Raw genomic sequence first — 55,000 nt, 5'->3', positions numbered from 1 at the left:
ATGATTTGTACGTACCGCCATCGCTCCCGCCCTTGCTGCTACAAAAGCTGCTGTGGGATGAGGAGTCGTCACTATAATTTCTTTCGATGTTGGGAGCATTGTATGCACATCTAACGCTACATCGCCTGTACCTGGAGGCAAATCTAATAATAAATAATCCAACTCTCCCCATTCCACTTCATCAAAAAAGTTTTTTAACATCTTCCCAAGCATCGGGCCGCGCCAAATGACCGGGGAATTATCTTCTACAAAAAAGCCCATAGAAATAACTTTTACTCCGAGCCGTTCAACCGGGATGATTTTTTCCCCACGAACAATAGGGCGCTCAGTGATGCCCATCATGTCTGGTACGCTAAACCCATAAATGTCAGCGTCAATTAAACCGACTTTTTTACCAAGCCTTGCAAGCGAAACAGCTAAGTTAACGGAAACAGTCGACTTTCCTACTCCACCTTTTCCACTTGCGATCGCCAAATAAATCGGCTCATTTACCATTCGCTCTTCTTCTAACGGCAATTGAGCAAAGCGAAGTCCAACAGAAGACGCCCCTGCATCTTTTAAACGTTGCACAACGGTTTGTTGTACTTGAAGTTGTTGAACCGTTTCCATTTTAGCTAAAGCAATTTTCACACTCACTAGCCCTTTTTCTTCATTTATCTTGACTTCTTGAATGGCTCCTGTTTCTTTAAACGTTTTTTTCAAAAAAGGGTCATAAATTGTTTCGAGCAGTTCCACAACTTGTTTTTCTGTCAACATCGCGCCTCACCAATCCTTATGTATTCGGTTTCACACTTTCAATATAACATAATTTTCTGGATAAAAAAATGAATCCTTCTCACTCAGAAGGATCACGTTCATTTGATACGTAACGTAAAATGCCTTTGTAAATCGAAGCCGCTAACTTTTCCTGATACGATGAAGACACTAGTAGTTTTCGTTCTTCCTCGTTTGATAAAAAACCAATTTCAACTAAAGCCCCTGGCTTTTTAGCCATTTTTAATAAATATACCGTTTGAATGGGCTTCGCCAATCGATGTGTATTTTCCAAATTGACACGTAGCTCTTGTTGAATAAACTTAGCTAATCTCGCATTTTCCTCTAATGAAGGATAGTAAAAAACTTGTGCGCCTCTCCACTTCGGCGAAGGGATGGCATTTAAGTGAATACTAATGAAAAAATCTGCCTCTGACTCATTAACAAACTGCACTCGCCGTTGTAAGTCCTCTATTTTTCTTCGGCTATATCCTCTTGTCTGTTCGCTAGCTAAATCATGATCTCCTTCTCTTGTCATTTGAACAAGCGCACCTTGTTGTTGCAAATAATCGCGTAATTTCAACGCCACATGTAGCGCGATTTCTTTCTCCAAAACGTCTCCTTCAACCGCTCCCCCATCAGGACCCCCGTGCCCTGGGTCAAGAATGATTACCTTCCCTGATAACGGTAAGCTCCATGCTTTCCACGAGCGATCGCTTAACACGTAAAACTGTAACAAAAGGACAAAAACAATGAAAAAAATAATAATACGTATTTTCATCCCTTCTCCTCCCCACTATTTATGTTATATGGGACAAGAGAAGAAATTAGAACGGTTATTTTAAACGAAGCTTTTGACGACGCAATCCTTTTTCCATTCCCTCTTCCCACCATACGTCGATATAGCGAGCACATACATCGTATATTCCATCTCTCCACTGTTTCATGTACTCATGTAGCTCATGAATGAGCTGCTCATACTCATCTATACAACGACTTTTTACCGTTTCGATTTTCTCGCCGTAATATGCAAATCGACTATAATGCGCCCCGAGTAAGTACGCTTCAACCGCAGCGTCAATACAAATGTTTTCAATGACATGAGAAATAATCATATATCGTTGCCAATATGTATGTACACGTCTACACAATTCACGATAAGAAAGATCCCGCAATACGTTTCGTTCATAAGTAAGCTGTTTTTCTAATTTCTTCGCTGTAAATGATGTAAGCATTCCCATTTTGCTGTCCCTCCTTATGTATATTGTTTGCATGTGACAAAGGAACATACAAAAAAAATCTCGGCAAAATAATTGCCGAGATTTTTTGAAATTAACGTTTTGAGAATTGTGGTGCACGACGAGCGCCTTTGAGACCGTATTTTTTACGCTCTTTCACACGAGAATCGCGCGTTAACAAGCCTGCACGTTTTAATGTTTGACGGTATTCAGGGTCAACTTGCAACAACGCACGAGCAATGCCATGACGGATTGCGCCTGCCTGACCTGTGAATCCACCGCCGCTTACGTTTACTAGTACATCGTAGCTACCGAACGTTTCTGTTAAAACAAGTGGTTGTTTTACAACTTCAACTAATGACTCGTATGGAACGTAATCACGAATGTCACGACCATTTACGATAATGCGTCCTTCACCTGGAACGAGACGCACGCGCGCAACTGAGCTTTTGCGACGACCTGTGCCGTAGTATTGTACCTGTGCCAAAATAATGCCCTCCTTTAATCAATTATCCACGAAGTTCGTAAACTTCTGGTTTTTGTGCTTGATGCGGATGTTCACTTCCGCGATAAACGTGCAATTTTTTGAACATTTGACGACCAAGGCTACCTTTTGGAAGCATGCCACGAATTGCTCTTTCAAGCATTTGCTCTGGATAATTTGTGCGCATTTCAAGCGCTGTTCTTACTTTTAATCCACCTGGATGTAAGCTGTGACGGTAGTATAATTTGTTTGTTAATTTTTTACCTGTTAACTCAACTTTCTCTGCGTTGATGATGATCACATGATCACCAGTATCAACGTGCGGTGTGTAAGTTGGTTTATGTTTACCGCGCAAAATTGCAGCAACTTCACTAGCAAGACGTCCTAACGTTTTGCCTTCTGCATCAACAACGTACCATTTACGTTCTACTTCATTTGGCTTCGCCATATACGTACGCATTTGTTTTCCCTCCTAAAATAAAAAATGAACAAGCGATATTTATTTCAACACGATTAATTTCCGGGGCTAATCGTGGGTTTAAAATACATACCATATGATATAATATCTCTTTCAACACCCAATGTCAAGAAAATGTTACACCTGGATTAGTTGTCATACGAAACGTGCCATAAATAAAGACCGTGACCCGGTGCGGTCTTTCCGGCAGCACTTCGATTTTTTTGTTCCAAAATTGTTTTCATCTCTTCAGCACGCCGTTCCCCGCGTCCGACTTCTAGCACCGTCCCAACGATAATGCGAACCATATTGTATAAAAAGCCATTGCCAACGAGACGGAAGATCAATTCGTCTCCTTGTGGAATGACTTCCGCCTCGTAAATCGTACGCACTTTATCCTCTATTTCCGTTTTTGCTGAACAAAAACTCGTGAAATCATGCGTGCCAATCAGATCATGAAGCGCTTCGTTCATCGCTGCTACATTAAGCGGATACGGATAATGATACACGTAATGGCGCAAAAACACGTTTTTCTCCCCCGTCCATACGCGGTAACGATATTCTTTCTTTTTCACGCTAAACCGTGCATGAAAGGAAGGGGATACTTCACTTGCTTCTTTGACAGTGACATCATCAGGGAGAAGCGCATTTAACGCTCTCGGCCATTTCTCATCTGGAATGGACAGCGGTGTGTCAAAATGAATCACCTGTCCGTGTGCATGAACGGTTGCATCCGTCCGTCCTGACGCATATACGCGAACAAATTGCCCCTTATGAATGATCGAAAGCGCACGCTCAAGCTCTCCTTGTACCGTTCGCTTTTGTTGTTGAATTTGGTACCCCGCAAAATGCGTACCATCGTACGCAATAATACATTTTATTCTTCTCGTCATCTGAACTTAGCCCCTTTTACGAACGAAGTAACCATAACGCAATGGCCAATAAGGTAAGCAAAAGCATAAAAACCGTATCTGCACGCTTCCACGTCAACTCGCGCCATTTTGTTCGATCTTTCCCTCCGCGGTATCCGCGCACTTCCATTGCAACGGCTAACTCTTCTGCACGTTTAAATGCGCTAATAAATAGTGGAACGAGCAACGCCGTCATCGCTCTCATTCGTTCCGATAATGGGCCGCCTGAAAAATCAACGCCACGAGCCGCTTGAGCTTTCATAATCTTCTCGGTTTCTTCCATCAATGTTGGAATAAAACGAAGAGAAATCGACATCATTAACGCTAGCTCATGAACAGGTATATTCCATTTTTTTAATGGCGAAAGCAATGATTCCATCCCATCGGTCACTTCGATTGGCGTTGTTGTTAACGTCAATAATGTTGTCACAACAATAAGGAGCAAAAAGCGTAAAGAAATAAATGCCCCTTGTTGAATACCTTGATCATACACTTCCATTCCAAACCATTGAAAAACAACATGTCCTTCTTTTGTTAACAACACGTGAAGAAGAAATGTAAATACAATCACCCATAAAATAGGCTTCAGCCCTTTAACAAAAAACGAAAGGCGAATGCGCGATAAAAACAACAAGATGCACGTAAAAAAAGTTAATAGCCCGTATGTCCATCCGTTATTAGCAAGAAAAACGATGAACACATAAATAAACATAGTAATAAGTTTTGTACGTGGATCGAGACGGTGAATGAAAGAGTCCCCAGGAACATATTTTCCAATAATCATACTGTTCATCATATACCCTTCACCTTATTAAATAACGTTTGTAAGTTTTTAATGACATCTTCTATCGTCAAACATGGGGTGTGAAACTGCACGCCAAATTTTTGTTCGATGGCTCGCTGAAACAATATCGTTTCAGGTACATCTAATCCGAGATGTAGTAAATCATCGACGTGACGGAAAATTTGCTCCGGCGTCCCTCTTCGCACAATCGTCCCTTGATGCATGATGATAATCTCATCGGCATAACGTGCTGCTTCTTCCATACTATGTGTGACGAGCACAATCGTCATCCGTTTTTGTTGTTGAAGGCTAGCGAACATCTCCATCATTTCTTTTCGACCACGAGGATCTAACCCTGCAGTCGGTTCATCTAACACAAGCACTTCTGGCTCCATCGCCAAAACGCCTGCGATGGCGACACGACGCATTTGTCCCCCACTTAAAGCAAATGGTGATTTATGCCGCACGTCTTCTGGCAATCCGACAAGTGTTAACCATTCACGCACACGAGCTTTTGCATCTTCTTCTTTCATACCGAAATTCATCGGACCGAAGCAAATATCTTTTTCTACTGTTTCTTCAAATAGTTGATGTTCAGGAAATTGAAACACGATTCCTACTTTTTTTCGCAAAGGCTTTAACTGTTTTTCTTTCTTTCCTGCTGTTATTGTATAATCCCCAAGATGAACAGTCCCTTTTGTCGGCTGGAGTAAGCCATTTAAATGTTGTAAAAAGGTGGATTTTCCTGATCCGGTATGACCGATCACCGCAACATACGACCCACTCCGAATATCAACATGAATATCGTACAACGCCCGTTTCTCAAAAGGGGTATTTACTTGGTAACGGTGTTCGACATCGCGGAATACAATGTCCATAATTCACTCACCAACCCCTCTATTGTCAAATGATCGGTTGTAATCGGAATACGATTGTCTTTCAACCGTTGACTTAGTTGCAGCGAAAACGGTAAGTCTAACCCCATTTCTTCTAACTTCATCCCATGCGCAAAAATATGTTTAGGTGTTCCCTCTAGTGCGATCCTTCCTTTATTCATGACAATCACACGGTCGGCTTTTGCCACTTCATTTAAATCATGAGTAATTGAAATAACCGTCATATCGTGTTCACGACGAAGTGATTGGATCACTTGAAGAACTTCTTTTTTTCCACTTGGATCAAGCATCGATGTTGCCTCATCTAAAATAATGATATTTGGTTGAAGAGCAATGGCGCTTGCGATGGCGACACGTTGTTTTTGTCCACCTGATAGACGATGTGGTTCGTCATTCATGAAATTTTCCATACCTACTTTTTGTAACGCTTCTTTTATGCGCTTTTCCATCTCATGTTTTGGTACACCACGATTTTCAAGACCGAAGGCAACGTCATCTTGGACAGTCGTTCCAACAAATTGGTTATCTGGGTTTTGGAAAACAATCCCTAGTCGTTTTCGAACGTCCCATACTGTTTCTTCATTTAACGGAATACCGCATACGTGAATCGTTCCACTCGTAGCTGGCAATAGGCCAATCAACAATTTAGCAAGCGTCGATTTTCCCGATCCGTTATGTCCAACAATTGTTACCCATTCGCCTTCATACACTTGGAATGAAATGTTTTGTAACGCGTATATGTTTTCATTTGCATACTGAAAACTTATGTCTTCTACACGTACTACAACTTCCACGTCTCTCTCCTCATCTCTTCTGAATTTTCTTACTCTCTACTCTACTACAAAAAAGAAAACAAAAAAAGGGCATAGATCCAGTTCAAAAACTGTCTCGCCCTTGTAAAAACATATTAAACTAGTTCAATAATCACCATTGGCGCACCGTCACCGCGACGTGGTCCAAGTTTCATAATGCGTGTATAACCACCTTGACGGTCTTGGTAACGAGGTGCGATGTCGCTAAACAATTTTTGAATCGCATCTTGACCTGTTTCTGTGTTTGCGACTTCTTTGCGTACGAATGCAGCCGCTTGACGACGTGCATGCAAATCGCCGCGCTTTCCTAATGTAATCATTTTTTCTACAACAGAACGCAACTCTTTTGCACGAGCTTCTGTTGTTTCAATTCGCTCATTAATGATTAAGTCTGTCACTAAATCACGAAGCAATGCTTTACGTTGAGAGCTTGTGCGTCCTAATTTTCTGTAAGACATGTGATGTCCCTCCTTTATTTCACTTTTAACATGAAAATGCCTAGTTAACCAAACGCTTAACTAGTCATCTTTACGTAAGCTTAATCCTAGCTCTTCTAACTTCGCTTTTACTTCCTCAAGCGACTTGCGGCCTAAGTTGCGCACTTTCATCATATCTTCTTCCGTTTTTTGAGCAAGCTCTTGCACTGTGTTGATGCCAGCACGTTTTAAGCAGTTGTATGAACGAACAGAAAGATCAAGCTCTTCAATTGTCATTTCGAGCACTTTTTCTTTTTGGTCTTCTTCTTTTTCGATCATGATTTCAGCATGTTGTGCTTCGTCTGTTAAGTTCACAAAAATGTTCAAGTGCTCTGTTAAAATTTTTGCCCCTAGTGAGATTGCTTCTTTCGGGCCGATGCTACCATCTGTCCACACGTCGATCGTTAACTTGTCGTAGTTTGTCATTTGACCGACGCGCGTATTTTCGACTTGGTACGATACGCGCGATACCGGCGTATAAATGGAATCGATCGGGATAACACCTATCGGTTGATCCTCGCGCTTATTAGCATCAGCTGGTGTATACCCACGCCCGCGTTTCGCTGTCATTCTCATGCGCAAACGACCGTCTTTTGCCAAAGTAGCAATATGAAGGTCTGGATTGAGAATTTCTACATCGCTATCGTGAGTAATGTCGGCAGCTGTAACGACTCCTTCACCCTGTACATCAATCTCAAGCGTCTTTTCTTCGTCCGAGTAAATTTTTAGCGCTAGCTTTTTAACATTTAAAATGATCGTTGTTACATCTTCCACGACGCCATCAATTGTTGAAAATTCGTGCAATACACCATCTATTTGAACAGATGTTACAGCGGCACCAGGGAGTGAGGATAACAGGATACGACGTAAGGAGTTACCCAAAGTTGTACCATATCCACGCTCAAGTGGTTCAACGACGAATTTGCCATATTTGGCATCCTCGCTGATTTCAACCGTTTCGATTTTCGGCTTTTCAATTTCCAGCATTCCTTTAACCCTCCTTCAAAACGTCGAAACCCCGATTAAACCGATGACAGCTCAATCGAAATTCCCCCATGAATAAGTTCCCGAATGTGCACAACAACTGTTTTTCATTTCCCTGTAAGAATGACTATATCCCATTATTGACACATGCGCAAATTCTATACAGAGAAATTAAACACGACGACGTTTTGGCGGACGGCATCCGTTATGTGGAACCGGTGTAACATCTTTAATTGCTGTAATTTCTAATCCAGCCGCTTGAAGTGCACGAATTGCTGCTTCACGACCAGCACCTGGACCTTTTACGTTTACTTCAACAGTTTTCATGCCATGCTCCATTGATGCTTTTGCAGCAGCTTCTGCAGCCATTTGTGCAGCGAACGGAGTAGACTTGCGAGAACCTTTGAAGCCTAACGCACCCGCACTTGACCAAGAAATTGCATTTCCATGAACGTCTGTAATTGTGACGATTGTGTTGTTAAAAGTCGAACGGATATGAGCGATACCAGATTCAATATTCTTTTTTACACGACGTTTACGCGTATTCGTTTTACGTGCCATTCGTTCATGAACCTCCTTTACTTAATTATTTTTTCTTATTCGCTACTGTACGACGTGGACCTTTACGTGTACGAGCATTGTTTTTCGTATTTTGGCCACGAACTGGCAATCCGCGACGATGACGAAGACCACGGTAGCAACCGATCTCCATTAAACGCTTAATGTTTAAAGATACTTCACGACGAAGATCTCCTTCTACTTTTAAGCGATCTACGATTTCGCGAATTTTTCCTAATTCTTCTTCTGTTAAATCGCGAACACGAGTGTCTTCAGATACACCAGCTTCTGCTAAGATTTTTTGTGCAGTTGCTTTACCGATTCCGTAAATGTATGTTAATGAAATGACTACACGTTTGTCACGAGGAATATCTACACCTGCAATACGTGCCATAATTTGTACACCTCCTCAAGTTTTATCCTTGTTTTTGCTTATGCTTTGGATTTTCACAAATCACCATAACTTTTCCGCGTCTGCGAATGACTTTGCATTTTTCGCAAATCGGTTTTACAGATGGTCTAACTTTCATGTGAACTTACCTCCTTGTTCGTGCGGAGTGTTATTTATATCGATACGTAATTCTTCCACGTGTTAAATCGTAAGGTGATAATTCCACCGTCACTTTATCACCTGGTAAAATGCGAATAAAATGCATACGAATTTTACCTGAAACGTGAGCTAAAACAGTATGACCGTTTTCAAGTTCCACTCGGAACATCGCATTAGGCAACGTTTCAACAACTGTACCTTCCACTTCAATTACATCGTCTTTCGCCATTGAACGGCTCTCCCTTCTTTTTTGAAATGAGTAACATGTTCAACTAACACGACCAGTTTAAAGCTTACGATGCGCATCCGCAAAGAAGGTTAAAGCGTTCAAAGTGTTGTTAAAATTTCATATCCCGTCTCAGTAATCGCAATCGTATGCTCGAAGTGAGCACAAAGTTTGCCATCTACTGTGACGACCGTCCAATTATCTTCTAACGTGCGAACATAACGGGTTCCTGCATTCACCATTGGTTCAATGCATAGAACCATGCCTGGCTTTAACCGCGGCCCTTTGTTTGGTGGACCGTAATGTGGAATTTGCGGATCTTCATGTAAGTCTTGACCAATTCCATGCCCAACATACTCACGCACAACCGAAAAGTTATGCGCCTCGACATACGTTTGGATCGCATGAGAAATGTTCGTTAACCGTGCGCCAGGTTTCGCTTCTTCCAATCCGCGATACAACGATTGCTCTGTCACTTCTAAAAGCTTTTTCGCCTCTTCGGAAATGACGCCAACCGGATATGTCCAAGCCGAATCGCCATGATATCCATTATATTTTGCGCCAATATCGATGCTAATAATATCTCCTTCGCGAAGCACACGGTCTCCCGGAACGCCATGAACGAGTTCTTCGTTTACGGACGTACAAATGCTCCCTTGGAATCCATTATATCCTTTAAACGAAGGAATTGCATCATGTTTGCGAATGAACGTTTCAGCAATATGATCGAGCTCTCTTGTCGTTATGCCTGGCTCGATATATTTTTGTAATTCTTGATGAGTTAAGGCAACAATTCGGCCAGCTTCACGCATAATTTCAATTTCGCGTGGGGTTTTGCAAATGATCATTATTGTAAGCCCCCAAGTAATTCACAAATGTCAGCAAACACTTGATCGATATGTTGTTGTCCGTTAATGTTGCGCAAGTACCCTTTTGCTTCATAAAAATCGAGCAACGGCTGCGCTTGTTTCATATTAACTTCAAGACGATTTGCTACGGTCGCTTCATTATCATCTGCACGTTGATACAACTCTCCACCACATTTATCGCAAACACCTGCTTGAGCTGGCGGATTGAATACGAGATGATATGTTGCGCCACATTCTTTACAAATGCGTCTGCCTGTTAAACGTTCCATTAAAATGTTTTTATCTACTTCAATGTTAATGACGTAATCAATCGAACGATTTAACTGTTGAAGAAGCGTTTCTAACGCTTCTGCTTGAGCAACTGTTCGCGGAAACCCATCAAGCAAAAAACCGTTTTGGCAATCGTTCTTGCTTAATCGCTCACGAACAATGCCGATTGTCACTTCATCTGGAACAAGATCGCCACGATCCATGTACGACTTCGCCTGTAAACCGAGCTCTGTCCCTTCTTTGATCGCTGCTCGAAACATATCCCCAGTAGAAATGTGAGGAATTTTGTATTTCTCAACGATTTTTTCTGCCTGTGTCCCTTTTCCGGCACCCGGCAGTCCCATCAATACTAAATTCATCAATTTCTCCCCCTCAGCTCTGTATGAGGTAGAGGGAATAAAATTCCCAACACCTCTTTTTATTTAATAAAGCCTTTATAATGGCGCTTCACTAGTTGGCTTTCTAGCTGCTTCATCGTCTCTAAAGCAACGCCGACGACGATTAGCAAGCTCGTTCCTCCAATTTGAGCAGAAGGCGGCAGTTTAGCGAACTCGATAAAGAAGACAGGAAGAACAGCGATTGCTGCTAAAAATAGAGCTCCGACGAAAGTTAATCGATACAAAACGCGTGTAATGAATTCTTGCGTGTTCTTTCCTGGACGAATGCCCGGAATATAACCACCTTGCTTTTTCAAATTGTCCGCCATTTGTTCTGGATTGACTTGAACAAACGCATAAAAATACGTAAAGGCAACAATTAAAGCGACGTATATGAGCATACCAACTGGTTGTGTGTAGTCAAAAACTTTTTTAATCCACAATGTTACATCATTCGAGCCGAAAAACGATGCAATCGTCGGTGGAGTAATGATAAACGACACCGCGAAAATAACCGGAATAACACCTGCCGGGTTTACTTTTAACGGAATGTGTGTCGAATGACCACCTACCGGACTACGTCCTTCTAATCGCTTTGCGTACTGAATCGGAATTTTCCGAAACGCTTGTTGCATATAAATGACGCCAACAATAACTGCAACAACTGCTAAAGCGACTAACAACACTGTAACGATGCGTAAAAACAGCTGATCGCCAGCATTTTCAAACTGTTGAACGTAAATTTGATTAAGTGTTGTTGGGATACCGGATACGATCCCTGCAAAAATCAATACAGAAATCCCGTTTCCAACACCTTTAGCTGTAATTTGCTCACCAAGCCACATTAAAAAGGCTGTTCCAGCTGTTAACACAAGCGCAATAAGCAAATATGTCGGAATGCCTGGATTTTTAATGAGTATGCCACCAGACATATTATGAAAACCGTACGACATAGCGAACGCTTGGATAAATCCAAGCACAATCGTAAAATAGCGAGTAAACTGAGCGAGTTTACGGCGGCCTACTTCTCCTTGTTTCGACCACTCTGTAAATTTAGGAACAACATCCATCTGCAATAGTTGAACGATGATGGATGCCGTAATGTATGGCATGACGCCCATCGCAAAAATAGAAAAGTTTTTTAAAGCGCCACCACCAAATGTGTTCAATACGCCAAAAGCGTTGAACTGGTCTTGCATTTTTAATACATCTGCATTGACGCCCGGCACAGGAATAAACGTACCGATGCGAAATACAATGAGCATAAGAAGGGTGAATACAATTTTTCTTCTTATATCACCCACGCGCATAAAATTGGAGATTGTTCGAAACATTAAATCACCTCAGTTGTACCGCCAGCAGCTTCGATCGCTTCTTTTGCAGAAGCAGAGAATTTATGAGCTTTTACTGTTAATTTTTTTGTAAGCTCACCGTTTCCAAGAACTTTGATGCCTGCTTTCAATTTGCTTACTACGCCTGTTTCAAGCAACAATTCTGGTGTTACTTCAGTACCGTCTTCAAAGCGATTTAATGCTTCAAGGTTAACGATCGCATATTCTTTACGATGAATGTTTGTAAAGCCGCGTTTTGGTAAACGACGGAATAAAGGCGTTTGACCACCTTCAAAGCCAATGCGTACGCCGCCACCAGAGCGCGCGTTTTGCCCTTTATGTCCTTTACCAGAAGTTTTTCCGTTACCAGAGCCGATACCACGACCAACACGGTTGCGTTCTTTACGGGAACCCGGTGCTGGTTGTAATTCATGTAGCTTCATGCCGAGGCACCTCCTTATTCTTCTAATTCTTTTACTGTTACAAGGTGAGAAACTTTATTGATCATTCCTCGAATGGCTGGATTGTCGTTATGAACAACTGTTTGATGCAATTTTTTCAAACCTAATGTTTTAACCGTCACGCGTTGGTCTTGCGGACGACCGATTACACTGCGAGTGAGGGTAATTGCTAATTTTTTCGCCATCATTTTTCCCTCCCTTATCCTAACAGTTCCTCAACTGTTTTACCGCGCAATTTTGCTACCTCTTCGGCACGTTTCAATTGCTTCAAACCGTCGATTGTTGCGCGCACCATGTTAATTGGTGTGTTGGAACCGATTGACTTCGATAAAATATCGCTAATACCTGCTAACTCTAATACCGCACGTGCAGGACCACCAGCGATAACCCCAGTACCTTCAGTTGCTGGTTTTAAGATGATTTCACCTGCACCGAAATGTCCGATCACTTCATGTGGAATTGTTGTACCAACGATCGGTACAGTAATTAAATTTTTCTTCGCGTCTTCAATTGCTTTGCGAATTGCATCTGGAACTTCTTGAGCTTTTCCAGTTCCGAAGCCGACATGACCGTTTTTGTCACCAACAACGACTAACGCAGCGAAACGGAAACGACGTCCACCTTTTACTACTTTAGCTACGCGGTTAACGGCAACAACGCGTTCTTCTAGTTCAAGTTTATTTGGATCAATGCGACGCATCTCTGTCCCTCCTTCTTAATTAGAATTGTAATCCAGCTTCACGAGCAGCGTCTGCAAGTGCTTTAACACGTCCATGATATAAATATCCGCCACGGTCAAATACAACCGACGTAATGCCTTTTTCAAGTGCACGTTTAGCAATTAATTCGCCCACTTTTTGAGCTGCTTCAACATTGCCTGTTGATTCTAAGTCGAATTCTTTATCTAAAGTTGACGCGCTAACAAGCGTCACTGCTTTCATATCGTCGATAATTTGCGCGTAAATGTGTTTGTTTGAACGGAACACATTTAAGCGTGGACGTTCCGCAGTTCCTACTACTTTACGACGAACACGAGCGTGTCTTTTTTTGCGAACTGCATTTTTATCAAGCTTAGTGATCATTCGTGTCACTCCTTTCATTTACCTAAGCAGCATTATTTCTTACCTGTTTTACCTTCTTTACGACGTACAACTTCGCCTTCGTAACGAATACCTTTTCCTTTGTAAGGTTCTGGTGAACGAACGGCACGAATGTTTGCTGCTAATTCACCAACACGTTGTTTGTCCACACCTTTAACGATAATTTTTGTTTGTGAAGGAACTTCGATTTCAAGTCCTTCTTCAGGCTCGATTTCAACAGGGTGAGAGTATCCAACACTCAATACAAGCTTTTTGCCTTGTTTTGTTGCACGGTAGCCGACACCGACAAGCTCAAGTGCACGCTCATAGCCTTTTGAAACACCTTCAACCATGTTTGCAAGCAAGCTGCGAGTCGTTCCGTGAAGTGCACGATGATGTTTCTCATCGCTTGGACGCTCAACTGTTAAAACGTTACCTTCTAATTTAATGACCATATCTGGATGGAACGTACGAGTAAGTTCACCTTTCGGACCTTTTACAGTAACTGTGTTACCGTTTAATGTAACTGTAACACCAGCTGGAATTTCCAATGGTTTTTTACCAACACGTGACATGTATTACACCTCCATTCGTTGCAAAATAATTACCAAATGTATGCTAACACTTCGCCGCCAGTACGTTTTTGACGTGCTTCTTTGTCAGTTAAAATACCTTGAGATGTTGAAAGAATTGCAATTCCTAAACCGTTCAATACGCGTGGTACTTCGTCAGCTTTTGCATATACGCGTAAACCAGGTTTGCTAATGCGTTTAAGACCTGTAATTACGCGTTCATTGTTTGGACCGTACTTTAAGAAAATACGAAGAATACCTTGTTTGTTATCTTCAATATATTCGACATCACGAATGAAACCTTCACGCTTTAAAATTTCAGCGATTTCTCTTTTGATTTTTGAAGCAGGAACTTCAAGTTTCTCGTGACGCACCATGTTCGCATTACGAATGCGAGTAAGCATATCTGCAATTGGATCTGTCATCACCATTATGTTTTACCTCCTTCCCAACTCATGGGTTTATTACCAGCTTGCTTTTTTCACACCAGGAATTTGACCTTTATACGCTAATTCACGGAAACAAATACGGCAAAGTTTAAATTTGCGATATACAGAGTGTGGACGTCCACAACGTTCACAACGAGTGTACGCTTGCACTTTAAACTTTGGTGTGCGTTTTTGTTTCGCGATCATTGATTTTTTAGCCACGTTTTCGCCTCCCTCTTTTTACGAATGGGAATGATTATTTTTGGAATGGCATACCGAGCAATGCAAGTAATTCACGAGCTTCCTCGTCTGTTTTCGCAGTTGTAACGATCACGATATCCATACCGCGAACTTTGTTTACTTTATCGTAATCAATTTCAGGGAAAATTAATTGTTCTTTTACACCTAATGTGTAGTTACCGCGTCCATCGAATGATTTTTTCGATACGCCACGGAAGTCGCGAACACGCGGTAAAGAAACGGAAACGAGCTTATCAAAGAACTCGTACATACGCTCACCGCGAAGCGTTACTTTCGCACCGATTGGCATTCCTTCACGAAGGCGGAAGCCAGCGATTGATTTTTTCGCACGTGTAACAACTGGTTTTTGACCAGAAATTAACGCGAGTTCTTCCACTGCGTTATCTAACGCTTTTGCATTTTGTACCGCATCACCAACACCCATGTTGATGACGATTTTTTCGATTTTCGGAACTTGCATCACAGATTTATAGTTAAACTTGCTCATCAGAGCAGGAACAACTTCTTTCAAATACTTTTCTTTAAGGCGGTTCATTTGAGTACCTCCCTTCCTCAGTCACTTCATTATTTGTCTAAAATTTCACCAGAACGTTTCGCATAGCGAACTTTTTTACCGTCAACTACTTTGTATCCAACACGAGTTGGTAATCCTGTTTTTGGATCAAGAGGCATTACGTTTGATACGTGGATTGGCGCCTCTTGGCTGATGATGCCGCCTTGTGGATTTGCTTGAGAAGGTTTTACGTGTTTTTTTACGATGTTCACACCTTCAACAAGCACTCGGTTTTTCTTTGGAAACGCAGCAAGAATAACGCCTTGTTTTCCTTTATCCTTACCAGAGATCACTTGCACTTTATCACCTTTTTTTACATGCATCTGAATCGCACCTCCTTAAAAGGCTTTTCCTTTTCATTAAATCACTTCTGGAGCTAAAGAAACGATTTTCATAAAGTCTTTGTCGCGCAACTCACGAGCAACTGGTCCGAAAATACGCGTACCACGTGGGCTCTTGTCATCACGAATGATTACGCAAGCATTTTCGTCAAAGCGGATGTAAGAACCGTCTGTACGGCGCACGCCACGTTTTGTACGAACGACAACCGCTTTAACAACTTGACCTTTTTTAACAACGCCACCTGGTGTTGCATCTTTAACTGTCGCCACAACGATGTCGCCAACGTTCGCATAACGACGACCAGAACCACCTAGCACTTTAATGACAAGCACTTCACGTGCACCAGAGTTATCAGCAACTTTCATACGAGTTTCTTGTTGAATCATTGACGAAACCTCCTTTCGGATTTGTATCCATCACACCGAACATATTGATTAAACGATAACAGCTTTTTCAACTACTTCAACAAGACGGAAACGTTTTGTTGCAGAAAGAGGACGTGTCTCCATAATTTTTACAATGTCGCCCACTTTTGCTACGTTGTTTTCGTCATGTGCTTTATATTTTTTCGAATACTTTACGCGCTTGCCGTAAAGAGGATGCTTTTTATAAGTTTCTACAAGAACCGTAATTGTTTTATCCATTTTATCGGAAACAACACGGCCGACGAGAACTTTACGATTGTTGCGTTCACTCATTGTGCGAACCTCCCCTCGATTTCAATTATTTATTAGCAGCGATCTCTCTTTCGCGAATAACAGTTTTCATACGCGCAATCGCTTTGCGTACTTCACGAATACGAGCAGTATTCTCTAATTGACCTGTTGCCAATTGGAAGCGAAGGTTGAATAACTCTTCTTTCAACGCTTTAATTTTTTGTTCAATCTCGGCAGTGGTAAGTTCACGAATTTCTTTAGCTTTCATTTGATTCACCACCAATTTCTTCACGTTTTACGAATTTACATTTGATTGGAAGTTTGTGAGAAGCAAGACGTAATGCTTCACGAGCCACTTCTTCAGAAACTCCCGCGATTTCAAACATTACTTTACCAGGTTTAACAACAGCTACCCAACCTTCTGGAGCACCTTTACCGGAACCCATGCGCACTTCAAGTGGTTTTGCTGTGTATGGTTTTGAAGGGAAAATTTTAATCCATACTTTACCGCCACGTCTCATGTAACGAGTCATCGCACGACGAGCAGCCTCGATTTGACGGTTTGTAATCCATGCTGGCTCTAACGCTTGTAAGCCATACTCACCAAAATGTACTTCCGTACCGCCTTTTGCACGACCTTTCATGCGACCGCGATGTTCACGACGATATTTTACGCGTTTTGGCATTAACATGATTAATTTCCTCCTTCCTCAGTTTTCTTTTTCGTAGGAAGGACTTCTCCACGATAAATCCATACTTTCACGCCGATTTTCCCGTATGTTGTATCCGCTTCTGCTGTTGCGTAGTCAATGTCAGCGCGAAGAGTATGAAGTGGAACTGTTCCTTCGCTATAATGTTCTGAGCGAGCGATATCTGCTCCACCTAAACGACCAGATACCATCGTTTTAATTCCTTTAGCACCTGCACGCATTGTGCGTTGAATCGCTTGTTTTTGCGCACGACGGAATGATACGCGGTTTTCAATTTGACGCGCGATATTTTCCGCAACAAGTTTTGCTTCTAAGTCTGGCTTTTTGATTTCAACGATGTTGATATGAACACGTTTGCCAGTTAATTCGTTTAACGCTTTACGAAGCGCTTCAACTTCAGATCCACCTTTACCGATTACCATTCCTGGTTTCGCTGTGTGGATAGTGATGTTCACACGATTTGCCGCACGCTCGATCTCAATGCGAGAAACAGCTGCATCACTTAAGCGCTTTGTGAGGTACTCGCGAATTTTAAGATCTTCGTGTAAAAGGTCCGCGTAATCTTTTTCAGCGTACCATCTTGATTCCCAATCACGAATAATACCAATGCGAAGACCGATTGGATTTACCTTTTGACCCACTGATTATCCCTCCTTCTTTTCTGAAACAACGATCGTGATATGGCTTGTGCGTTTGTTAATTGCGCTAGCACGACCTTGTGCACGAGGACGGAAACGTTTCAATGTTGGTCCTTCGTTCACATAAGCCTCTGTAACAACAAGTTTGTTCACGTCCATATCATAGTTATGTTCTGCGTTTGCCACTGCAGATTTTAATACTTTCTCGATAATTGGAGAAGCAGCTTTTGGCATATGACGAAGAATGGCAACTGCTTCACCTACTTGCTTTCCTCGAATTAAGTCAATGACTAAGCGAGCTTTACGAGGAGCAATTCGAACCGTTCTAGCAACAGCTTTAGCCTGCATAATGAAAGCCTCCTCTCATATTAACGTCTTGTTTTCTTATCATCAGCAGCATGGCCTTTGTATGTGCGCGTTGGCGCAAATTCACCGAGCTTATGACCAACCATGTCCTCTGTGATGTAAACCGGAACGTGTTTACGACCATCGTAAACAGCGATCGTATGACCGATGAATTGCGGGAAAATAGTTGAACGACGAGACCATGTTTTGATTACTTGTTTTTGTCCAGTTTCGTTCAATTTCTCAATTTTTTTCATTAAATGATCATCACAAAAAGGACCTTTTTTCAAGCTGCGACCCATAAGTGAACCTCCTTTCGTGATTGCTCTACGGTTCTTTTGAACCGTAGCTCAACCCCGTTATTTTTTACGACGACGTACGATAAATTTATCAGATTTATTTTTCTTCTTACGCGTTTTGAATCCAAGTGTTGGTTTGCCCCATGGAGTCATTGGAGACTTACGTCCGATTGGTGCTTTACCTTCACCACCACCGTGTGGGTGATCGACTGGGTTCATAACAGAACCGCGAACTGTTGGACGAATGCCTAACCAACGAGCGCGTCCAGCTTTACCGATGTTCACAAGCTCATGTTGTTCGTTACCAACTTGACCGACTGTTGCGCGGCAAGTTGCTAAAATCATGCGAACTTCACCTGAAGATAAACGAACAAGTACGTACTTACCTTCTTTACCAAGCACTTGTGCAGATGTACCTGCAGCGCGCACTAATTGTCCGCCTTTACCAGGTTTCAACTCAATGTTGTGAATTACTGTACCAACTGGAATGTTTGCTAAAGGTAATGCGTTACCTACTTTAATGTCCGCATCTGGACCTGACATGATTTCCATGCCAACTTCTAAATTTTTTGGTGCGATGATGTAACGTTTTTCACCATCGGCATAATGAATTAATGCGATATTCGCAGAACGGTTTGGATCGTATTCGATTGTAGCAACGCGTCCTGGAATGCCATCTTTATCGCGTTTAAAGTCAATAATACGATATTGACGTTTATGACCGCCACCTTGGTGACGAACAGTTAATTTACCTTGGTTGTTACGACCGCCTTTTTTCTTTAAAGGGGCAAGCAACGATTTTTCCGGCTTATCTGTTGTAAGCTCAGAGAAGTCTAAAACCGTCATACCACGACGACCGTTAGACGTTGGCTTATATTTTTTAATCGCCATGTCCATTTCCCTCCTTCACTTTTAAACTTATACTTCAAATAGTTCGATCTCTTTGCTGTCTGGCGTTAATGTAACAATCGCTTTGCGACGGCGGTTTGTTAATCCGCTGTAGCGACCAACACGTTTGAACTTTCCTTTGTAGTTCATAATGTTGACCTTCGCTACTTTCACGCCGAAAATCGCTTCGATCGCATCTTTTACTTCTGTTTTGTTCGCTTTCACATCAACTTCGAACGTATATTTTTTTTCAGTCATTAACTCTGTTGAACGTTCAGTAATGACGGGGCGCTTAATAATATCGCGAGGATCTTTCATTATGCAAGCACCTCCTCTACTTTTTCCACAGCAGCTTTCGTAATGACAAGCTTGTCGTGGTTGAGTACATCAAGAACGTTAATTCCGCTTGCTGTCACAACTGTAACTCCTGGAATGTTGCGAGCTGAAAGAATGACGTTCTCGTTTGCGTCTGCTGTTACAATTAACGCTTTGCGATCAACAGAAAGGTTGTTTAAAATCTTAACCATTTCTTTTGTTTTTGGTGCTTCAAGCGTTAAATTGTCTAATACAACAATGCTGTTTTCAAGCACTTTTGAAGATAATGCCGATTTAATCGCTAAGCGACGAACTTTTTTCGGAAGTTTGTAGCTGTAGCTGCGTGGAACCGGACCGAATACAACACCACCGCCGCGCCATTGTGGAGAACGAATCGATCCTTGGCGAGCGCGTCCAGTACCTTTTTGGCGCCATGGCTTACGACCACCGCCACTTACTTCTGCACGATTTTTTGTTTTATGAGTTCCTTGACGTAAGGAAGCACGTTGCATAATTACCGCTTCAAATAACACATGTTTGTTCGGTTCAATACCAAATACGGCATCGTTTAATTCGATTTCACCGATGTTTTCTCCGTTTTGGTTGTACAATGCTACTTTTGGCATTGGGTATTTCCTCCTTTCTTAAAGAAATTATTTCGCTTTAACCGCGCTTTTAATGATAACAAGTCCTTTGTTCGGACCTGGCACGTTTCCTTTAATTAAGATTAAGTTGCGTTCTGGATCTACTTTAACAACTTTTAAGTTTTGTACTGTCACACGCTCGCCACCCATGCGGCCTGGAAGCTCTTTTGATTTAAATACACGGTTTGGAGCGATCGGACCCATTGAACCAGGACGGCGATGGTAACGAGAACCGTGAGCCATTGGTCCACGAGATTGTCCGTGGCGTTTAATTACACCTTGGAAACCTTTACCCTTTGACGTACCTGTTACGTCAACGATTTCACCTTCGTTGAAAATGTCCACTTTTACTTCTTGACCTACTTCATACTCTGCAAGATTCACACCACGAATTTCACGAATGAAGCGCTTAGGTGTGGTGTTTGCCTTCGCAGCATGACCTTTTTGAGGCTTGTTCGCCAACTTCTCACGTAAATCTTCAAAACCTAATTGAATCGCTTCATAACCGTCGTTTTCAATCGTTTTCTTTTGAAGAACTACGTTTGGAGTCGCTTGAATAACTGTTACAGGAATAAGATCTCCGTTTTCAGCGAACACTTGAGTCATGCCGATTTTTCTTCCTAAGATTCCTTTCATCTTTCACACCTCCTATATCGCAATTACAACTTGATTTCAATATCGACACCAGACGGTAAGTCTAAACGCATTAAAGAATCTACTGTTTGTGGAGTCGGATTGACGATATCAATTAAGCGTTTATGTGTGCGCATTTCGAACTGCTCACGAGAGTCTTTGTATTTATGAACCGCACGTAAGATCGTGTACACCGTTTTTTCAGTTGGTAACGGAATCGGTCCAGATACAGTCGCGCCTGAACGCTTTGCAGTTTCCACAATTTTCTCAGCAGATTGATCAAGAATTCGATGATCATACGCTTTTAAACGAATACGAATTTTTTCTTTTGCCATTATTTTCCCTCCTTCTTCGCCTATTTTAAAAATAGACATTCTCCATGGAAATTTCCTTCACACTCGCCATGGCAAAGCGGCCGGGTGTGTCAGCAACCTTCCACTTCATCGCTGTCAAAGACCAACGTTTATTATTATATATAATTTTCATGCCTAATGCAAGTTTTTTATTTCTTTTCTAAACAAACTGCCTTTCCTATTATACATATTTCATTAAGCAATTTCAATGGAACAAAAATAAGTGGTCTAGCAGCAAGCTAGACCACTTTATCGATTACTCGATGATTTCAGATACAGAACCTGCACCTACTGTACGTCCACCTTCGCGGATCGAGAATTTTGTACCTTCTTCGATCGCGATTGGCGCGATTAATTCTACTGTCATTTCGATGTTGTCACCAGGCATTACCATCTCAACACCTTCTGGAAGTTGGATGATACCTGTTACGTCCGTTGTACGGAAGTAGAATTGCGGACGGTAGTTAGAGAAGAATGGAGTATGACGTCCACCTTCTTCTTTTGTTAATACGTAAACTTGTGCTTTAAATTTTGTGTGTGGAGTGATTGTTCCTGGTTTTGCTAATACTTGACCGCGTTGTACTTCGTCACGAGAAACACCGCGAAGAAGCGCACCGATGTTGTCACCAGCTTCAGCTTGGTCAAGAAGCTTACGGAACATTTCAACACCTGTAACAGTTGTTGCTTTTGGCTCTTCAGAAAGACCGATGATCTCTACTTGGTCACCAACTTTTAAGATACCGCGCTCAACGCGACCAGTAGCAACTGTACCACGACCAGTGATTGAGAATACGTCCTCAACTGGCATCATGAACGGTTTATCGATTTCGCGTTGTGGAGTTGGGATGTACTCATCAACAGCGTTCATAAGCTCAATGATTTTTTCTTCCCAAGCTGGATCTCCCTCAAGTGCTTTTAACGCAGAACCTTTAATTACAGGAACTTCGTCTCCAGGGAAGTCGTATTCAGATAATAGATCGCGAACTTCCATTTCAACAAGCTCTAAAAGCTCTTCGTCGTCTACCATGTCGCATTTGTTTAAGAATACAACGATGTAAGGTACGCCTACTTGGCGAGAAAGAAGAATGTGCTCACGAGTTTGTGGCATTGGACCGTCAGCAGCAGATACAACTAGAATCGCGCCGTCCATTTGCGCAGCACCTGTGATCATGTTTTTCACGTAGTCAGCGTGACCTGGGCAGTCAACGTGTGCGTAGTGACGGTTGTCAGTTTCATACTCAACGTGTGCAGTTGAGATTGTAATTCCGCGCTCACGCTCTTCTGGAGCAGCGTCGATTTGATCATACGCGCGTGCTTCTGCTTTACCTTGTTTCGCAAGAACTGTTGTGATTGCAGCTGTTAAAGTTGTTTTACCATGGTCAACGTGGCCGATTGTACCAATGTTGACGTGTGGCTTCGTACGTTCGAATTTTGCTTTAGCCATTATAATATCCTCCTTAATGTTTTTTGTTAAGTATAGAATGCTTGGAAGCGAAAGTGCACAGGCACGTCCACTTCCAAGTCTTACATAAGTATTTATACTTGAACAATGCTAGAAAATCAATTATTCACCTTTATTTTTTTTGATGATTTCCTCAGCAATGCTCTTCGGAACTTCTTCATAATGGTCAAATACCATTGTGAATGTTCCGCGACCTTGTGTATTTGAACGCAATGAAGTTGCGTATCCAAACATTTCAGAAAGTGGAACCATCGCGCGAACAACTTGTGCGTTACCGCGAGCTTCCATACCTTCGACGCGACCGCGACGAGAAGTGATGTCACCCATAATGTCACCTAAATATTCTTCAGGGACGATGACTTCTACTTTCATGATTGGCTCAAGCAATACAGGGTCACATTTTGCCGCTGCGTTTTTCAATGCCATAGAAGCAGCGATTTTGAACGCCATTTCGCTTGAGTCAACATCGTGGTAAGAACCGTCAAACAATTTCGCTTTAATGTCAACAACTGGGTATCCAGCAAGAACACCGTTTTGCATTGCATCTTCAAGACCTGCTTGAATTGCAGGGATGTATTCTTTTGGAACAACCCCACCGACAATCGCGTTTTCGAATTCGAAGCCTTTTCCTTCTTCGTTTGGTGAGAACTCGATCCAAACGTGACCGTATTGACCGCGACCACCAGACTGGCGCACAAATTTCCCTTCAACTTGTGCCGACTTACGGAATGTTTCGCGGTACGCAACTTGTGGAGCACCAACGTTTGCTTCTACCTTAAACTCACGACGCATACGGTCAACGATGATGTCAAGGTGAAGCTCACCCATACCCGCGATGATTGTTTGACCTGTTTCTTGGTCTGTCCATGCACGGAATGTTGGGTCCTCTTCTTGAAGTTTTTGTAATGCTGTGCTCATCTTATCTTGGTCAGCTTTTGACTTCGGTTCGATCGCGATTTGAATAACTGGCTCTGGGAATTGCATAGACTCCAAGATGACTGGGTCTTTTTCATCACACAACGTATCACCAGTTGTTGTATCTTTTAAACCTACAGCTGCCGCAATGTCACCTGCGTAAACTTGTGCAATTTCTTCGCGGTGGTTTGCGTGCATTTGTAGAATACGACCGATACGTTCACGCTTACGTTTTGTTGAGTTCAACACGTAAGAACCAGAGTTTAATGTACCTGAGTATACGCGGAAGAACGTCAACTTACCAACGTAAGGGTCTGTCATAATTTTGAACGCTAACGCTGCAAACGGAGCATCGTCACGCGCTTCACGAACTGTTTCTTCTTCTGTATCAGGAACAGTTCCTTTAATCGCAGGAATGTCGACTGGCGATGGTAAGTAGTCAACAACTCCGTCAAGCATTAATTGAACACCTTTGTTTTTGAATGCAGAACCACAAAATACTGGGAAGAATTGCACAGAAACTGTGGCTTTACGAATCGCAGCTTTTAACTCTTCTTTCGTAATTTCTTCCCCTTCTAAATATTTCATCATTAATTCTTCATCAAGCTCTGCAACTGCTTCAATTAATTTTCCGCGATATTCTTCAGCCATATCACGATAGTCTTCAGGAATCTCGATGCGCTCGATGTTTTTTCCTAACTCATCGTGATAGTGGTATGCGCACATTTCAACAAGGTCAATGATGCCTGTGAATTGATCTTCTGCACCAATTGGTAATTGGACAGGGTGCGCATTCGCTTGTAAACGGTCATGAAGCGTTTTTACAGAGTATAAGAAGTCTGCGCCAATCTTGTCCATTTTGTTTACGAAAACGATACGTGGAACACCGTATGTAGTCGCTTGGCGCCATACTGTTTCTGTTTGCGGTTCTACACCTGATTGTGCGTCTAATACCGCCACTGCACCGTCTAATACGCGCAATGAACGTTCAACTTCTACTGTGAAGTCGACGTGTCCAGGTGTATCGATGATGTTAATACGATGGCCTTTCCATTGAGCTGTTGTTGCTGCGGATGTGATGGTAATTCCGCGCTCTTGTTCTTGCTCCATCCAGTCCATCGTTGCTGCGCCCTCATGAACTTCACCGATTTTATGAACGCGTCCTGTGTAGAAAAGGATACGTTCTGTTGTTGTTGTTTTACCGGCGTCAATATGGGCCATGATTCCAATATTGCGAGTGTTTTCCAAGGAGAACTGTCTTGCCATATGGATTTTTTCTCCTTCCTTAAATGAAGTGTCGTAATTTATTTTGCATATAGGAATATAGGCGAATGAGCGATGGGCATGCTTTTTTAGTTTCAACCGCATCGCTCTCACCTATTCTTAATTTAACGAAAAAATTACCAACGATAGTGCGCAAACGCTTTGTTTGCTTCTGCCATTTTATGTGTATCTTCGCGCTTCTTCACAGCTGCACCTGTGTTGTTAGCAGCATCCATGATTTCGTTCGCTAAGCGCTCTTCCATCGTTTTTTCTCCACGAAGACGAGCGTAGTTCACGAGCCAACGAAGACCTAATGTTGTACGGCGCTCTGGACGCACCTCAACAGGAACTTGATAGTTTGCACCACCAACACGGCGTGCGCGAACTTCAAGAACTGGCATAACGTTTTTCAACGCTTGCTCAAACACTTCCATTGGATCTTTACCTGTGCGCTCACGAATGATATCGAACGCTGTGTAAAGAATTTTTTGTGCTTTACCTTTTTTACCGTCAATCATAATTTTATTGATTAAACGTGTAACTAGCTTTGAATTGTAAATTGGATCTGGTAACACATCTCGTTTAGGAACCGGACCTTTACGTGGCATATTTTTTCCTCCTTTCAGTAAAAATCAACAAAAGATGTCGAATATTATTTCTTAGCTGCTTTTGGTTTTTTCGCACCGTATTTAGAACGACCTTGCATACGGTTCGCTACACCTGCTGTATCTAAAGCACCGCGGACGATATGGTAACGTACCCCTGGTAAGTCTTTTACACGTCCACCGCGAATTAATACAACGCTGTGTTCTTGTAAGTTGTGACCGATACCTGGGATGTATGCAGTTACCTCGATACCGTTAGATAAACGTACACGGGCATATTTACGAAGCGCAGAGTTTGGCTTCTTTGGTGTCATTGTACCTACACGTGTACATACTCCACGTTTTTGCGGAGAGTAAACAGTTGTTTGAACTTTTTTGAAGCTGTTATACCCTTTATTTAACGCAGGTGATTTAGATTTCACTACCTTTTTTGTACGACCTTTACGTACAAGCTGGTTAATTGTAGGCATGGTAAATTTCCTCCCTTCACAATCAAATTCAAGCCCACACATCCAGGTGGCTCATTTTTATGCAAAAACAAAGTTTTTGTAGTAACCCACAAAAACAGTTTTTAACGAATGATCGCAACAGCAGCCGCTCCTACGTCGATTTTACATGCTTTCCCGAGCTTTTTCATCGAGTCCACTTTACAAACAGGTACATTTGCCTCTCTCGCTGCTTCTAGCACTTTATCGATAATTGCTACATCCGCATCTTCAGCAATCACGATCTCATGTACCTTCCCATCTTTCAGAGCTCGTACTGTTTGTTTCGTTCCTACAATAATCTGTTTCGCCTGTGCGACTTTTTCATAAGACATGTAACATATCCTCCAAAGTGACAGGTTTTCGGAACACCTTTATTATGCTATCACTTTCTGCGTGCTGTGTCAACTATTTTTTGACCTATTGCTAGCAAACGATGCTAGCAATAGGTTCATCATTATTTCGTTGTAACAGCGTCTTCGTCTTTTGCTGTTTTAATTATCGGCTTTACTTTGCGGTAACGAGCCATACCTGTTCCCGCCGGAACAAGTTTACCGATAATGACGTTTTCTTTTAATCCAAGTAATTCGTCACGTTTTCCTTTAATTGCTGCATCCGTTAAGACACGTGTCGTCTCTTGGAATGAAGCTGCAGACAAGAACGAATCTGTTTCAAGCGATGCTTTCGTAATTCCGAGTAGCACCGGACGAGCTGTCGCCGGACGTTTACCCTCCATCAATACTTTTGTATTCGCATCCGTAAATTGATGGATGTCAAGTAGTGTACCTGGCAACAAGTCTGTATCGCCTGCATCGATGACGCGAACTTTACGAAGCATCTGGCGAACCATGACTTCAATATGTTTATCGCTAATTTCTACCCCTTGCATGCGGTATACTTTTTGTACTTCACGCAACAAGTATTCTTGTACAGCATTCATGTCTTTGACTCTCAACAACTCTTTCGGGTCAATTGAGCCTTCTGTTAGTTCTTGACCACGCTCAACTTTCTGTCCTTCTTGCACTTTCAAGCGAGCGCTGTAAGGAGCTGTATACGTACGTGTCTCGACTTCGCCTTGAATAACAATTTCACGTTGACGGTCACGCGTTTCGTTAATCGCCACAACAACACCATCAATTTCTGAAATGACGGCTTGACCTTTTGGATTACGCGCTTCAAACAACTCTTGTACACGCGGTAAACCTTGCGTAATATCGTCTCCTGCTACCCCACCAGTATGGAACGTACGCATTGTAAGCTGTGTACCCGGCTCACCGATCGATTGAGCTGCGATAATACCGACCGCTTCACCAACCTCAACTTCTGCACCTGTTGCCAAGTTGCGTCCGTAACATTTTTTACATACACCGTGTCGCGTATTACATGTAAATGCAGAACGAATCCACACTTCTTCAATTCCGGCTTTTACAATGGCGTTTGCGATGTCTTCTGTGATCATTTCGTTTTCACGCACAAGCACTTCGCCTGTTTCTGGATGTTTTACCGTTTTTCGTGCATAACGTCCAATGAGACGATCTTCAAGCTTCACGATCACTTCCGTACCATCTTTTAATGCACGAATTAACGTACCACGATCTGTGCCGCAGTCGTCTTCGCGAATAATGACGTCTTGTGCAACGTCAACGAGACGACGTGTTAAATAACCAGAGTCCGCTGTTTTTAACGCTGTGTCCGCAAGACCTTTACGCGCACCGTGTGTTGAAATGAAGTACTCAAGTACCGTTAAACCTTCGCGGAATGAAGATTTAATCGGAAGCTCGATAATACGTCCAGCTGGGTTTGCCATTAATCCACGCATACCAGCAAGTTGCGTAAAGTTCGATGCGTTACCACGGGCTCCAGAGTCACTCATCATGAAAATTGGATTTCGTTTATCAAGCGATTCCATTAAGCGACCTTGAATTTTATCTTTCGCCGCACTCCAAATCGAAATAACACGCTCATAACGTTCTTCATCAGTAATTAAACCGCGTCTAAATTGTTTTAATACCGTGTCAACTTTTGCTTGTGCTTCTTCTAAAATTTCTTGTTTTTCAGGCAAGACAACAATGTCCGCGACACCAATTGTAATACCGGCTTTTGTTGAGTACTTAAAGCCAAGATCTTTCATGCGGTCAAGCATTTTAGATGTTTCTGTAATTTTGAAACGTTTAAACACTTCCGCGATGATGTTACCAAGAATTTTTTTCTTAAATGGTGGAACGAGTTCGAGCTTACGGATTTCTTCTTTCACGTTCACACCTTTGTCTAAGAAATACTTATCCGGCGTTCGTTCTTCAATGTTCTCTTGCGTCGGCTCATTAATATATGGGAATGACTTCGGCAAAATCTCATTGAAGATTAACTTTCCAACTGTCGTGATCAGCAACTTATTATTTTGCTCTTCTGTAAACGTTTCGTTTTTCAACGAACCGGCATGAACGGCGATGCGTGTATGCAAATGAACATAGCCATTATGGTAAGCTAACAGCGCTTCGTCCGTATCTTTAAAGACCATTCCTTCTCCAATTGCACCTTCTCGTTCCATCGTTAAGTAGTAGTTTCCTAAAACCATGTCTTGTGAAGGCGTAACGACTGGCTTTCCGTCTTTCGGGTTCAAAATGTTTTGTGCCGCAAGCATAAGTAGACGTGCTTCCGCCTGTGCTTCTGCTGAAAGTGGTACGTGCACAGCCATTTGGTCACCGTCGAAGTCGGCGTTGTATGCCGTACATACAAGTGGATGTAATCGAATCGCACGCCCTTCTACAAGCGTCGGTTCGAAAGCTTGAATACCGAGACGGTGAAGGGTCGGTGCGCGGTTTAATAACACCGGATGCTCTTTAATGACAGATTCTAAAACATCCCAAACTTCTGGGTGGACGCGCTCAATTTTTCGCTTCGCACTTTTAATGTTATGTGCTAAGCCACGCTCTACTAATTCTTTCATAACGAACGGTTTAAACAACTCAAGCGCCATTTCTTTCGGTAATCCGCATTGATACATTTTCAAGTTCGGACCGACAACGATAACGGAACGACCAGAGTAGTCAACGCGCTTACCGAGCAAGTTTTGACGAAAACGACCTTGCTTTCCTTTTAACATATGGGAAAGCGACTTCAACGGACGGTTTCCTGGGCCTGTAACCGGACGGCCACGGCGACCGTTATCAATTAACGCATCAACCGCCTCTTGAAGCATCCGTTTCTCGTTTTGAACGATAATGTTCGGCGCCCCAAGATCTAATAGACGTTTTAAACGGTTGTTTCGATTAATGACACGACGATATAAATCGTTCAAGTCCGATGTCGCAAAACGACCACCGTCTAACTGTACCATCGGGCGCAACTCAGGCGGAATAACCGGTAGTACATCTAAAATCATCCAGGAAGGATCGTTACCAGAGTTACGGAACGCTTCAAGCACTTCAAGACGCTTAATCGTGCGAGCACGACGTTGTCCTTGTGCTGTCTTCAATTCCTCTTTTAACGTTTCTACCTCTTTTTCAAGATCGATGTCTTGTAACAATTTTTTAATCGCTTCCGCACCCATTGAAGCTTGAAACGAATTTCCGTACTTCTCGCGATACGCGCGATATTCTTTTTCAGAAAGCAATTGCTTCTTTTCTAACGGCGTATCGCCTGGATCCGTCACAACGTAAGATGCAAAGTAAATGACTTCCTCTAGCGCGCGAGGGGACATGTCTAAGACAAGTCCCATGCGGCTAGGAATTCCTTTAAAGTACCAAATATGTGAAACAGGGGCTGCTAGTTCAATATGACCCATGCGCTCACGGCGAACTTTTGCACGTGTGACTTCGACACCGCATCGGTCACAAACGACACCTTTATAACGAACGCGCTTATATTTTCCACAATGACATTCCCAGTCTTTCGTCGGACCAAAAATGCGTTCGCAAAACAGTCCATCTTTTTCTGGTTTTAATGTTCGATAGTTAATCGTTTCTGGTTTTTTAACTTCACCATACGACCAAGAACGAATTTTCTCGGGTGAAGCGAGTCCGATCTTCATATATTCAAACTTATTCACATCTAACAAGGGGCCTACCTCCCTTTTAGTATCCAGGTTTTACCCTTATGTCAACACGCTATTCTTTTACAACAACGCCGTCATCTTCTTTGGCTGGCTCATCTGTAGGTGGGATGATGTCAACTGGTTGAACGTCATCATCTTCCCCAAAGTTTTCCATACTAATTTCTTTTTCATCACTTGATAAAACTGTGACGTCCATACCCAAGCTTTGTAGCTCTTTAATTAACACTTTGAACGATTCAGGAACGCCTGGTTCTGGAACGTTTTCACCTTTCACAATCGCCTCGTATGTTTTCACGCGACCAACGACATCATCTGATTTGACAGTTAAAATTTCCTGCAACGTATAAGCTGCACCGTATGCTTCAAGCGCCCATACTTCCATCTCACCGAAACGCTGACCACCAAACTGCGCCTTTCCACCAAGTGGTTGTTGCGTAACAAGTGAGTACGGACCTGTCGAACGAGCATGCAATTTATCGTCAACCATGTGCGCAAGCTTAATCATGTACATAATACCGACAGAAACACGGTTGTCAAACGCTTCTCCAGTCCGTCCGTCGTATAGAACGGTTTTCGCATCGCGTGCCATTCCTGCTTCTTCTAACGTCGCCCATACATCTTCTTCACGAGCGCCGTCAAATACAGGCGAAGCGACATGAAGACCTAACTTTCTCGCTGCCATACCGAGATGCAACTCAAGCACTTGCCCGATGTTCATACGCGAAGGTACGCCTAATGGGTTTAACATGATGTCAACTGGTGTGCCATCTGGTAAAAACGGCATATCTTCTTCAGGTAAAATACGAGAAATAACCCCTTTATTCCCATGGCGTCCTGCCATTTTGTCACCTTCGGAAATTTTCCGTTTTTGTACAATGTATACACGGACAAGTTGGTTTACACCTGGCGGCAACTCATCGCCGTCTTCGCGAGTAAACACTTTGACATCAAGAACGATTCCGCCCCCACCATGTGGTACGCGTAAAGATGTATCTCGAACTTCACGTGCTTTCTCGCCAAAGATAGCATGTAATAGGCGCTCTTCTGCAGTTAACTCCGTAACACCTTTTGGAGTAACTTTACCAACAAGCAAGTCTCCATCTTTTACTTCTGCACCGATGCGGACAATACCGCGTTCATCTAAGTTACGAAGCGCATCTTCACCAACGTTTGGAATATCGCGCGTAATTTCTTCCGGACCGAGCTTTGTATCGCGCGCTTCAGATTCGTATTCCTCGATATGAATCGATGTATACACATCGTCTTTCACGAGACGCTCGCTCATAATAATCGCGTCCTCGTAGTTGTATCCATCCCATGTCATGAACGCAACAAGCACGTTGCGACCAAGTGCTAACTCGCCTTTTTCCATCGATGGACCGTCAGCTAAAATTTCACCTTTCTCTACAATGTCACCAGCTTTAACAATCGGGCGTTGATTGTAGCACGTTCCTTGGTTTGAACGAACAAACTTCAACAGACGATATTTATCTAAGTCACCTTTGACTTCTTTTCCATCGACTTCGATTAAACGGCGTACCCAAATTTCTTTCGCTTCGACTCGCTCAACAATTCCGCGATGCTTACAAATGACTGCAGCACCAGAGTCTTTCGCTGCCACATACTCCATTCCTGTACCAACGATTGGAGCTTCCGGTTGCATAAGTGGAACAGCTTGACGTTGCATGTTCGCACCCATAAGTGCACGGTTGGAGTCATCGTTTTCTAAAAATGGGATACACGCTGTAGCTACGGATACGACTTGCTTTGGTGAAACGTCTACATAATCGACACGATCACGTTTAACGACAATGTTTTCACCGCGGAAACGAGCAACAACGTTCTCTTCTAAAAACGTCCCATCTTCCGCAATCAGAACGTTTGCTTGAGCCACAACGTAATTGTCTTCTTCATCCGCTGTTAAATAATCAATTTGATCCGTTACTTTTCCTGTCTCAGGATCAACACGACGATAAGGTGTTTCAATAAAGCCAAATTTATTCACTTTTGCGTATGTCGAAAGCGAGTTAATTAATCCGATGTTCGGACCTTCTGGCGTTTCGATCGGACACATGCGACCATAGTGTGAATAGTGAACGTCACGCACTTCAAAACCAGCACGTTCACGCGTTAAACCGCCCGGACCAAGCGCAGAAAGACGACGTTTATGTGTCAATTCGGCCAGTGGGTTCGTTTGATCCATGAATTGCGACAACTGCGAGCTTCCGAAAAATTCTTTAATAGCCGCAATGACCGGACGAATATTAATGAGTTGCTGTGGTGTAATTGTGTTTGTATCTTGAATGGACATCCGTTCACGAACGACGCGCTCCATGCGCGAAAGACCGATTCGGAACTGATTTTGCAGCAACTCCCCGACAGAACGAAGTCGACGGTTTCCTAAATGGTCGATATCGTCTGTGTCACCGACTCCATGCAATAAATTAAAGAAGTAGCTAATAGATGCAATAATATCTGCAGGTGTAATATGCTTTACTGTTTCCGGAATATATCCGTTGCTAATGACCGTGATGACTTTTTCGCCATCTGGATCGTTTGGAGCATAAATTTTGATCGCTTGCAAAGCAAACTCATCTTCGACAACGCCCCCAAGCGGTTGGTATTTACGTATACCGATCCCTTTTTCGAGCTCAGGTAAAATGCGGTCGAGCGTTCTCCGATCAAGAACCGTTCCTTTTTCAGCAATCACTTCACCCGTTTCTGGATGAACGAGCGTTTCTGCTAAACGTTGACCGAATAAACGGTTTTTAATATGGAGCTTTTTGTTAATTTTATAACGACCAACGCTTGCTAAATCGTATCGTTTTGGATCAAAGAAACGAGAGATCAACAAGCTTTTTGCGTTTTCAACGGTAGGCGGCTCCCCTGGACGTAACCGTTCATAAATTTCAAGCAACGCTTTTTCTGTACTTTCTGTGTTATCTTTTTCTAACGTATTACGAATATACTCGTTATCACCAAGTAAATCGACAATCTCTTGGTCTGAACCAAAACCTAACGCTCGCAATAACACGGTCACGGGCAATTTACGCGTACGATCAATGCGAACGTAAACGACATCTTTTGCGTCTGTTTCATATTCAAGCCATGCACCGCGGTTCGGAATAACGGTAGCTGTAAAGCCACGTTTTCCGTTTTTATCTACTTTTCCGCTATAATATACGCTCGGTGAACGAACAAGCTGAGAAACGATAACGCGTTCAGCACCATTAATAATGAACGTGCCTGTTTCTGTCATTAACGGGAAATCTCCCATAAATACATCTTGTTCCTTTACTTCACCTGTTTCTTTATTGATTAGGCGTACTTTCACCCGAAGCGGTGCTGCGTATGTAACGTCGCGTTCTTTTGACTCTTCGACAGAGTACTTTGGTTCTCCTAAGCTGTAATCAATAAATTCTAGTGACAAATTCCCTGTAAAATCTTCGATCGGTGAAATATCTTGAAACATTTCACGCAATCCTTCGTCGAGAAACCACTGGTAAGAAGAAGTTTGAATTTCGATTAAGTTTGGTAGTTCTAACACTTCACTAATGCGCGCATAACTTCTTCGTTGGCGGTGTCGTCCGTATTGAACTAGTTGACCTGTCAACTGATTCACCCCTCAAATCAAACATTAATAACTTGTCATCAGACAAAAAAGAAATGGTTTCTTATAAGAAAACCACATGTTTGACCTATTATATATTTTATAAGTTTTTCCTTTAAAACTAAAATTATACATACATACACAGCATACGTAAACTAAAAAAAATACACATTTAGCATTTTATAATGGTATCATACTGAAAATCGAGCGTCAAGCGTTTTTTGCTCGAATAATAAAGTAACCTTTTTTCTTTTCCACAACATCAACTTCATCAAAAATCGTTTTTAACTTTTCCAAAGCGGATGGGGCACCTTGTTTCTTTTGAATGACAACCCATAGTTGACCACCAGAAAGCAAGTAGTTCGCACTTTGCTCGAAAATGGAATAAACGACTGCTTTTCCTGCACGAATCGGCGGGTTTGTCACAATTGCAGCAAACTTCCCTTCTACTCGATCAAATAAGTTGCTTATGTAAATCTCAGCATTTTCAATGTCATTTTGCTGTTTGTTTTTCTTAGCCAACTCAATCGCTCGCTCATTTACATCGATCATATGTACCATTCGATGAGGAAAATCTTTCGCTAGCGCCAAACCGATTGGCTCGTATCCACAACCAACATCAAGAATATTTCCACTCACATTTGGTTCCACGAATGTTTCAATTAGTAGTCGGGAACCGAAATCGACTTCTTTTTTTGAAAACACACCTTGATCAACGGTAAATAAAAACTGATGACCTCGTAACATATACGCCCATTGAAACGGCTTACTTTCTACCACAGGTCGCTCCGTATAGTAGTGATCACCCATCACCCTCACCTCTCTTTCCTTTATTGTAAACGAATGTACATGAAAACACAAAGAAGCTCGCCGTTTTGAGCGAGCTTCTTTACTTTATTACTTAATTTCAACTTTCGCGCCAGCTTCTTCAAGTTTCGCTTTGATTTCTTCAGCCTCTTCTTTAGAAACGCCTTCTTTAACTGGCTTTGGAGTGTTGTCTACTAAGTCTTTTGCTTCTTTTAAGCCAAGACCAGTAAGTTCGCGTACAACTTTGATAACTTTGATTTTTTGCGCGCCGCCATCTGCAAGGATAACGTCGAATTCAGTTTTTTCTTCAGCAGCAGCACCAGCAGCAGCACCACCAGCAACTACTACAGGAGCAGCAGCAGTTACACCAAATTCTTCTTCGATTGCTTTTACTAAGTCGTTTAATTCTAAAACAGTCATATTTTTAACCGCTTCAATGATTTGTTCTTTAGTCATGATCGATCTTCCTCCTTAATATTTTAGTTTTAGGCAATTTGAAAATTAAGCGCCCTGTTCTTCTTTCTTCTCAGCAACCGCTTTTGTAACAAGCGCAAAGTTGCGGATTGGTGCTTGAAGAACGCTAAGCAACATAGAGAGCAAGCCTTCGCGAGATGGGAGCTCTGCAAGCGCCTTAACTTCTTCAAGTGTCGCTACGTTACCTTCGATGATACCTGCTTTAATTTTTAACGCTTCGTTCTTTTTCGCGAATTCGTTTAAAATTTTTGCAGGAGCAACGACATCATCATTGCTGAATGCAATCGCATTCGGACCTGTTAATGTTTCATCTAAACCTTCTAATCCTAACTCAGCAACAGCACGACGAGTTAATGTATTTTTGTACACTTTGAACTCGATGCCCGCTTCGCGAAGTTGCTTACGAAGCTCTGTAACTTGAGCGACATTTAAACCACGATAATCAACGATGATCGTTGATTTGCTCGCGCGAAGCTTTTCAGCAATCTCCGCTACTAGCTGCTGCTTTTGTTCAAGTACGCTGCTCATGTCAACACCTCCTGTAGAAGTTGAGTTTCGACACCACTTATACCGTTCAATAAAAAACCTCCATGTCAACGCAGACATGGAGGCCCCCGAAAAGTGCAAGATGCACTTATTTATGAGTCTCAACACCTCGGTAGGAAATTAAGCCTATATGAGGCACCTACTGTCTACGGTACAAATGATATTCGTTTTTCAAACAATGAATAGTATACTAAAGCGTTTCTAAAAAGTCAATATCTATAATTAGTTAGCAACAGCAACTGTAGAAGGATCTACTTTCACGCCAGGTCCCATTGTTGAAGCGACTGTTACGTTTTTCACGTATGTGCCCTTCGCCGCTGCTGGCTTCACTTTTAAGATTGTCTCATAGATTGTTGCGAAGTTTTCTACCAATTTTTCAGTATCAAATGATACTTTACCGATCGGCACGTGGATGTTTCCTGCTTTGTCAACGCGGTATTCTACTTTACCAGCTTTAATTTCATTAACCGCTTTCGCCACGTCAAATGTAACTGTTCCTGTTTTAGGGTTTGGCATTAAACCTTTTGGTCCTAAAATACGACCGATTTTACCTACCTCACCCATCATATCAGGAGTTGCAACGATCACATCGAACTCAAACCAACCTTGTTGAATTTTGTTGATGTAATCTGTATCACCTACATAATCTGCACCTGCTGCTTCTGCTTCTTTCGCTTTTTCACCTTTTGCAAGCACTAATACGCGGCGTACTTTACCTGTACCGTGTGGTAATACAACCGCACCGCGAATTTGTTGGTCCGCTTTCTTCGGATCAACTCCTAAACGGAAAGCAACCTCTACTGTTGCATCAAATTTTGCAACGTTTGTCTTTTTCACTAATTCGATCGCTTCTTTTACATCGTATGCTTTTGAGCGATCAATCAACTTCGCTGCCTCTAAGTAACGTTTTCCTCTTTTTGGCATGTTCATTTCCTCCTTTTGTGGTTTTAACGGAAAGACCTCCCACGAATAAAGGTTGCGAAAACTATATAGTTCGCTTCCGCAACCTTCTCCAGCCAGATCTTCATTAGTCTTCGATGACGATACCCATGCTGCGCGCTGTTCCTTCGATCATGCGCATAGCTGCTTCAATGCTCGCCGCGTTTAAGTCTGGCATTTTTGTTTCAGCAATCTCGCGCACTTTGTCGCGCTTTACTGTTGCCACTTTATTACGGTTTGGCTCACCAGAACCAGACTCGATACCAGCCGCTTTTTTAAGTAATACAGCAGCAGGTGGAGTTTTCGTAATAAATGTAAATGAACGGTCTTCATATACCGTAATTTCAACAGGAATAATTAAACCTGCTTGATCAGCTGTACGAGCGTTGAATTCTTTACAGAATCCCATGATGTTAACACCAGCTTGACCTAATGCTGGACCGACTGGTGGTGCTGGATTCGCTTTCCCTGCAGGAATTTGCAATTTGACAACTTTAATTACTTTTTTAGCCACGAGACACACCTCCTTAAGTCCGTGATGTGGTATTAGGGATGTTCCCTCCCACTCGATATATAAAAACAATCATCGCATTCGTCTCAATGATTGAGACATACTGACCTTAAAATATTATCACTTTTCTTGCTCATTTGCAAGTTGTTTACTATTATATTTTTTCAATTTGCGAAAAGTCAAGCTCTACTGGTGTTTCACGCCCGAACATGTCAACGAGCACAGTTACTTTTTGCTTATCCATTTCGATTTCTTGGATCGTTCCGACAAAATTCGCAAACGGGCCTTCTTTAATGCGAACTGCTTCATTTAATTCGAAATCAAAGTCTAACTCGATTAAATCAAAGCCCATCCGTTTTAAAATCGCGGAAACTTCTTCTTCAAGAAGCGGCGTCGGTTTAGATCCGGCACCAGCTGAACCAACGAACCCTGTTACCCCTGGAGTATTACGAACGACATACCAAGAATCGTCTGTCATAATCATTTCAACAAGGACGTAACCTGGAAAAACTTTCTTTTTGACAACTTTCTTTTTGCCACCTTTTGTGTCTGTTTCTTCCTCCTCAGGCACAACGACGCGAAAAATTTTATCTTGCATGCCCATCGACTCAACACGTTTTTCTAAGTTTGTTTTTACCTTGTTTTCATAACCCGAATACGTATGAATAACATACCAATTCTTTTCCATTTGATGGGACGATATCGTCCTTCCCTCCCTAAACAAATCTTTTTTAGGCAAAATAAAAACCCGTCACCGGGCTTTATTTCTTGTTTGTTATCTTTCATTATACCATGGATATACGACCACTATTCAAGTATAAGACGAACTAACTCTGAAATTCCTAAATCAACAACAGCAAAAAACACAGTAAAAAACGCCACCGTCGCCAGAACGGTAATTGTATAGTTCACTAGTTCTTTTCGTTTTGGCCAGCTGACTTTCTTCATCTCGCGAACAACTTCGCGGGAAAACTTCGTTACTCGTTGCATAGAAAACCCTCCAACATCCCGGGATCATCAACTACTTCGTTTCGCGGTGAATCGTATGCGTATGGCATGTTTTACAAAACTTTTTCATCTCTAGCCGCTCATCGTGATGAGCTATATTTTTCATCGTTGTATAGTTTCGGCTTAAACATTGACTACACGCTAAAATCACTTTTTTGCGCATACGTTTTCCTCCGATACACTGCGTCTTAAAAACTGTATCATACAATATTTTTTTATGTCAATATTATAAACGAATTCCTTGAATTTCTACATACTTTTCTAGTTTGCGTTTCACGCGTTGCAAGGCATTGTCAATCGATTTGACATGACGATTGAGTTCTTCCGAAATTTCTTGATATGATCGACCTTCTAAATAAAGGAGAAGCACTTTTCTTTCTAAATCGCTAAGTAGTTCGGTCATCTTTTCTTCAATGTGATTGAACTCTTCTCTATTAATAATTAGTTCTTCGGGATTTGTTATTTTCGTTCCCGAAAGAACGTCCATCAATGTACGGGCAGAATCATCTTCGTAAATTGGCTTGTCCAATGAAACGTAACAATTGAGAGGAATGTGTTTTTGGCGCGTAGCCATCTTAATAGCTGTAATCATTTGGCGAGTAATGCATAACTCTGCAAACGCCTTAAATGAAGATTGCTTATCTTCCTTAAAATCTCGGATTGCTTTATATAGACCTATCATTCCTTCTTGCACAATATCTTCGCGATCTGCACCGACTAAAAAATATGAACGTGCTTTCGCTCGGACAAAATTTTTATACTTATGAATTAAATAATCAAGCGCCTCACTATCACCTTGATGTACGAGTTCTACAATCATTTCATCTCCTAGTTGTTCGTAACGGCTTTGTTGTTTTTCGTTTGCATTTGCGCTCACGCCGACTCCCCCCGCCCTGCACATGGATAAAAGTATTATACAGTACATTTTTTTACAGGGTCAATCGTTCATTTTTCCCCTCTTCGCCATTTTTCGAAAATTTTTGCGACTTCGTCTGTGAGAGGAATTTTTGACATCGGTTTTTTTTGTTGAATGTGCTTGACGTTCGTTGAAATATTTCGCTGCACCGCATCTACTTCAATGAGTAGCTCCCGAGCTGATTTACGCAACGCCCCTTGACCAAAAATCGCCCATTGTTCCGTATAGTCTGACGTAGCGACGTATACTTTTGTCCGAACTTGCTGGAGCGATTTCGCTAATTTCTCGATATGCTCATCAGCCGTTTCGTTTTCCTTTGTGAAAATGACCTCTACTTGATGATCGACATATTTTTTTGTTGTTCCTTGTACGAGGTGTGCGTCGAAAACAATAATGACTTTACAACCGGTAAATGCTTGATATTCCGCCATTTTCTCGACAAGTCGGTCGCGCGCTAACGATAAATCTGTATCGCGCAACTCGCGCAGTTCTGGCCAGGCACCGATGATGTTGTAGCCATCAACGATTAAAATATCCATTTTACTCACCTAATGGATGTCGCTTTCGGTACACCTCATACATTAACAAGCTCGCCGCAACCGAGGCATTTAACGATGTGACATGTCCTATCATCGGCAAACGAACGAGCACATCGCATTTATCTCGTAATAAACGGCTTATTCCTTTCCCTTCACTACCGATAATTAAGGCTAACGGAATGACTCCATCAAGTTGACGATAATCTTGAGTTCCTTTTGCATCCGTTCCAAAAATCCAAACGCCCCGCTCTTTCAATTCATCAACCGTCCGCGCTAAGTTCGTTACACGCGCAACAGGCACATATTCAATCGCACCGGTTGACGCTTTCGCTACCGTTGCGGTTAAACCGACCGAACGCCGTTTCGGAATAATAATACCATGGGCACCTACCGCATCAGCTGTTCGCATAATCGATCCTAAATTGTGTGGGTCTTCAAGCTCATCCAAAATAATAAAAAACGGTGCTTCTTCTCTTTCTTCTGCCTTTTTAAATAAATCATCTATGTCATAGTATCGGTATGCAGCAACTTGCGCAATGACCCCTTGATGATTGCCGTCACTTAATTGATCCATCTTTTTTTTAGGAACATATTGTACCGTAATACCCATCTCTTTTGCGAGCTGAATGATCGATTGCATTTGACCACGTTGTGAGCCTTCAGCAATCCATATTTTATTCATTTCTCGTCCAGATTTTAATGCTTCTAACACCGGGTTTTTACCAATAATGAGATCCATCATTACTTCCTCCTTTCCTCATCGTTTTGATGTACATGTAACGCCAACTGCATTAATTGATGAAGTCGTTCTTCATTTCCGCTCAAAAAATGGTAACCGATTAATGCTTCGAGCCCTGTACTTTGACGGTACGTTTGTACATCTGTATTTTTCGGGATACTCCCTGATTTTGCATTACGACCTCTTCGAACAATAGCCATTTCTTGCTCAGAAAGTTGGTTATGATTGAGCAACCATTGTAATACTTTCGCCTGCGCCTTCGCACAAACGTACGTTTTTGCTAAATTGTGTAAATCGTTTGGTTTTACTTTTCCTAAGGTCAGAAGGTGATGCCGTACGAATAATTCGTATACGGCATCACCAATGTAGGCTAACGTTAAACCGTTTAACTGCTGAAAATCTCTCATTTTGTTAAACAAATGCAACATCGTTTTATCCTCTTCTCCATCTCGTCCCTTGTGGTGTATCTTCTAAAATAATGTTTTTTGCCTTCAATTCATCGCGAATGCGGTCGGCTAATGCAAAGTCGCGATTTTTCCGTGCTTCAATGCGTTGTTGGATAAGCGCTTCAATTTCTTCATCAAGCAACTCATCTTGTTGCAGTGAAAGGCCAAGCACATCAGAGAGCTGTTCGAATTGTCGTAAAAACTTCTGAATAACCGCTTGCGACGTATGCTTCTCCATCAAATATACATTCGCTTGTTTTGCTAGTTCAAACAGCACAGCGATCCCGTTCGCTGTATTAAAATCATCATCCATTTCGCGAATAAACTCGTTTCTTAATTCCTCAATTTTTGCTAGCCATTGTTCATCGTTTGTCGTTAAATTCGTGCTACTTTCTAAACGGTGTTTTAAGTTCGCATATGCAGTCTTTAAGCGCTCCAACCCGCTTCTTGCACTTTCAAGCAACGGTTGGCTATAGTTGATCGGATGGCGATAATGAACCGAAAGCATAAAGAAACGTAGCACTTGCGGATCAACTTGCTTAATAATATCGTGCACTAAAATAAAGTTCCCAAGCGATTTTGACATTTTTTCATTATCGATATTAATGTAGCCGTTATGCAACCAATATTTCGCAAAAGGCTTTCCTGTTAACGCCTCAGATTGGGCAATTTCATTTTCGTGGTGCGGGAACGTTAAATCTTGTCCCCCAGCATGAATATCAATCGTATCCCCTAAATATTTACGTGCCATCGCGGAGCATTCGATATGCCAGCCCGGACGACCTTTCCCCCATGGACTATCCCAATAAATTTCTCCTTCTTTTGCCGCTTTCCATAAAGCAAAATCAAGAGGGTCTTCTTTTTTCTCTCCGACTTCAATACGAGCACCTGATTTTAATTCGTCGACCGATTGGTGAGATAATTTTCCGTAGTCAGAGAAACGACGCGTTCGATAATATACGTCACCGTCCACTTCATACGCATACCCTTTTTCGATCAGTTGTTCAATAAATTGAATAATTGTATCAATGTTTTCGGTGACACGCGGATGGACGTCCGCTTTTTTGCAACCGAGTGCTGTAATATCTTCAAAGTACGCCTCAATAAACCGTTCTGCAATGGTCGGTACATCTTCACCTAATTCCCTTGCTGCTCGAATCAATTTATCGTCTACATCCGTGAAATTCGAGACGTATTGCACTTCATAGCCACGAAATTGTAAGTAGCGGCGAATCGTATCGAATACGATAGCTGGGCGAGCGTTTCCAATATGAATGTAGTTGTATACTGTTGGACCACATACGTACATTTTCACTTTATTTGGCTCTAACGGGATAAACGGTTCTTTTTTTCTCGTCAACGTATTATACACTTGAATGCTCATGGTTCACCGTTCCTTTCTTTAGTTCTTCTAATTGTGTTTTTAGTTGCTCGATTTCTGCTTCTAACTCTTTAAAACGATCTGCAATCGGATCCGGTAAATCACAATGATTTAAATCTTTATTCACACGCACGCCATTTTGCACAACGACGCGACCTGGAATTCCAACGACTGTTGAGTTCGGTGGCACATCTTTCAACACGACCGATCCGGCTCCAATTTTACTGTTTTCTCCAATAGTAATGGAACCAAGCACTTTGGCGCCAGTCGCAATCAAACAATTATCTTTAATGGTCGGATGACGCTTTCCTTTTTCTTTCCCTGTTCCTCCAAGTGTGACGCCTTGATACACTGTCACGTTATCACCAATTTCGCACGTTTCTCCAATGACAACTCCCATACCATGATCGATGAAAAAGCGCCGACCGATCTTTGCGCCGGGATGAATTTCAATACCCGTAAAAAAGCGACTAATTTGCGAAATGAGGCGCGCTAAAAAATAAAATTTTCGCTTATAAAGCGCGTGGGCAATACGATGTGCCCAAATGGCATGTAAACCTGAGTACGTCAAAATAACCTCTAAATAACTTCTTGCTGCCGGATCTTGTTCAAAAATAACTTCAATATCTTCTTTTAATGTTTTAAACATATTGCTCCCCCCTTTGTTATTTTTCAAATAAAAAACGTCCCTGTGTACAATGACACAGAGACGCTTGGTTGCGCGGTTCCACTCTGTTTAGCCGAAGGCTCACTCTTGCCCTTATAACGGAAGGGAATCCGCTCCATTCTACTGCAGAACGTCTCTGGTTCGAAAGGAGGCTCCGAGGTGCATTTCAAAAGAATCAAACATAAACCACTTCCAGCCAAGGTGGTTCTCTCTGACATGCTGATTCTTTTTACTTCTCCTCATCAACGCTTTCACCAATATAGGTTACACGTATTTTATTATATAAACGAGGAAATGTTAACGGATGAATTTTACTAATCGAGACAATACCGCTTCTTTTCCGAGCAAACGAATCACCTCTGGAAGTTCGGGACCGTGCGTTTGCCCTGTTACCGCCACACGAATCGGCATGAATAAGTTTTTCCCTTTTTGCCCCGTTTCTTTTTGTACCGCTTTAATGGCTGCTTTAATGTGGTCACTATCAAACGTTGCAAGCTGTTCCATTTGCTCGTAAAATGCTTTTAGTACATTCGGCACTTGTTCGCCAGCTAAAACAGCCTTTGCCTCTTCATCATACTCGATTTCTTGTTTAAAGAACAACTCTGATAGCTCAACAATTTCAGCGCCGTAGCTCATTTGCTCTTGATATAGTGCGATTAAATCACGAGCCCACTGTTTTTGTTCATCAGTCATTTGTTCCGGCAAGCGCCCTGCGCGAATTAAATGAGGAAGCGATAGTTCCACTAACCGATCTAAATCAAGCTTTTTAATATATTGATTGTTCATCCATGTCAGCTTTTGTTTATCAAACATCGATGGCGATTTTGATAAACGGGACACATCAAACATGCGAATAAGCTCTTCTTTCGTGAAAATTTCTTCTTCTCCCTCTGGTGACCAACCTAATAGCGCAAAAAAGTTAAACATCGCTTCTGGTAAATATCCGAGTTCTTTATATTGAGAAACGAATTGAATAATTGACTCATCGCGCTTTGATAATTTTTTGCGATTTTCATTTACAATTAATGTTAAATGCGCGTATTTTGGTGGCTTCCAACCGAAATATTCATACACCATTAACTGTTTCGGTGTGTTTGATAAATGTTCTTCACCGCGAAATACATGTGTAATTTTCATTAAATGATCGTCAATGACGACAGCGAAGTTGTACGTCGGGATGCCATTGGCCTTTACGATGACCCAATCGCCAATATCTTTCGATTCAAATGATACACGACCGCGCACCATATCTTCAAATTCATATACTTTTCCTTCCGGCACTTTTAAACGAATCGTATACGGTTTTCCTTCAGATTCAAGCTGTTGAACTTGCTCTGGCGTTAAATGACGGCATTTGCCACTATATTGCGGTGCCGCAATGCCCGCCGCTTTTTGTGCCTCACGCTCTTGCTCTAGCTCCTCAGGCGTACAAAAACATTTATACGCATAGCCTTTTTCTAGCAATTCGTTTGTATATTGGCGATAAATATGCAGACGCTCCGTTTGACGATAAGGACCATATCCTCCGTCTTTGTCTACAGATTCATCGTATTCAATACCGAGCCATTTCAAGTTTTCAAGCTGTGATTGTTCGCCACCTTCTACATTCCGCTCAATATCTGTATCTTCAATGCGAACGATAAATTTCCCATGATGGTGACGAGCAAACAAATAGTTAAACAACGCTGTGCGTGCACCACCAATATGTAAATGACCCGTCGGACTTGGCGCGTAGCGCACCCTTACTTCCTGTGTCATGTCATGACCTCCATCTACCTAATTTCTGTACCTCATTGTACCGTAAACCGCATACAAAATCCATCATTCATTAATTTTTTGTAACAAAACAACAGCTTGTGCGGCAATTCCTTCCTCTCTCCCTATGAAGCCAAGTTTTTCTGTTGTCGTCGCCTTGACGTTAACTTGAGAAATATCCCCTTCTAACAATTCAGCAATCCGTTTTTGCATATTTGGAATATGTGGTGCCATTTTTGGTTTTTGTGCAATAATCGTACAGTCAACGTTAACAAGCGTATACCCGTGTTGACGAACAAGTTTCCATACGTGTTGTAAAAGTAGCGCAGAGTCAACGTCTTTATATGCTTCATCTGTATCAGGGAAATGTTTTCCGATATCCCCTTCACCAATGGCTCCTAAACAAGCATCAGCAATCGCATGTAACAACACGTCCGCATCAGAATGTCCGAGCAATCCTTTCTCATACGGAATGTTGATTCCACCAATGATAAGCGGACGCCCTTCAGCAAACTGATGAACATCAAACCCTTGTCCAATTCGATACATCATCGATCCCCTCTCGCACGTAAAATCGCTTCCGCAAATAATAAATCTTCCGGTGTCGTTAGTTTGATGTTTGTATACTCACCTTCGACAATGGCGACACGATGACCCATCCGCTCAACAAGACTGGCATCATCTGTTCCGATAAATCGCTCTTTTTTTGCCCGCTCATGAGCATTAAGAATTAATGACATGGAAAAAGCTTGTGGCGTTTGTACGGCCCACAAGCTCGATCGATCGACCGTTTTTTGAATGTGGCCATCGATCACTTGTTTCATCGTATCTTTCACAGGAACAGCTAGCACAGCTGCTCCCGTCTCCTTTGTTGCATGCACAAGTTCGTGAATTTTCTTGATTGTTACAAACGGGCGAGCACCGTCGTGAATGAGCACAATGTGACCATCGTTGACCGCTTTTAGTCCGTTATAGACGCTCTGCTGTCTTTCTTCCCCTCCTGAAACAAGAGCATTCACTTTTTTTATTTCAAAACAACGAAGCATACGAACAAATTGGTCACGTTCTTGATCGTTAATAACTAACACAACACCTTGACAAAAATCATCTCTTTCAAATACACGTAACGTATGAATAATAACCGGTATCCCTTCAAGCTCAATAAACTGTTTGTTTATTCCTGCATTCATTCGTTTTCCTTGACCAGCTGCCGGTATAACGACATGGTAATTCATTCTCCTATCTCCTAACAGCTTATAATGCTTTTTCAAGTAGCTTTAGTTTAGCAAAAATCATTCTTCCAGCCGAAGTTTGTAACACGCTCGTTACAAGCACATCGACGCGTTTCCCAATGTACTCTTTTCCGTCCTCTACAACGATCATCGTTCCATCATCTAAATAGGCAACGCCTTGATTTTGTTCTTTTCCGTCTTTAATGACGTGAACATTCAATTCTTCCCCCGGAAGAACGATCGGTTTTACCGCGTTCGCTAAGTCGTTAATATTTAATACGGGAACATTTTGTAGTTCGCATACTTTATTTAAATTAAAGTCATTTGTCACAACAACCCCTGATGTCAATTGAGCCAATTTGACGAGCTTGCTGTCAACTTCCTGGATTCCTTCAAAGTCGCCTTCGTATATTTCAACGTTAATGGCTAACTCTTTTTGGATACGGTTTAAAATATCAAGCCCTCTCCGTCCACGATTTCTTTTTAGTGCATCCGAAGAATCAGCAATATGTTGCAATTCTTCTAGGACAAAACGCGGTATAACGATCGTCCCTTCCAAAAAGCCCGTCTGGCAAATATCCGCAATACGCCCGTCAATAATGACACTCGTATCTAAAATTTTTAGCGATTTTCCTTTTTTCTCCTCTTCTTCGCCACCTTTTTTCTTGCCACTTCGGTTTGACAACGAAAATAAGCCCATTAACTCATCGCGCTTTTTAAATCCGACCTGAAATCCTAAATACCCTAACAATAGCGTAAGAAAAATAGGCAATATCGTATTAACAAGCGGAATTTGAATAGAGTTTAATGGAATAACGACTAAAAAGGCTACAATCAAGCCGAAAATCAAACCGAGACTTCCAAATAATAAATCAGTTACAGGTGCTTTGACTAACGTTTCTTCCATCCAATGAATAAGTCCAACCACATGATCGACTAACCAGAACGTGAGAAGGAATACGATGATCGCACCAACTGGAGCCGCTACATATGGGCTATTGACATAAGGAAGATCGTTTAAATGTAACATTTTCAACAAAGTAGGAAAGAAAATAATTCCTAACATTCCCCCAGTAATTAAAAAAGATGCTTGCACAATTCGTTTTAACACGTTTTTCACCTCCTCTATTACATTATAAACAGTTTCCAATGTTTGAAACCAATCTGAACATCATTTTTAATCATTTTTTAATGGTTTTGTTAAAATATTGGACCATTTTTCCCTTCCCCTAATGCGTAGTATAGCGCCTCTTCGACATTAGCTATTCCGATGATTTCAACACCTTTTGGAATGTTCCACCCACCGATGTTGCTTTTCGGAATAATGATGCGCTGAAAGCCAAGTTTAGCAGCTTCTTGTACACGCTGTTCAATGCGGGAGACACGACGCACTTCCCCTGTTAATCCAACTTCCCCGATTACAACGTCCGTATGATTTGTCGGTTGATCTCGAAAGCTAGATGCAATGCTTACCGCAATCGCTAAGTCAATCGCAGGTTCATCTAACTTTATGCCACCAGCCACCTTTAAATATGCATCTTGGTTTTGAAGAAGCAGACCAACTCTTTTTTCAAGCACAGCCATTAGTAAAGATACGCGATTATGGTCTATTCCTGTCGCCATTCGACGTGGCGTTCCAAAGCTAGTTGGCGATACTAATGCTTGAATTTCCACTAATACCGGTCTTGTTCCCTCCATGGAAGCGACGACCGTTGAGCCAGCTGCACCTTTCGAACGCTCTTCTAAAAAAATTTCCGACGGGTTTTTGACTTCAGTAAGCCCCATTTCTTTCATTTCGAAAATACCGATTTCGTTTGTGGAACCGAATCGATTTTTCACTGCCCGTAAAATGCGATACGTATGATGACGCTCTCCCTCAAAATATAATACAGTATCAACCATATGTTCTAAAATGCGCGGTCCTGCAAGCGCTCCTTCTTTTGTAACATGCCCAACTATAAAAATCGCAATACCTTTTGTTTTAGCTAGTCTCATTAACTCTGCCGTACATTCACGAACTTGTGAAACGCTCCCTGGGGCCGATGTAATTTCTGATCGATATATCGTTTGGATGGAATCAATAACGACAAACGCTGGCTTCATCTCGTCAACCGTTTGGATAATATGTTCTAAGTTTGTTTCAGATAAAACGTATAAATGTTTAGCTGTCACATGCAACCGTTCAGCACGCAACTTCGTTTGTTTTACCGATTCTTCCCCCGAAATATATAAAACGGAGTAGTCATCGCTTGCAAGTTGAGCGCAAATTTGTAGCAACAACGTCGATTTTCCAATACCCGGATCCCCCCCAATCAAAACGAGAGAACCACGAACAATGCCGCCTCCTAACACGCGGTTAAATTCTGTAAACTTCGTATCAATTCTCGGCTCCTGCGTTGTTTCCACCGTTGTAATCGATACAGGTTTAGTTGTTCCACCTTCTGTATGCACAAATAATGCTCGGGTGTGTGGTTTTACTATTTCTGTTTCTTCAACCATCGCATTCCACGAATGGCACCCCGGACATTTCCCCATCCATTTCGCCGTTTCATATCCACAATGTTGGCAAACGAACTTTGTTTTCCGCTTAACCATAACGCCATTCCTTTCATGATGAAAAACAAGGTATGCGTGTAAGCATACCTTGTTTTCGTTATTTTACTGTCTCTTTTGTCAACACAACAAACTGTCCGTCCTTTACATCCATGACAACTTTTTGTCCGCTGCCGATTGTTCCTTTTAACAGTTCTTCAGATAAACGGTCTTCAACATGTTTTTGAATCGCGCGACGCAATGGACGTGCACCATATTCTAAATCGTAACCTTCTTCTGCTAATTTTTCAATTGCGGCATCGGTTAACTCTAAATCGATTTGTTGTTCTTGTAGGCGTTTTTTCAATTGCTCAACCATTAATGAAACAATTTCTTTCAAATGTTTCTTCTCAAGCGAATGGAACACAATAATTTCATCAATTCGGTTTAAAAATTCCGGACGAAACGCCTTTTTCAATTCGTCCATCACTTTCCCTTTCATATCTTTGTACTGTTGACTCTCGTCTTGCACATTGAAGCCAACGTATTTATTTCTCTTCAGCGCATCCGCACCAACGTTTGATGTCATAATAATGATCGTATTTCGGAAATCAACTGTCCGTCCTTTCGAATCCGTTAAACGCCCATCTTCTAATACTTGTAGTAAAATGTTAAATACGTCTGGATGAGCCTTTTCAATCTCATCTAATAAGATGACAGAATACGGCTTGCGACGAACTTTTTCCGTTAATTGTCCACCTTCTTCGTAGCCAACATATCCCGGAGGTGAACCGACAAGACGTGATGTCGAATGTTTCTCCATATATTCAGACATGTCAATTCGAATCATTGCATCTTCATCACCAAACATCGCTTCTGCAAGCGCACGGGCTAATTCTGTTTTTCCGACACCCGTCGGACCGAGGAAAATAAACGAACCGATTGGGCGTTTTGGATCTTTTAAGCCTGCACGGGCGCGACGAACTGCTTTTGCAACTGCTTTGACAGCTTCTTCTTGTCCGATCACACGGGAATGTAAAATTTCTTCTAGTTTTAACAACCGTTCTGTTTCTGTTTGAGCTAATTTGGAAACTGGGATTCCCGTCCAGCTAGATACGACAGCTGCGATGTCCTCTACAGTTACTTCGGAGTTTTCTTGACCTTGTTTCTCTTTCCATGCTCGTTTCGTTTCTTCAAGTTGTTCGCGCAATTTTTGTTCTGCATCTCGTAATGATGCCGCTTTTTCAAACTCCTGGCTTTGTACCGCTGCATCTTTTTCTTTACGAATTTCCTCAAGTTTTTGTTCAAGCTCTTTTAAATTTGGTGGTGTCGTAAACGAACGTAAACGCACTTTCGAGCAAGCTTCGTCAATTAAGTCAATTGCTTTATCTGGTAAAAATCGATCTGAAATGTAGCGATCTGAAAGCTTCACAGCTTGCTCAATTGCCTCATCTGAAATCGAAACGCGATGGTGAGCCTCATAACGATCTCGCAACCCTTTTAAAATTTGGATCGATTCTTCAACTGTCGGCTCACCAACATGAATTGGTTGAAAACGTCTTTCTAACGCCGCATCTTTTTCAATATATTTGCGATATTCATCCAATGTTGTTGCGCCAATACATTGCAACTCTCCACGTGCAAGAGACGGTTTTAAAATATTTGATGCATCAATAGCCCCCTCTGCGCCACCAGCTCCAATGAGCGTATGCAATTCGTCAATAAACAAAATGATATTTCCTGCTTGACGAATTTCATCCATCACTTTTTTCAAACGATCTTCAAATTCTCCACGATATTTTGTACCTGCCACGACCGTTCCCATGTCAAGCGTCATGACACGCTTATCACGAAGCGTCTCTGGCACCTCGTTATTGACGATTTGTTGAGCTAGTCCTTCAGCAATAGCCGTTTTTCCTACACCTGGCTCTCCGATTAAAACAGGGTTATTTTTCGTTCTACGACTTAACACTTCAATGACGCGTTGAATTTCTTTACTTCTTCCAATGACGGGGTCTAAACCGCCTTCACGAGCGATCGCTGTTAAATCGCGGGCTAAACTATCTAATGTTGGGGTATTGGCATGCGTTGTTCCCCCATGATTTCCTGAAGCAGACTCGTTGCTTCCTAATAATTGAAGTACTTGTTGGCGAGCTTTATTTAAGCTTACCCCTAAATTATTTAAAACGCGAGCCGCTACACCTTCTCCTTCTCGAATAAGACCAAGCAAAATATGCTCTGTACCAACGTAAGAGTGCCCAAGTTTTCTAGCTTCATCCATTGACAATTCAATTACTTTTTTGGCACGAGGCGTGTAATGAATCGTTTGTCCTACTTCGTTTCCACGTCCAATGAGCGATTCAACTTCTTTTTGAATTTTATCTGGCCCTAATCCGAGCGCCATAAGCGCTTTTGCTGCAATTCCTTCCCCTTCTCGAATAAGACCGAGCAAAATGTGCTCTGTTCCGATATTGTTATGTCCTAACCGAACCGCTTCCTCTTGCGCTAATGCTAACACCTTTTGTGCTCGTTCTGTAAAACGTCCGAACATCATTTTCATCAACCTCCTTTAATTCACTTCCATTGGTGTAATCGTTCACGAATGAGCGATGCACGACGAACATCACGTTCTTGCGGGCGTAATGCACCACCAGCATATTTTTGTAAAAAGCCGGGCTGCGTCAAAATCATTAGCTCCGTTAAAATTGTTTTTGGTACGTTCGTAATATATCCGAGATCGATGCCTAGTCGTACATCAGATAAACATTGGGCAGCCTCTTTTGAACCAATGATCCGGCTGTTCGTTAGCACACCGTAAGAACGATATACCTTATCTTCTAATTGTATGTTAGAAGTTTTGACTAATGCCTCACGCGACATTCGTTCTTGTTCAATTAGTTGACGAACAACTCCTGTTAAATCTTCAACAATATCCTCTTCACTTTTTCCAAGTGTAATTTGATTAGAAATTTGGAAAATGTTCCCCAACGCCTCACTACCTTCTCCATACGTGCCGCGAACAACTAGACCGAGCTGGTTGATCGCAGGAATCAATTGATTCATTTGTTGTGTTAACACAAGACCCGGTAAATGCATCATTACAGATGCTCGCAAACCTGTGCCGACATTCGTTGGACAGCTCGTCAAATAACCGTACTTTTCGTCGAAAGCGTAGTCAATATGTTGTTCAATCCAATCATCCAAAGCATTTGCCATTTTCAATGCTTCTTTCAGCTGAAAACCAGCAAATAAACATTGGATACGAATATGATCTTCCTCGTTGATCATAATACTTGCTTCTTCTTGTTCGGATAATAAACATGCACCAAACGTACAATCTTCAGCTAAATGAGGGCTAATTAAATGTTTTTCAACTAATACACGTTTTTCAATAGATTGTAATTCATTCATTTTTAATAAGAAAAAAGAACCGATACGATCGAAACTTTTTTGTGAAAATAATCGTTCAAACAACTGAACAATTTGCATTGCTTCCTCATTTGTAAATACCGTTGGGAACGGATATTTTCTCATATTTCTCGCTAAACGAATACGGCTACTAAGTACAATATCAGAATCTGGCCCCTCTTCATTCATCCATGGACTGAGAGCGCGTTGGAAAAACAAATGTTCATTCATATAATTAGGCGCCCCCTTCCGCATGTAATTTTGCTTCAAGTTCCCGAATTTGATCACGCACTTCAGCAGCTTTCTCAAATTGTTCTTTAGCAATAAGCTCCTGTAACATTTGTTTCAACTGCCCGATTTGCTTACGGACGTACAACGTACCTCCTACTCGCTTCGGAATTTTCCCCTCATGCGCTACATGTCCTCCATGTAACTTTCGAAAAATAGGTGGTAAATGGCTACGAAACGTTTCATAACAACTCGCACAACCAAAACGACCGACTTTAACGAATTGGGTGTATGTCATTTTACAACGCTCACATTGTAATATATGTTCATTGTGAAAAGAGGGAGCTTTTGGCTCTTTTAGTGATGCATCCATATTATTTAATAGTCCTGCAATTAAATTATTGATTGAAAAAGCTCCTTGATGCGGAAACATAAACATTTCGCCTTTTTCATGAGCGCATTGCTCACAAAGATGAAATTCTGTCTTCTCCCCATTAACAATTTTAGTGAAATGAAGCGTTGCTGGTCGTTGATTACACTCTTGACATATCAAAGTATTCACCCTCTCTACATATACTTTAACGATGTCAGCATCGCTTTTAATATGCGCGCACGCAACTCGTCACGATGAGGAAGGTCAAGAGATAAAACCGTGCGATCAATGATGCTTAACATCATATTCGCTTCTCGTTTTGAAATTACCTTTTCATCTAATAAGCGTTGAATAATATGTTCTCCATTTGTTTGACTAATTCTTTCTTGTACAAGTGACAATAAATGATCAATAAGCTGAGAAGTATTTTGATTTTTCACTTTCATTATGCGAATATAGCCGCCGCCACCTCGTTTACTCTCAACAATGTATCCTCTTTCTAACGTAAAGCGTGTGTTAATGACATAATTTATTTGCGAAGGAACACACTGAAACTTGTCTGCAATTTCGCTTCGTTTAATCTCAACGATATCTTTTCCGCTCATATTTAATACTTGTTTTAAATATTGCTCAATGACATCAGAGATATTCCTCACATAATCCCTCCTCTGCCAGTTGACTTTGACTATATTTGACTTTAATTTTAATATATACGGATTTCTTCAAAAATGCAAGGATTCCCTTCTTTTTCTTATATATTTTACCCATTGCATTCACGATATAAAACAAAAAGACCAAGACAAAATTTGTCTTGGTCTTTCCTTGCCCGGCAACGTCCTACTCTCGCAGGCGGTGTCCCGCCAACTACCATCGGCGCTGGAGAGCTTAACTTCCGTGTTCGGGATGGGAACGGGTGTGACCTCTCCGCCATCGTCACCGAGCAATATATTGAAGGATAATTCCTTCAAAACTAGATAACAGAACAGTCGCCTTCGCTTTTCGTGATGTCTAGCTTCGAACTAACATCCTCCTACGCCTTTCGCTTTTTCCGTTCGACGTGCACGCACGTCTTCGTCAAAAGCTCTCGGCTCCGTCGGACGTTTCCTTGGCTTCGCCAAGGACCGTTCTACGCTTTTCGTGTGTGTTTAGTTAAGTCCTCGATCGATTAGTATCCGTCAGCTGCACGTGTCGCCACGCTTCCACCTCGGACCTATCTACCTTGTCATCTTCAAGGGATCTTACTCGCTTGACGCGATGGGAAATCTCATCTTGAGGGGGGCTTCACGCTTAGATGCTTTCAGCGCTTATCCCTTCCGCACATAGCTACCCAGCTGTGCCCCTGGCGGGACAACTGGTACACCAGCGGTGCGTCCATCCCGGTCCTCTCGTACTAAGGACAGCTCCTCTCAAATTTCCTACGCCCGCGACGGATAGGGACCGAACTGTCTCACGACGTTCTGAACCCAGCTCGCGTACCGCTTTAATGGGCGAACAGCCCAACCCTTGGGACCGACTACAGCCCCAGGATGCGATGAGCCGACATCGAGGTGCCAAACCTCCCCGTCGATGTGGACTCTTGGGGGAGATAAGCCTGTTATCCCCGGGGTAGCTTTTATCCGTTGAGCGATGGCCCTTCCATTCGGAACCACCGGATCACTAAGCCCGACTTTCGTCCCTGCTCGACTTGTAGGTCTCGCAGTCAAGCTCCCTTCTGCCTTTACACTCTTCGAATGATTTCCAACCATTCTGAGGGAACCTTTGGGCGCCTCCGTTACGCTTTGGGAGGCGACCGCCCCAGTCAAACTGCCCACCTGACACTGTCTCCCACCCCGATCAGGGGTGCGGGTTAGAATCTCAGTACGACAAGGGTGGTATCCCAACGGCGACTCCACCTAGACTGGCGTCCAGGCTTCTCAGTCTCCCACCTATGCTGTACATGTCGCACCAACATTCAATATCAGGCTGCAGTAAAGCTCCACGGGGTCTTTCCGTCCTGTCGCGGGTAACCTGCATCTTCACAGGTACTATGATTTCACCGGGTCTCTCGTTGAGACAGTGCCCAAGTCGTTACACCTTTCGTGCGGGTCGGAACTTACCCGACAAGGAATTTCGCTACCTTAGGACCGTTATAGTTACGGCCGCCGTTTACTGGGGCTTCGGTTCGCACCTTCGCTTGCGCTAAGCGCTCCCCTTAACCTTCCAGCACCGGGCAGGTGTCAGCCCCTATACTTCGCCTTACGGCTTCGCAGAGACCTGTGTTTTTGATAAACAGTCGCTTGGGCCTTTTCACTGCGGCTCCCCTGGGCTATTCACCCGAGGGAGCACCCCTTCTCCCGAAGTTACGGGGTCATTTTGCCGAGTTCCTTAACGAGAGTTCTCCCGCGCACCTTAGGATTCTCTCCTCGCCTACCTGTGTCGGTTTGCGGTACGGGCACCTCTCACCTCGCTAGAGGCTTTTCTTGGCAGTGTGGAATCAGGCACTTCGGTACTTTATTTCCCTCGCCATCACAGCTCAGCCTACTCAAGCGGATTTGCCTACTTGAGGCGCCTAACTGCTTGGACGCGCACAACCAGTCGCGCGCTGACCCTATCCTCCTGCGTCCCCCCATTGCTCAAACGGTGAGGAGGTGGTACAGGAATATCAACCTGTTGTCCATCGCCTACGCCTTTCGGCCTCGGCTTAGGTCCCGACTAACCCTGAGCGGACGAGCCTTCCTCAGGAAACCTTAGGCTTTCGGTGCAGAGGATTCTCACCTCTGTTTTCGCTACTCACACCGGCATTCTCACTTCTAAGCGCTCCACTAGTCCTTCCGGTCTAGCTTCGACGCCCTTAGAACGCTCCCCTACCGACGACGTAAGTCGTCCCACAGCTTCGGTGGTACGTTTAGCCCCGGTACATTTTCGGCGCAGAGTCACTCGACCAGTGAGCTATTACGCACTCTTTAAATGGTG

The 55,000-nt window shown here is 42.4% G+C and carries 69 protein-coding genes, 2 rRNA genes and 2 other annotated features (2 of these 73 only partly in view); all 71 genes read right to left on the bottom strand.

All coding sequences use genetic code 11. The features are described from left to right. Positions 1 to 756, bottom strand: the 5' portion of a protein-coding gene (locus NSQ23_RS00845; protein ID WP_339172299.1) for an Mrp/NBP35 family ATP-binding protein. It extends 252 nt beyond the left edge of the window; the window shows 756 of its 1,008 coding nt (coding positions 1–756); its start codon is at positions 754 to 756; its stop codon lies off the left edge, out of view. A gap of 79 nt (positions 757 to 835) precedes the next feature. Beyond that, positions 836 to 1,534 carry an N-acetylmuramoyl-L-alanine amidase CwlD gene (gene cwlD, locus NSQ23_RS00840; protein WP_004888713.1) on the bottom strand — a complete coding sequence of 233 codons (699 nt, stop codon included), beginning with the start codon at positions 1,532 to 1,534 and terminating at the stop codon, positions 836 to 838. A gap of 55 nt (positions 1,535 to 1,589) precedes the next feature. Next, positions 1,590 to 1,994: a DUF2521 family protein gene (locus NSQ23_RS00835; protein ID WP_004888712.1), complete on the bottom strand. Its 405-nt coding sequence runs from the start codon at positions 1,992 to 1,994 to the stop codon at positions 1,590 to 1,592. 91 nt (positions 1,995 to 2,085) lie between these two features. Continuing rightward, positions 2,086 to 2,478 (bottom strand): 30S ribosomal protein S9, encoded by a 393-nt coding sequence (rpsI, locus tag NSQ23_RS00830; protein ID WP_003397701.1) that lies wholly within the window; start codon positions 2,476 to 2,478, stop codon positions 2,086 to 2,088. A 22-nt stretch (positions 2,479 to 2,500) separates the two neighbouring features. Next, positions 2,501 to 2,935, bottom strand: coding sequence for a 50S ribosomal protein L13 (gene rplM, locus NSQ23_RS00825; protein WP_012573869.1), 435 nt, complete (start codon positions 2,933 to 2,935; stop codon positions 2,501 to 2,503). Between the two features lie 146 nt (positions 2,936 to 3,081). Then, complete coding sequence (gene truA / locus NSQ23_RS00820; RefSeq protein WP_339172293.1) at positions 3,082 to 3,825, bottom strand: tRNA pseudouridine(38-40) synthase TruA; 744 nt, start codon at positions 3,823 to 3,825, stop codon at positions 3,082 to 3,084. A gap of 16 nt (positions 3,826 to 3,841) precedes the next feature. Continuing rightward, positions 3,842 to 4,639: an energy-coupling factor transporter transmembrane protein EcfT gene (locus NSQ23_RS00815; RefSeq protein ID WP_064214003.1), complete on the bottom strand. Its 798-nt coding sequence runs from the start codon at positions 4,637 to 4,639 to the stop codon at positions 3,842 to 3,844. Next, entirely contained in the window at positions 4,636 to 5,505 is an 870-nt protein-coding gene (locus NSQ23_RS00810) for an energy-coupling factor ABC transporter ATP-binding protein (protein WP_339172288.1), read from the bottom strand. Before NSQ23_RS00810 ends, NSQ23_RS00815 begins: the two co-directional genes overlap by 4 nt. After that, positions 5,463 to 6,317 (bottom strand): energy-coupling factor ABC transporter ATP-binding protein, encoded by an 855-nt coding sequence (locus NSQ23_RS00805; RefSeq protein WP_339172286.1) that lies wholly within the window; start codon positions 6,315 to 6,317, stop codon positions 5,463 to 5,465. Before NSQ23_RS00805 ends, NSQ23_RS00810 begins: the two co-directional genes overlap by 43 nt. A gap of 113 nt (positions 6,318 to 6,430) precedes the next feature. Continuing rightward, the gene (gene rplQ, locus NSQ23_RS00800; protein WP_003397694.1) at positions 6,431 to 6,793 is read right to left on the bottom strand and encodes a 50S ribosomal protein L17; all 363 of its coding nucleotides are present in this window, start codon (positions 6,791 to 6,793) and stop codon (positions 6,431 to 6,433) included. Between the two features lie 60 nt (positions 6,794 to 6,853). Beyond that, positions 6,854 to 7,798, bottom strand: a complete 945-nt coding sequence (locus NSQ23_RS00795; RefSeq protein ID WP_003397693.1) for a DNA-directed RNA polymerase subunit alpha — start codon at positions 7,796 to 7,798, stop codon at positions 6,854 to 6,856. 168 nt (positions 7,799 to 7,966) lie between these two features. Further along, positions 7,967 to 8,356 carry a 30S ribosomal protein S11 gene (gene rpsK / locus NSQ23_RS00790; RefSeq protein ID WP_003397692.1) on the bottom strand — a complete coding sequence of 130 codons (390 nt, stop codon included), beginning with the start codon at positions 8,354 to 8,356 and terminating at the stop codon, positions 7,967 to 7,969. 25 nt (positions 8,357 to 8,381) lie between these two features. After that, positions 8,382 to 8,747, bottom strand: a complete 366-nt coding sequence (gene rpsM / locus NSQ23_RS00785; RefSeq protein WP_003397691.1) for a 30S ribosomal protein S13 — start codon at positions 8,745 to 8,747, stop codon at positions 8,382 to 8,384. Positions 8,748 to 8,769: 22 nt separating this feature from the next. Further along, a complete protein-coding gene (rpmJ, locus tag NSQ23_RS00780; protein WP_000868344.1) occupies positions 8,770 to 8,883 on the bottom strand; it encodes a 50S ribosomal protein L36 in 114 nt (37 codons plus the stop codon). Positions 8,884 to 8,913: 30 nt separating this feature from the next. Further along, positions 8,914 to 9,132: a translation initiation factor IF-1 gene (infA, locus tag NSQ23_RS00775; RefSeq protein ID WP_003247618.1), complete on the bottom strand. Its 219-nt coding sequence runs from the start codon at positions 9,130 to 9,132 to the stop codon at positions 8,914 to 8,916. 98 nt (positions 9,133 to 9,230) lie between these two features. Next, on the bottom strand, positions 9,231 to 9,977 hold the full coding sequence (gene map / locus NSQ23_RS00770) for a type I methionyl aminopeptidase (RefSeq protein ID WP_006322635.1): 747 nt from the start codon (positions 9,975 to 9,977) through the stop codon (positions 9,231 to 9,233). Then, positions 9,977 to 10,627 carry an adenylate kinase gene (locus NSQ23_RS00765; protein WP_339172278.1) on the bottom strand — a complete coding sequence of 217 codons (651 nt, stop codon included), beginning with the start codon at positions 10,625 to 10,627 and terminating at the stop codon, positions 9,977 to 9,979. The genes map and NSQ23_RS00765 overlap by 1 nt, the downstream gene beginning before the upstream one ends. 59 nt (positions 10,628 to 10,686) lie before the next feature. Next, positions 10,687 to 11,979, bottom strand: a complete 1,293-nt coding sequence (gene secY, locus NSQ23_RS00760) for a preprotein translocase subunit SecY (RefSeq protein ID WP_192954168.1) — start codon at positions 11,977 to 11,979, stop codon at positions 10,687 to 10,689. Further along, positions 11,979 to 12,419, bottom strand: coding sequence for a 50S ribosomal protein L15 (gene rplO, locus NSQ23_RS00755; RefSeq protein ID WP_032101416.1), 441 nt, complete (start codon positions 12,417 to 12,419; stop codon positions 11,979 to 11,981). Before rplO ends, secY begins: the two co-directional genes overlap by 1 nt. A gap of 14 nt (positions 12,420 to 12,433) precedes the next feature. Further along, positions 12,434 to 12,622, bottom strand: coding sequence for a 50S ribosomal protein L30 (rpmD, locus tag NSQ23_RS00750; RefSeq protein ID WP_035020776.1), 189 nt, complete (start codon positions 12,620 to 12,622; stop codon positions 12,434 to 12,436). 14 nt (positions 12,623 to 12,636) lie between these two features. Continuing rightward, positions 12,637 to 13,137 (bottom strand): 30S ribosomal protein S5, encoded by a 501-nt coding sequence (gene rpsE / locus NSQ23_RS00745; RefSeq protein WP_009361497.1) that lies wholly within the window; start codon positions 13,135 to 13,137, stop codon positions 12,637 to 12,639. Positions 13,138 to 13,156: 19 nt separating this feature from the next. After that, positions 13,157 to 13,519: a 50S ribosomal protein L18 gene (rplR, locus tag NSQ23_RS00740; RefSeq protein WP_009361496.1), complete on the bottom strand. Its 363-nt coding sequence runs from the start codon at positions 13,517 to 13,519 to the stop codon at positions 13,157 to 13,159. A 32-nt stretch (positions 13,520 to 13,551) separates the two neighbouring features. Beyond that, complete coding sequence (gene rplF / locus NSQ23_RS00735; RefSeq protein WP_192954167.1) at positions 13,552 to 14,091, bottom strand: 50S ribosomal protein L6; 540 nt, start codon at positions 14,089 to 14,091, stop codon at positions 13,552 to 13,554. A gap of 29 nt (positions 14,092 to 14,120) precedes the next feature. Next, positions 14,121 to 14,519 carry a 30S ribosomal protein S8 gene (gene rpsH, locus NSQ23_RS00730; protein WP_003397680.1) on the bottom strand — a complete coding sequence of 133 codons (399 nt, stop codon included), beginning with the start codon at positions 14,517 to 14,519 and terminating at the stop codon, positions 14,121 to 14,123. 33 nt (positions 14,520 to 14,552) lie between these two features. Continuing rightward, positions 14,553 to 14,738, bottom strand: a complete 186-nt coding sequence (gene rpsN, locus NSQ23_RS00725; RefSeq protein WP_003397678.1) for a 30S ribosomal protein S14 — start codon at positions 14,736 to 14,738, stop codon at positions 14,553 to 14,555. Between the two features lie 34 nt (positions 14,739 to 14,772). Continuing rightward, on the bottom strand, positions 14,773 to 15,312 hold the full coding sequence (gene rplE / locus NSQ23_RS00720) for a 50S ribosomal protein L5 (RefSeq protein ID WP_003397677.1): 540 nt from the start codon (positions 15,310 to 15,312) through the stop codon (positions 14,773 to 14,775). A 29-nt stretch (positions 15,313 to 15,341) separates the two neighbouring features. Next, the gene (gene rplX / locus NSQ23_RS00715) at positions 15,342 to 15,653 is read right to left on the bottom strand and encodes a 50S ribosomal protein L24 (protein WP_003397676.1); all 312 of its coding nucleotides are present in this window, start codon (positions 15,651 to 15,653) and stop codon (positions 15,342 to 15,344) included. Positions 15,654 to 15,689: 36 nt separating this feature from the next. Continuing rightward, a complete protein-coding gene (gene rplN, locus NSQ23_RS00710; RefSeq protein WP_004888678.1) occupies positions 15,690 to 16,058 on the bottom strand; it encodes a 50S ribosomal protein L14 in 369 nt (122 codons plus the stop codon). 48 nt (positions 16,059 to 16,106) lie between these two features. Further along, positions 16,107 to 16,370 carry a 30S ribosomal protein S17 gene (gene rpsQ / locus NSQ23_RS00705; RefSeq protein ID WP_003397674.1) on the bottom strand — a complete coding sequence of 88 codons (264 nt, stop codon included), beginning with the start codon at positions 16,368 to 16,370 and terminating at the stop codon, positions 16,107 to 16,109. Positions 16,371 to 16,395: 25 nt separating this feature from the next. Continuing rightward, positions 16,396 to 16,596 (bottom strand): 50S ribosomal protein L29, encoded by a 201-nt coding sequence (gene rpmC, locus NSQ23_RS00700; RefSeq protein ID WP_003397671.1) that lies wholly within the window; start codon positions 16,594 to 16,596, stop codon positions 16,396 to 16,398. Continuing rightward, on the bottom strand, positions 16,586 to 17,020 hold the full coding sequence (rplP, locus tag NSQ23_RS00695) for a 50S ribosomal protein L16 (RefSeq protein WP_003397670.1): 435 nt from the start codon (positions 17,018 to 17,020) through the stop codon (positions 16,586 to 16,588). The genes rpmC and rplP overlap by 11 nt, the downstream gene beginning before the upstream one ends. 2 nt (positions 17,021 to 17,022) lie before the next feature. Beyond that, positions 17,023 to 17,679, bottom strand: a complete 657-nt coding sequence (rpsC, locus tag NSQ23_RS00690) for a 30S ribosomal protein S3 (RefSeq protein WP_003397666.1) — start codon at positions 17,677 to 17,679, stop codon at positions 17,023 to 17,025. Positions 17,680 to 17,682: 3 nt separating this feature from the next. Further along, positions 17,683 to 18,024, bottom strand: coding sequence for a 50S ribosomal protein L22 (gene rplV, locus NSQ23_RS00685; protein WP_064214000.1), 342 nt, complete (start codon positions 18,022 to 18,024; stop codon positions 17,683 to 17,685). 20 nt (positions 18,025 to 18,044) lie between these two features. Next, a complete protein-coding gene (gene rpsS / locus NSQ23_RS00680; RefSeq protein WP_003397663.1) occupies positions 18,045 to 18,323 on the bottom strand; it encodes a 30S ribosomal protein S19 in 279 nt (92 codons plus the stop codon). Positions 18,324 to 18,380: 57 nt separating this feature from the next. Continuing rightward, the gene (gene rplB / locus NSQ23_RS00675; protein WP_003397662.1) at positions 18,381 to 19,211 is read right to left on the bottom strand and encodes a 50S ribosomal protein L2; all 831 of its coding nucleotides are present in this window, start codon (positions 19,209 to 19,211) and stop codon (positions 18,381 to 18,383) included. A 27-nt stretch (positions 19,212 to 19,238) separates the two neighbouring features. Continuing rightward, positions 19,239 to 19,526 (bottom strand): 50S ribosomal protein L23, encoded by a 288-nt coding sequence (gene rplW, locus NSQ23_RS00670; RefSeq protein WP_003397660.1) that lies wholly within the window; start codon positions 19,524 to 19,526, stop codon positions 19,239 to 19,241. After that, the gene (gene rplD / locus NSQ23_RS00665; protein WP_006322654.1) at positions 19,526 to 20,149 is read right to left on the bottom strand and encodes a 50S ribosomal protein L4; all 624 of its coding nucleotides are present in this window, start codon (positions 20,147 to 20,149) and stop codon (positions 19,526 to 19,528) included. The genes rplW and rplD overlap by 1 nt, the downstream gene beginning before the upstream one ends. A 27-nt stretch (positions 20,150 to 20,176) precedes the next feature. Further along, on the bottom strand, positions 20,177 to 20,803 hold the full coding sequence (gene rplC, locus NSQ23_RS00660) for a 50S ribosomal protein L3 (protein WP_004888665.1): 627 nt from the start codon (positions 20,801 to 20,803) through the stop codon (positions 20,177 to 20,179). Between the two features lie 23 nt (positions 20,804 to 20,826). Beyond that, on the bottom strand, positions 20,827 to 21,135 hold the full coding sequence (gene rpsJ, locus NSQ23_RS00655; RefSeq protein WP_021095335.1) for a 30S ribosomal protein S10: 309 nt from the start codon (positions 21,133 to 21,135) through the stop codon (positions 20,827 to 20,829). Between the two features lie 274 nt (positions 21,136 to 21,409). Then, positions 21,410 to 22,597 (bottom strand): elongation factor Tu, encoded by a 1,188-nt coding sequence (gene tuf / locus NSQ23_RS00650; RefSeq protein ID WP_021095336.1) that lies wholly within the window; start codon positions 22,595 to 22,597, stop codon positions 21,410 to 21,412. Positions 22,598 to 22,717: 120 nt separating this feature from the next. Then, positions 22,718 to 24,796, bottom strand: a complete 2,079-nt coding sequence (gene fusA / locus NSQ23_RS00645) for an elongation factor G (protein ID WP_035066575.1) — start codon at positions 24,794 to 24,796, stop codon at positions 22,718 to 22,720. Positions 24,797 to 24,930: 134 nt separating this feature from the next. Further along, positions 24,931 to 25,401 carry a 30S ribosomal protein S7 gene (rpsG, locus tag NSQ23_RS00640; RefSeq protein ID WP_004888658.1) on the bottom strand — a complete coding sequence of 157 codons (471 nt, stop codon included), beginning with the start codon at positions 25,399 to 25,401 and terminating at the stop codon, positions 24,931 to 24,933. 44 nt (positions 25,402 to 25,445) lie between these two features. Continuing rightward, on the bottom strand, positions 25,446 to 25,868 hold the full coding sequence (gene rpsL / locus NSQ23_RS00635) for a 30S ribosomal protein S12 (protein ID WP_003397652.1): 423 nt from the start codon (positions 25,866 to 25,868) through the stop codon (positions 25,446 to 25,448). A gap of 101 nt (positions 25,869 to 25,969) precedes the next feature. Beyond that, positions 25,970 to 26,218 carry a 50S ribosomal protein L7ae-like protein gene (locus tag NSQ23_RS00630; RefSeq protein WP_004888656.1) on the bottom strand — a complete coding sequence of 83 codons (249 nt, stop codon included), beginning with the start codon at positions 26,216 to 26,218 and terminating at the stop codon, positions 25,970 to 25,972. A gap of 122 nt (positions 26,219 to 26,340) precedes the next feature. Next, complete coding sequence (gene rpoC, locus NSQ23_RS00625; RefSeq protein WP_004888655.1) at positions 26,341 to 29,940, bottom strand: DNA-directed RNA polymerase subunit beta'; 3,600 nt, start codon at positions 29,938 to 29,940, stop codon at positions 26,341 to 26,343. 49 nt (positions 29,941 to 29,989) lie between these two features. Beyond that, entirely contained in the window at positions 29,990 to 33,550 is a 3,561-nt protein-coding gene (gene rpoB / locus NSQ23_RS00620) for a DNA-directed RNA polymerase subunit beta (RefSeq protein WP_339172253.1), read from the bottom strand. 207 nt (positions 33,551 to 33,757) lie between these two features. Then, positions 33,758 to 34,357, bottom strand: a complete 600-nt coding sequence (locus NSQ23_RS00615) for a class I SAM-dependent methyltransferase (protein WP_339172250.1) — start codon at positions 34,355 to 34,357, stop codon at positions 33,758 to 33,760. 87 nt (positions 34,358 to 34,444) lie between these two features. After that, positions 34,445 to 34,810, bottom strand: a complete 366-nt coding sequence (gene rplL, locus NSQ23_RS00610) for a 50S ribosomal protein L7/L12 (RefSeq protein WP_003397647.1) — start codon at positions 34,808 to 34,810, stop codon at positions 34,445 to 34,447. A 45-nt stretch (positions 34,811 to 34,855) separates the two neighbouring features. Next, positions 34,856 to 35,356: a 50S ribosomal protein L10 gene (gene rplJ, locus NSQ23_RS00605; RefSeq protein WP_004888648.1), complete on the bottom strand. Its 501-nt coding sequence runs from the start codon at positions 35,354 to 35,356 to the stop codon at positions 34,856 to 34,858. Positions 35,357 to 35,398: 42 nt separating this feature from the next. Then, positions 35,399 to 35,544: a sequence feature (ribosomal protein L10 leader region), on the bottom strand. Positions 35,545 to 35,596: 52 nt separating this feature from the next. Continuing rightward, the gene (gene rplA / locus NSQ23_RS00600; RefSeq protein WP_339172246.1) at positions 35,597 to 36,298 is read right to left on the bottom strand and encodes a 50S ribosomal protein L1; all 702 of its coding nucleotides are present in this window, start codon (positions 36,296 to 36,298) and stop codon (positions 35,597 to 35,599) included. A gap of 103 nt (positions 36,299 to 36,401) precedes the next feature. Continuing rightward, on the bottom strand, positions 36,402 to 36,827 hold the full coding sequence (rplK, locus tag NSQ23_RS00595) for a 50S ribosomal protein L11 (protein WP_003397643.1): 426 nt from the start codon (positions 36,825 to 36,827) through the stop codon (positions 36,402 to 36,404). 151 nt (positions 36,828 to 36,978) lie between these two features. Continuing rightward, positions 36,979 to 37,512: a transcription termination/antitermination protein NusG gene (gene nusG / locus NSQ23_RS00590; RefSeq protein WP_339172242.1), complete on the bottom strand. Its 534-nt coding sequence runs from the start codon at positions 37,510 to 37,512 to the stop codon at positions 36,979 to 36,981. Positions 37,513 to 37,631: 119 nt separating this feature from the next. Then, positions 37,632 to 37,814: a preprotein translocase subunit SecE gene (secE, locus tag NSQ23_RS00585; RefSeq protein WP_339172240.1), complete on the bottom strand. Its 183-nt coding sequence runs from the start codon at positions 37,812 to 37,814 to the stop codon at positions 37,632 to 37,634. Positions 37,815 to 37,845: 31 nt separating this feature from the next. After that, positions 37,846 to 37,995 carry a 50S ribosomal protein L33 gene (rpmG, locus tag NSQ23_RS00580; RefSeq protein WP_077429984.1) on the bottom strand — a complete coding sequence of 50 codons (150 nt, stop codon included), beginning with the start codon at positions 37,993 to 37,995 and terminating at the stop codon, positions 37,846 to 37,848. A gap of 63 nt (positions 37,996 to 38,058) precedes the next feature. Further along, positions 38,059 to 38,709, bottom strand: a complete 651-nt coding sequence (gene sigH, locus NSQ23_RS00575; protein ID WP_339172237.1) for an RNA polymerase sporulation sigma factor SigH — start codon at positions 38,707 to 38,709, stop codon at positions 38,059 to 38,061. 68 nt (positions 38,710 to 38,777) lie between these two features. Further along, positions 38,778 to 39,287, bottom strand: a complete 510-nt coding sequence (locus tag NSQ23_RS00570) for an NYN domain-containing protein (protein ID WP_004888634.1) — start codon at positions 39,285 to 39,287, stop codon at positions 38,778 to 38,780. Between the two features lies 1 nt (position 39,288). Then, on the bottom strand, positions 39,289 to 40,026 hold the full coding sequence (gene rlmB / locus NSQ23_RS00565; protein WP_004888633.1) for a 23S rRNA (guanosine(2251)-2'-O)-methyltransferase RlmB: 738 nt from the start codon (positions 40,024 to 40,026) through the stop codon (positions 39,289 to 39,291). Between the two features lie 2 nt (positions 40,027 to 40,028). Next, positions 40,029 to 40,454, bottom strand: a complete 426-nt coding sequence (locus NSQ23_RS00560) for a Mini-ribonuclease 3 (RefSeq protein ID WP_339172232.1) — start codon at positions 40,452 to 40,454, stop codon at positions 40,029 to 40,031. Positions 40,455 to 40,458: 4 nt separating this feature from the next. Next, a complete protein-coding gene (cysS, locus tag NSQ23_RS00555) occupies positions 40,459 to 41,856 on the bottom strand; it encodes a cysteine--tRNA ligase (RefSeq protein ID WP_339172230.1) in 1,398 nt (465 codons plus the stop codon). Beyond that, positions 41,837 to 42,502: a serine O-acetyltransferase gene (gene cysE / locus NSQ23_RS00550; protein WP_009361476.1), complete on the bottom strand. Its 666-nt coding sequence runs from the start codon at positions 42,500 to 42,502 to the stop codon at positions 41,837 to 41,839. The genes cysS and cysE overlap by 20 nt, the downstream gene beginning before the upstream one ends. Positions 42,503 to 42,555: 53 nt before the next feature. Beyond that, positions 42,556 to 42,775: a binding site (T-box leader), on the bottom strand. 42 nt (positions 42,776 to 42,817) lie between these two features. Beyond that, complete coding sequence (gene gltX / locus NSQ23_RS00545; RefSeq protein WP_339172226.1) at positions 42,818 to 44,278, bottom strand: glutamate--tRNA ligase; 1,461 nt, start codon at positions 44,276 to 44,278, stop codon at positions 42,818 to 42,820. A 63-nt stretch (positions 44,279 to 44,341) separates the two neighbouring features. Further along, on the bottom strand, positions 44,342 to 44,824 hold the full coding sequence (ispF, locus tag NSQ23_RS00540) for a 2-C-methyl-D-erythritol 2,4-cyclodiphosphate synthase (RefSeq protein WP_339172224.1): 483 nt from the start codon (positions 44,822 to 44,824) through the stop codon (positions 44,342 to 44,344). Beyond that, positions 44,824 to 45,510, bottom strand: a complete 687-nt coding sequence (gene ispD / locus NSQ23_RS00535; protein ID WP_339172222.1) for a 2-C-methyl-D-erythritol 4-phosphate cytidylyltransferase — start codon at positions 45,508 to 45,510, stop codon at positions 44,824 to 44,826. The genes ispF and ispD overlap by 1 nt, the downstream gene beginning before the upstream one ends. 19 nt (positions 45,511 to 45,529) lie before the next feature. After that, the gene (locus NSQ23_RS00530) at positions 45,530 to 46,618 is read right to left on the bottom strand and encodes a PIN/TRAM domain-containing protein (protein ID WP_339172220.1); all 1,089 of its coding nucleotides are present in this window, start codon (positions 46,616 to 46,618) and stop codon (positions 45,530 to 45,532) included. A gap of 89 nt (positions 46,619 to 46,707) precedes the next feature. Then, positions 46,708 to 48,102 (bottom strand): DNA repair protein RadA, encoded by a 1,395-nt coding sequence (gene radA, locus NSQ23_RS00525; RefSeq protein ID WP_004888620.1) that lies wholly within the window; start codon positions 48,100 to 48,102, stop codon positions 46,708 to 46,710. A 58-nt stretch (positions 48,103 to 48,160) separates the two neighbouring features. Further along, the gene (gene clpC / locus NSQ23_RS00520) at positions 48,161 to 50,593 is read right to left on the bottom strand and encodes an ATP-dependent protease ATP-binding subunit ClpC (protein WP_192948626.1); all 2,433 of its coding nucleotides are present in this window, start codon (positions 50,591 to 50,593) and stop codon (positions 48,161 to 48,163) included. A 20-nt stretch (positions 50,594 to 50,613) separates the two neighbouring features. Then, a complete protein-coding gene (locus NSQ23_RS00515) occupies positions 50,614 to 51,678 on the bottom strand; it encodes a protein arginine kinase (protein ID WP_004888618.1) in 1,065 nt (354 codons plus the stop codon). A gap of 4 nt (positions 51,679 to 51,682) precedes the next feature. Further along, positions 51,683 to 52,228 (bottom strand): UvrB/UvrC motif-containing protein, encoded by a 546-nt coding sequence (locus tag NSQ23_RS00510; RefSeq protein ID WP_192948625.1) that lies wholly within the window; start codon positions 52,226 to 52,228, stop codon positions 51,683 to 51,685. 14 nt (positions 52,229 to 52,242) lie between these two features. After that, positions 52,243 to 52,704, bottom strand: a complete 462-nt coding sequence (locus NSQ23_RS00505) for a CtsR family transcriptional regulator (protein ID WP_004888615.1) — start codon at positions 52,702 to 52,704, stop codon at positions 52,243 to 52,245. 168 nt (positions 52,705 to 52,872) lie between these two features. Further along, positions 52,873 to 52,989, bottom strand: a 5S ribosomal RNA gene (gene rrf, locus NSQ23_RS00500). 204 nt (positions 52,990 to 53,193) lie between these two features. Further along, positions 53,194 to 55,000: ribosomal RNA gene (locus tag NSQ23_RS00495) — 23S ribosomal RNA — on the bottom strand; it runs 1,119 nt beyond the window's last position.

It is taken from the genome of Anoxybacillus sp. FSL W8-1294, assembly GCF_037965005.1.
GTDB lineage: Bacteria > Bacillota > Bacilli > Bacillales > Anoxybacillaceae > Anoxybacillus > Anoxybacillus flavithermus_G.
Note: the sequence above shows the minus strand (reverse complement) of the source record. Positions and strands in the feature narration are given on the sequence as shown.

Bases quoted from the DNA above. Each gene is read 5' to 3' on its own strand.
- rpmG (WP_077429984.1), bottom strand. From the start codon at position 37,995: ATGCGCAAAAAAGTGATTTTAGCGTGTAGTCAATGTTTAAGCCGAAAC.
- rpsS (WP_003397663.1), bottom strand. From the start codon at position 18,323: ATGGGTCGCAGCTTGAAAAAAGGTCCTTTTTGTGATGATCATTTAATG.
- rpsL (WP_003397652.1), bottom strand. From the start codon at position 25,868: ATGCCTACAATTAACCAGCTTGTACGTAAAGGTCGTACAAAAAAGGTA.
- rpsM (WP_003397691.1), bottom strand. From the start codon at position 8,747: ATGGCACGTATTGCAGGTGTAGATATTCCTCGTGACAAACGTGTAGTC.
- NSQ23_RS00515 (WP_004888618.1), bottom strand. From the start codon at position 51,678: ATGAATGAACATTTGTTTTTCCAACGCGCTCTCAGTCCATGGATGAAT.
- nusG (WP_339172242.1), bottom strand. From the start codon at position 37,512: ATGGAAAAGAATTGGTATGTTATTCATACGTATTCGGGTTATGAAAAC.
- rplN (WP_004888678.1), bottom strand. From the start codon at position 16,058: ATGATTCAACAAGAAACTCGTATGAAAGTTGCTGATAACTCTGGTGCA.
- NSQ23_RS00560 (WP_339172232.1), bottom strand. From the start codon at position 40,454: ATGTTGCATTTGTTTAACAAAATGAGAGATTTTCAGCAGTTAAACGGT.
- rplE (WP_003397677.1), bottom strand. From the start codon at position 15,312: ATGAACCGCCTTAAAGAAAAGTATTTGAAAGAAGTTGTTCCTGCTCTG.
- rpmD (WP_035020776.1), bottom strand. From the start codon at position 12,622: ATGGCGAAAAAATTAGCAATTACCCTCACTCGCAGTGTAATCGGTCGT.
- rplR (WP_009361496.1), bottom strand. From the start codon at position 13,519: ATGATCACTAAGCTTGATAAAAATGCAGTTCGCAAAAAAAGACACGCT.
- rpsK (WP_003397692.1), bottom strand. From the start codon at position 8,356: ATGGCACGTAAAACGAATACGCGTAAACGTCGTGTAAAAAAGAATATT.
- rplB (WP_003397662.1), bottom strand. From the start codon at position 19,211: ATGGCGATTAAAAAATATAAGCCAACGTCTAACGGTCGTCGTGGTATG.
- NSQ23_RS00615 (WP_339172250.1), bottom strand. From the start codon at position 34,357: ATGGGTGATCACTACTATACGGAGCGACCTGTGGTAGAAAGTAAGCCG.
- rplA (WP_339172246.1), bottom strand. From the start codon at position 36,298: ATGCCAAAAAGAGGAAAACGTTACTTAGAGGCAGCGAAGTTGATTGAT.
- ispF (WP_339172224.1), bottom strand. From the start codon at position 44,824: ATGTATCGAATTGGACAAGGGTTTGATGTTCATCAGTTTGCTGAAGGG.
- rplJ (WP_004888648.1), bottom strand. From the start codon at position 35,356: ATGAGCAGCGTACTTGAACAAAAGCAGCAGCTAGTAGCGGAGATTGCT.
- rplX (WP_003397676.1), bottom strand. From the start codon at position 15,653: ATGCATGTAAAAAAAGGTGATAAAGTGCAAGTGATCTCTGGTAAGGAT.
- NSQ23_RS00570 (WP_004888634.1), bottom strand. From the start codon at position 39,287: ATGGATATTTTAATCGTTGATGGCTACAACATCATCGGTGCCTGGCCA.
- NSQ23_RS00795 (WP_003397693.1), bottom strand. From the start codon at position 7,798: ATGCTGGAAATTGAAAAGCCGAAAATCGAAACGGTTGAAATCAGCGAG.
- NSQ23_RS00835 (WP_004888712.1), bottom strand. From the start codon at position 1,994: ATGGGAATGCTTACATCATTTACAGCGAAGAAATTAGAAAAACAGCTT.
- cwlD (WP_004888713.1), bottom strand. From the start codon at position 1,534: ATGAAAATACGTATTATTATTTTTTTCATTGTTTTTGTCCTTTTGTTA.
- rplM (WP_012573869.1), bottom strand. From the start codon at position 2,935: ATGCGTACGTATATGGCGAAGCCAAATGAAGTAGAACGTAAATGGTAC.
- rplQ (WP_003397694.1), bottom strand. From the start codon at position 6,793: ATGTCTTACAGAAAATTAGGACGCACAAGCTCTCAACGTAAAGCATTG.
- rpsE (WP_009361497.1), bottom strand. From the start codon at position 13,137: ATGCGTCGCATTGATCCAAATAAACTTGAACTAGAAGAACGCGTTGTT.
- rlmB (WP_004888633.1), bottom strand. From the start codon at position 40,026: ATGGATCTCATTATTGGTAAAAACCCGGTGTTAGAAGCATTAAAATCT.
- rpsJ (WP_021095335.1), bottom strand. From the start codon at position 21,135: ATGGCAAAAGAAAAAATTCGTATTCGTTTAAAAGCGTATGATCATCGA.
- ispD (WP_339172222.1), bottom strand. From the start codon at position 45,510: ATGAATTACCATGTCGTTATACCGGCAGCTGGTCAAGGAAAACGAATG.
- cysS (WP_339172230.1), bottom strand. From the start codon at position 41,856: ATGAGCATTCAAGTGTATAATACGTTGACGAGAAAAAAAGAACCGTTT.
- NSQ23_RS00810 (WP_339172288.1), bottom strand. From the start codon at position 5,505: ATGGACATTGTATTCCGCGATGTCGAACACCGTTACCAAGTAAATACC.
- NSQ23_RS00630 (WP_004888656.1), bottom strand. From the start codon at position 26,218: ATGTCTTATGAAAAAGTCGCACAGGCGAAACAGATTATTGTAGGAACG.
- rpsG (WP_004888658.1), bottom strand. From the start codon at position 25,401: ATGCCACGTAAAGGTCCGGTTCCTAAACGAGATGTGTTACCAGATCCA.
- radA (WP_004888620.1), bottom strand. From the start codon at position 48,102: ATGGTTAAGCGGAAAACAAAGTTCGTTTGCCAACATTGTGGATATGAA.
- rplW (WP_003397660.1), bottom strand. From the start codon at position 19,526: ATGAAAGATCCTCGCGATATTATTAAGCGCCCCGTCATTACTGAACGT.
- rpsH (WP_003397680.1), bottom strand. From the start codon at position 14,519: ATGGTGATGACAGATCCAATTGCAGATATGCTTACTCGCATTCGTAAT.
- map (WP_006322635.1), bottom strand. From the start codon at position 9,977: ATGATCATTTGCAAAACCCCACGCGAAATTGAAATTATGCGTGAAGCT.
- fusA (WP_035066575.1), bottom strand. From the start codon at position 24,796: ATGGCAAGACAGTTCTCCTTGGAAAACACTCGCAATATTGGAATCATG.
- NSQ23_RS00765 (WP_339172278.1), bottom strand. From the start codon at position 10,627: ATGAATTTAGTATTGATGGGACTGCCGGGTGCCGGAAAAGGGACACAG.
- rpsQ (WP_003397674.1), bottom strand. From the start codon at position 16,370: ATGAGTGAACGCAACAATCGTAAAGTTCTCGTCGGCCGTGTTGTTTCC.
- clpC (WP_192948626.1), bottom strand. From the start codon at position 50,593: ATGATGTTCGGACGTTTTACAGAACGAGCACAAAAGGTGTTAGCATTA.
- rplD (WP_006322654.1), bottom strand. From the start codon at position 20,149: ATGCCAAAAGTAGCATTGTACAACCAAAACGGAGAAAACATCGGTGAA.
- gltX (WP_339172226.1), bottom strand. From the start codon at position 44,278: ATGACACAGGAAGTAAGGGTGCGCTACGCGCCAAGTCCGACGGGTCAT.
- rplP (WP_003397670.1), bottom strand. From the start codon at position 17,020: ATGTTAATGCCAAAACGCGTAAAATATCGTCGTGAACATCGCGGTCGC.
- rplV (WP_064214000.1), bottom strand. From the start codon at position 18,024: ATGCAGGCTAAAGCTGTTGCTAGAACGGTTCGAATTGCTCCTCGTAAA.
- rplC (WP_004888665.1), bottom strand. From the start codon at position 20,803: ATGAAAGGAATCTTAGGAAGAAAAATCGGCATGACTCAAGTGTTCGCT.
- rpmJ (WP_000868344.1), bottom strand. From the start codon at position 8,883: ATGAAAGTTAGACCATCTGTAAAACCGATTTGCGAAAAATGCAAAGTC.
- secY (WP_192954168.1), bottom strand. From the start codon at position 11,979: ATGTTTCGAACAATCTCCAATTTTATGCGCGTGGGTGATATAAGAAGA.
- rplL (WP_003397647.1), bottom strand. From the start codon at position 34,810: ATGACTAAAGAACAAATCATTGAAGCGGTTAAAAATATGACTGTTTTA.
- infA (WP_003247618.1), bottom strand. From the start codon at position 9,132: ATGGCGAAAGACGATGTAATTGAAGTGGAAGGTACAGTTGTTGAAACG.
- truA (WP_339172293.1), bottom strand. From the start codon at position 3,825: ATGACGAGAAGAATAAAATGTATTATTGCGTACGATGGTACGCATTTT.
- rplO (WP_032101416.1), bottom strand. From the start codon at position 12,419: ATGAAGCTACATGAATTACAACCAGCACCGGGTTCCCGTAAAGAACGC.
- rplF (WP_192954167.1), bottom strand. From the start codon at position 14,091: ATGTCACGTGTTGGTAAAAAACCATTGGAAATTCCAGCTGGTGTTACA.
- tuf (WP_021095336.1), bottom strand. From the start codon at position 22,597: ATGGCTAAAGCAAAATTCGAACGTACGAAGCCACACGTCAACATTGGT.
- NSQ23_RS00815 (WP_064214003.1), bottom strand. From the start codon at position 4,639: ATGATGAACAGTATGATTATTGGAAAATATGTTCCTGGGGACTCTTTC.
- secE (WP_339172240.1), bottom strand. From the start codon at position 37,814: ATGCAACGAGTAACGAAGTTTTCCCGCGAAGTTGTTCGCGAGATGAAG.
- rpmC (WP_003397671.1), bottom strand. From the start codon at position 16,596: ATGAAAGCTAAAGAAATTCGTGAACTTACCACTGCCGAGATTGAACAA.
- cysE (WP_009361476.1), bottom strand. From the start codon at position 42,502: ATGTTTAAAACATTAAAAGAAGATATTGAAGTTATTTTTGAACAAGAT.